At 68.1% G+C, this 57,671-nt stretch carries 44 protein-coding genes and 2 pseudogenes; 29 read left to right on the top strand and 17 right to left on the bottom strand.

Annotated elements, in window-relative coordinates; translation table 11 throughout:
• Positions 1 to 266: 266 nt before the first annotated feature.
• The gene (locus ACFC79_RS32525; RefSeq protein ID WP_376247741.1) at positions 267 to 1,247 is read left to right on the top strand and encodes a CehA/McbA family metallohydrolase; all 981 of its coding nucleotides are present in this window, start codon (positions 267 to 269) and stop codon (positions 1,245 to 1,247) included.
• A 9-nt stretch (positions 1,248 to 1,256) separates the two neighbouring features.
• Here ACFC79_RS32525 and ACFC79_RS32530 read toward each other — a convergent pair.
• Together ACFC79_RS32530 and ACFC79_RS32535 are read right to left on the bottom strand one after the other, a co-directional pair.
• Positions 1,257 to 2,065, bottom strand: a protein-coding gene (locus tag ACFC79_RS32530; protein ID WP_376247744.1) for an IS5 family transposase whose coding sequence is annotated in 2 segments (ribosomal slippage) — positions 1,257 to 1,736 and positions 1,739 to 2,065 — 807 coding nt in all. Because the reading frame shifts where the segments join, the coding sequence is not laid out codon by codon here.
• 50 nt (positions 2,066 to 2,115) lie between these two features.
• On the bottom strand, positions 2,116 to 2,724 hold the full coding sequence (locus ACFC79_RS32535) for a hypothetical protein (protein ID WP_376247746.1): 609 nt from the start codon (positions 2,722 to 2,724) through the stop codon (positions 2,116 to 2,118).
• A gap of 333 nt (positions 2,725 to 3,057) precedes the next feature.
• On the opposite strand from ACFC79_RS32535, the gene ACFC79_RS32540 reads away from it, so the two are divergent.
• The 13 genes and pseudogenes from ACFC79_RS32540 to ACFC79_RS32600 all read left to right on the top strand — a co-directional run bounded on the left by ACFC79_RS32540 (position 3,058) and on the right by ACFC79_RS32600 (position 25,141).
• Positions 3,058 to 3,357 (top strand): transposase, encoded by a 300-nt coding sequence (locus ACFC79_RS32540; RefSeq protein WP_099918030.1) that lies wholly within the window; start codon positions 3,058 to 3,060, stop codon positions 3,355 to 3,357.
• Between the two features lie 149 nt (positions 3,358 to 3,506).
• The gene (locus ACFC79_RS32545; protein ID WP_376247863.1) at positions 3,507 to 3,935 is read left to right on the top strand and encodes an IS3 family transposase; all 429 of its coding nucleotides are present in this window, start codon (positions 3,507 to 3,509) and stop codon (positions 3,933 to 3,935) included.
• A pseudogene (locus ACFC79_RS32550) lies at positions 3,913 to 4,163 on the top strand (hypothetical protein); the annotation flags it as partial. The gene ACFC79_RS32545 and the pseudogene ACFC79_RS32550, both read left to right, overlap by 23 nt.
• A 748-nt stretch (positions 4,164 to 4,911) precedes the next feature.
• Positions 4,912 to 6,912 carry a carbamoyltransferase C-terminal domain-containing protein gene (locus tag ACFC79_RS32555; protein WP_376247748.1) on the top strand — a complete coding sequence of 667 codons (2,001 nt, stop codon included), beginning with the start codon at positions 4,912 to 4,914 and terminating at the stop codon, positions 6,910 to 6,912.
• 6 nt (positions 6,913 to 6,918) lie between these two features.
• On the top strand, positions 6,919 to 8,145 hold the full coding sequence (locus tag ACFC79_RS32560; protein WP_376247749.1) for a cytochrome P450: 1,227 nt from the start codon (positions 6,919 to 6,921) through the stop codon (positions 8,143 to 8,145).
• Positions 8,142 to 11,363, top strand: a complete 3,222-nt coding sequence (locus ACFC79_RS32565) for an amino acid adenylation domain-containing protein (protein WP_376247752.1) — start codon at positions 8,142 to 8,144, stop codon at positions 11,361 to 11,363. Before ACFC79_RS32560 ends, ACFC79_RS32565 begins: the two co-directional genes overlap by 4 nt.
• Before the next feature lie 26 nt (positions 11,364 to 11,389).
• Entirely contained in the window at positions 11,390 to 12,622 is a 1,233-nt protein-coding gene (locus ACFC79_RS32570; protein WP_376247755.1) for a Zn-dependent hydrolase, read from the top strand.
• Positions 12,623 to 12,683: 61 nt separating this feature from the next.
• A complete protein-coding gene (locus ACFC79_RS32575; RefSeq protein WP_376247758.1) occupies positions 12,684 to 13,637 on the top strand; it encodes a TauD/TfdA family dioxygenase in 954 nt (317 codons plus the stop codon).
• The gene (locus ACFC79_RS32580; protein ID WP_376247761.1) at positions 13,630 to 16,293 is read left to right on the top strand and encodes an amino acid adenylation domain-containing protein; all 2,664 of its coding nucleotides are present in this window, start codon (positions 13,630 to 13,632) and stop codon (positions 16,291 to 16,293) included. Before ACFC79_RS32575 ends, ACFC79_RS32580 begins: the two co-directional genes overlap by 8 nt.
• Positions 16,294 to 16,318: 25 nt before the next feature.
• Positions 16,319 to 18,010, top strand: a complete 1,692-nt coding sequence (locus tag ACFC79_RS32585) for a condensation domain-containing protein (RefSeq protein ID WP_376247762.1) — start codon at positions 16,319 to 16,321, stop codon at positions 18,008 to 18,010.
• 76 nt (positions 18,011 to 18,086) lie between these two features.
• A complete protein-coding gene (locus tag ACFC79_RS32590; RefSeq protein ID WP_376247765.1) occupies positions 18,087 to 19,415 on the top strand; it encodes a hypothetical protein in 1,329 nt (442 codons plus the stop codon).
• Positions 19,416 to 19,431: 16 nt separating this feature from the next.
• Positions 19,432 to 19,734: an acyl carrier protein gene (locus ACFC79_RS32595; RefSeq protein ID WP_376247768.1), complete on the top strand. Its 303-nt coding sequence runs from the start codon at positions 19,432 to 19,434 to the stop codon at positions 19,732 to 19,734.
• On the top strand, positions 19,727 to 25,141 hold the full coding sequence (locus ACFC79_RS32600; RefSeq protein ID WP_376247771.1) for a condensation domain-containing protein: 5,415 nt from the start codon (positions 19,727 to 19,729) through the stop codon (positions 25,139 to 25,141). Before ACFC79_RS32595 ends, ACFC79_RS32600 begins: the two co-directional genes overlap by 8 nt.
• A gap of 3 nt (positions 25,142 to 25,144) precedes the next feature.
• Here the strand turns inward: ACFC79_RS32600 and ACFC79_RS32605 are convergent, their stop codons facing one another.
• The 3 genes from ACFC79_RS32605 to ACFC79_RS32615 all read right to left on the bottom strand — a co-directional run bounded on the left by ACFC79_RS32605 (position 25,145) and on the right by ACFC79_RS32615 (position 29,018).
• Positions 25,145 to 25,513: a hypothetical protein gene (locus ACFC79_RS32605; RefSeq protein ID WP_376247773.1), complete on the bottom strand. Its 369-nt coding sequence runs from the start codon at positions 25,511 to 25,513 to the stop codon at positions 25,145 to 25,147.
• A gap of 99 nt (positions 25,514 to 25,612) precedes the next feature.
• A complete protein-coding gene (locus ACFC79_RS32610) occupies positions 25,613 to 27,418 on the bottom strand; it encodes an ABC transporter ATP-binding protein (protein WP_376247775.1) in 1,806 nt (601 codons plus the stop codon).
• Between the two features lie 10 nt (positions 27,419 to 27,428).
• Positions 27,429 to 29,018, bottom strand: a complete 1,590-nt coding sequence (locus ACFC79_RS32615) for an ABC transporter transmembrane domain-containing protein (protein WP_376247778.1) — start codon at positions 29,016 to 29,018, stop codon at positions 27,429 to 27,431.
• Between the two features lie 415 nt (positions 29,019 to 29,433).
• Between ACFC79_RS32615 and ACFC79_RS32620 the strand changes: the two are divergent.
• Positions 29,434 to 29,735, top strand: a pseudogene (locus ACFC79_RS32620) (hypothetical protein); the annotation flags it as partial.
• A gap of 66 nt (positions 29,736 to 29,801) precedes the next feature.
• Here the strand turns inward: ACFC79_RS32620 and ACFC79_RS32625 are convergent.
• The 8 genes from ACFC79_RS32625 to ACFC79_RS32660 form a co-directional block, all read right to left on the bottom strand.
• A complete protein-coding gene (locus tag ACFC79_RS32625; RefSeq protein WP_376247781.1) occupies positions 29,802 to 30,098 on the bottom strand; it encodes a PqqD family protein in 297 nt (98 codons plus the stop codon).
• A complete protein-coding gene (locus tag ACFC79_RS32630; RefSeq protein WP_376247784.1) occupies positions 30,092 to 31,840 on the bottom strand; it encodes an asparagine synthase-related protein in 1,749 nt (582 codons plus the stop codon). The genes ACFC79_RS32625 and ACFC79_RS32630 overlap by 7 nt, the downstream gene beginning before the upstream one ends.
• Positions 31,841 to 31,938: 98 nt before the next feature.
• On the bottom strand, positions 31,939 to 32,106 hold the full coding sequence (locus ACFC79_RS32635) for a hypothetical protein (RefSeq protein WP_376247786.1): 168 nt from the start codon (positions 32,104 to 32,106) through the stop codon (positions 31,939 to 31,941).
• Between the two features lie 137 nt (positions 32,107 to 32,243).
• A complete protein-coding gene (locus ACFC79_RS32640; RefSeq protein WP_376247788.1) occupies positions 32,244 to 33,434 on the bottom strand; it encodes a M20 family metallopeptidase in 1,191 nt (396 codons plus the stop codon).
• A 17-nt stretch (positions 33,435 to 33,451) separates the two neighbouring features.
• A complete protein-coding gene (locus tag ACFC79_RS32645) occupies positions 33,452 to 34,231 on the bottom strand; it encodes an XRE family transcriptional regulator (protein WP_376247791.1) in 780 nt (259 codons plus the stop codon).
• Between the two features lie 78 nt (positions 34,232 to 34,309).
• Entirely contained in the window at positions 34,310 to 34,462 is a 153-nt protein-coding gene (locus ACFC79_RS32650) for a hypothetical protein (RefSeq protein ID WP_376247794.1), read from the bottom strand.
• Positions 34,463 to 34,824: 362 nt separating this feature from the next.
• A complete protein-coding gene (locus ACFC79_RS32655; protein ID WP_376247796.1) occupies positions 34,825 to 35,055 on the bottom strand; it encodes a DUF397 domain-containing protein in 231 nt (76 codons plus the stop codon).
• The gene (locus ACFC79_RS32660) at positions 35,052 to 35,921 is read right to left on the bottom strand and encodes a helix-turn-helix domain-containing protein (protein ID WP_376247799.1); all 870 of its coding nucleotides are present in this window, start codon (positions 35,919 to 35,921) and stop codon (positions 35,052 to 35,054) included. Before ACFC79_RS32660 ends, ACFC79_RS32655 begins: the two co-directional genes overlap by 4 nt.
• A 375-nt stretch (positions 35,922 to 36,296) precedes the next feature.
• On the opposite strand from ACFC79_RS32660, the gene ACFC79_RS32665 reads away from it, so the two are divergent.
• The gene (locus ACFC79_RS32665; protein WP_376247802.1) at positions 36,297 to 37,640 is read left to right on the top strand and encodes a hypothetical protein; all 1,344 of its coding nucleotides are present in this window, start codon (positions 36,297 to 36,299) and stop codon (positions 37,638 to 37,640) included.
• An 8-nt stretch (positions 37,641 to 37,648) separates the two neighbouring features.
• Positions 37,649 to 38,392: a 2'-5' RNA ligase family protein gene (locus ACFC79_RS32670; protein WP_376247805.1), complete on the top strand. Its 744-nt coding sequence runs from the start codon at positions 37,649 to 37,651 to the stop codon at positions 38,390 to 38,392.
• 706 nt (positions 38,393 to 39,098) lie between these two features.
• Here the strand turns inward: ACFC79_RS32670 and ACFC79_RS32675 are convergent.
• The 4 genes from ACFC79_RS32675 to ACFC79_RS32690 all read right to left on the bottom strand — a co-directional run bounded on the left by ACFC79_RS32675 (position 39,099) and on the right by ACFC79_RS32690 (position 43,605).
• Positions 39,099 to 40,154: an aldo/keto reductase gene (locus ACFC79_RS32675; RefSeq protein ID WP_376247808.1), complete on the bottom strand. Its 1,056-nt coding sequence runs from the start codon at positions 40,152 to 40,154 to the stop codon at positions 39,099 to 39,101.
• On the bottom strand, positions 40,151 to 40,636 hold the full coding sequence (locus ACFC79_RS32680) for an ATP-binding protein (protein WP_376247810.1): 486 nt from the start codon (positions 40,634 to 40,636) through the stop codon (positions 40,151 to 40,153). Before ACFC79_RS32680 ends, ACFC79_RS32675 begins: the two co-directional genes overlap by 4 nt.
• Before the next feature lie 1,025 nt (positions 40,637 to 41,661).
• Positions 41,662 to 42,150, bottom strand: a complete 489-nt coding sequence (locus tag ACFC79_RS32685) for a TrmO family methyltransferase (protein ID WP_376247813.1) — start codon at positions 42,148 to 42,150, stop codon at positions 41,662 to 41,664.
• 72 nt (positions 42,151 to 42,222) lie between these two features.
• The gene (locus ACFC79_RS32690; protein WP_376247816.1) at positions 42,223 to 43,605 is read right to left on the bottom strand and encodes a Tat pathway signal protein; all 1,383 of its coding nucleotides are present in this window, start codon (positions 43,603 to 43,605) and stop codon (positions 42,223 to 42,225) included.
• Positions 43,606 to 44,028: 423 nt separating this feature from the next.
• Between ACFC79_RS32690 and ACFC79_RS32695 the strand changes: the two genes are divergently transcribed.
• From ACFC79_RS32695 to ACFC79_RS32750, 12 genes are all read left to right on the top strand, one after another.
• Positions 44,029 to 44,523 carry a DUF6415 family natural product biosynthesis protein gene (locus tag ACFC79_RS32695; protein ID WP_376247819.1) on the top strand — a complete coding sequence of 165 codons (495 nt, stop codon included), beginning with the start codon at positions 44,029 to 44,031 and terminating at the stop codon, positions 44,521 to 44,523.
• A 586-nt stretch (positions 44,524 to 45,109) separates the two neighbouring features.
• Positions 45,110 to 46,942 carry a glycoside hydrolase family 15 protein gene (locus tag ACFC79_RS32700; RefSeq protein WP_376247822.1) on the top strand — a complete coding sequence of 611 codons (1,833 nt, stop codon included), beginning with the start codon at positions 45,110 to 45,112 and terminating at the stop codon, positions 46,940 to 46,942.
• A complete protein-coding gene (locus ACFC79_RS32705; protein ID WP_376247824.1) occupies positions 46,939 to 48,309 on the top strand; it encodes a hypothetical protein in 1,371 nt (456 codons plus the stop codon). Before ACFC79_RS32700 ends, ACFC79_RS32705 begins: the two co-directional genes overlap by 4 nt.
• 5 nt (positions 48,310 to 48,314) lie before the next feature.
• Positions 48,315 to 48,758, top strand: a complete 444-nt coding sequence (locus ACFC79_RS32710; RefSeq protein ID WP_376247826.1) for a roadblock/LC7 domain-containing protein — start codon at positions 48,315 to 48,317, stop codon at positions 48,756 to 48,758.
• The gene (locus ACFC79_RS32715; protein WP_376247829.1) at positions 48,755 to 49,114 is read left to right on the top strand and encodes a DUF742 domain-containing protein; all 360 of its coding nucleotides are present in this window, start codon (positions 48,755 to 48,757) and stop codon (positions 49,112 to 49,114) included. Before ACFC79_RS32710 ends, ACFC79_RS32715 begins: the two co-directional genes overlap by 4 nt.
• Complete coding sequence (locus tag ACFC79_RS32720) at positions 49,089 to 49,691, top strand: ATP/GTP-binding protein (RefSeq protein WP_376247832.1); 603 nt, start codon at positions 49,089 to 49,091, stop codon at positions 49,689 to 49,691. Before ACFC79_RS32715 ends, ACFC79_RS32720 begins: the two co-directional genes overlap by 26 nt.
• Entirely contained in the window at positions 49,688 to 50,908 is a 1,221-nt protein-coding gene (locus ACFC79_RS32725) for a cytochrome P450 (RefSeq protein ID WP_376247835.1), read from the top strand. The genes ACFC79_RS32720 and ACFC79_RS32725 overlap by 4 nt, the downstream gene beginning before the upstream one ends.
• Positions 50,909 to 50,937: 29 nt before the next feature.
• The gene (locus tag ACFC79_RS32730) at positions 50,938 to 52,173 is read left to right on the top strand and encodes a cytochrome P450 (protein ID WP_376247837.1); all 1,236 of its coding nucleotides are present in this window, start codon (positions 50,938 to 50,940) and stop codon (positions 52,171 to 52,173) included.
• The gene (locus ACFC79_RS32735; protein WP_376247840.1) at positions 52,170 to 53,051 is read left to right on the top strand and encodes an SAM-dependent methyltransferase; all 882 of its coding nucleotides are present in this window, start codon (positions 52,170 to 52,172) and stop codon (positions 53,049 to 53,051) included. The genes ACFC79_RS32730 and ACFC79_RS32735 overlap by 4 nt, the downstream gene beginning before the upstream one ends.
• Before the next feature lie 565 nt (positions 53,052 to 53,616).
• Positions 53,617 to 55,029: a hypothetical protein gene (locus tag ACFC79_RS32740; RefSeq protein ID WP_376247843.1), complete on the top strand. Its 1,413-nt coding sequence runs from the start codon at positions 53,617 to 53,619 to the stop codon at positions 55,027 to 55,029.
• A 211-nt stretch (positions 55,030 to 55,240) separates the two neighbouring features.
• Positions 55,241 to 57,172: a tetratricopeptide repeat protein gene (locus ACFC79_RS32745; protein ID WP_376247846.1), complete on the top strand. Its 1,932-nt coding sequence runs from the start codon at positions 55,241 to 55,243 to the stop codon at positions 57,170 to 57,172.
• A complete protein-coding gene (locus ACFC79_RS32750; protein ID WP_376247848.1) occupies positions 57,169 to 57,642 on the top strand; it encodes a hypothetical protein in 474 nt (157 codons plus the stop codon). The genes ACFC79_RS32745 and ACFC79_RS32750 overlap by 4 nt, the downstream gene beginning before the upstream one ends.
• Positions 57,643 to 57,671: the final 29 nt, after the last annotated feature.

Genomic DNA, 57,671 nt, shown 5'->3' on the forward strand with positions numbered 1-57,671 from the left:
GCCGAAAACGCTCACACCCGCGAGTCGTCAAACGCAAGGTCCTGAAATGGGCCGCGAAACGCTCCCACCACGCACACTGGCCCCAGCCCGAACACAGCCCTCACGTCACCATCCGATTCACTAACTGAACGGTATTGTGCCTAACTGATCGTTTCAGAATGCGATCTGACCTCTCGGCTGAGACGGCGCTCAGTGGTGCGACGGAACTGGTAGCTCTGGTTGCGCGTTGGCTCCACAGGACTTTGGGGGGGAGAACCTTGTCGAACTTGAGCTTCCCGCCGACGCGGGCGGTCGGACGCGGGGCGGCCTGGTACCGCGGGGACTGCCATGTTCATTCGGTTCACTCGGACGGGGAACTCACTCCTGAAGAGTTGGCTGTTCGGGGGCGCGCTGCCGGGCTCGACTTCATGGCGACGACGGAGCACAACTCAGCTGCGGAATCCGGCGCGTGGGGGCACCTGGCTGCCGATGACTTCTTGATCGTTCTTGGTGAGGAAGTGACCACGAAGACCGGGCACTGGCTCGCGCTCGGCATCAAACCCGGCGAGGTCATCGAATGGAACCACCAGGTCAGGGACGGGTTGATCGATCAGTGCCTAGACCAGGTCCATCAAGTCGGAGGGCTGTGCGTGGCCGCACACCCGCATGCGCCCTATCCGTCGGGCGACTTCATGTTCCCCTTCCGGGGCTTCGACGTGGTGGAGGTCTGGAACGGACTGTGGACTTCGGACCGACCTTGGAACGCTGACAACGAGGCCGCCTTGGCGGAGTGGGGGCGGAGCCTCGCAGCGGACATTCACACGGGATCGTGGCGGCCGGCGATGGGCAACAGCGACACCCACTTGGAAGGGCAGATCGGCATCCCTCACACCGTGGTCTTCGCCGAGGAGCTGAACACCGAGGCGATCCTGGCCGGAATCCGTGCCGGCCGCAGTTGGATCGCCGAGTCGGCGGACGTGGACGTGACGTTCACTGCCAATGCAGATGGTCACGTTGCCGGGGTGGGAGAACAGCTCACAACTTATGGTGGGCAGGTCGAAGTGCATGCAGCAGTGCGAGGCATGCCGGTGGGGACTGTCAGCTTCCACACCGATCGAGGAAAGGTTCACCGGGCATCTCTCCCCGGCAACGGGGCAGGTGTGGTGGCGTGGGACACGACGGCGGAGGAGTCAACGTTCGTCCGCATCGAGGTCCGCCATCCCAACGGGGACGTCGCCGCACTCACCAATCCGGTTATCCTTGTCTGACCACTCGTTTCACCGTACGGTGCGCAGGCGACGGAGGCAGATGAGGCTGCAGGCCAGTTCGAGCAGGCCCTGATGGAGGTCGGCGCGTCGTTCGTAGCGGATCCGGAGCCGTTTGAACTGGTGCAGCCAAGCGAAAGCCCGCTCTACCACCCAACGGACCTTGCCGAGCCCCGAGCCGTGGGCCACGCCACGTTGGGCGATCATCGGTCTGATGCCGCGCTTCCACAGCAGGCGGCGGTACTTGTCGAAGTCGTAGCCCCGGTCGGCATACAAGTGCCGCGGCTTACGGCGGGGTCGCCCTCGCAGCCCCCGGATCGGCGGAACCGCATCGAGCAGCGGCAGGAGTTGGGTGACGTCATGGCGGTTGCCGCCGGTGAGGGTGACGGCGAGCGGGGTTCCGTGCCGGTCAACTATCAGGTGGTGCTTGGAACCAGGACGGGCGCGGTCGACCGGCGAGGGGCCCACGTGATCCCCCCTTTGAGGGCCCGGACATGCGAGCCGTCAACAGCGCAGTGATCTACGTCCAGAAGGTCGGCGCGGCGCAGCTCGGCCAGCAAGGCCGCGTGCAGGCGTGGCCAGACGCCGGCCTCGGTCCAGTCCCGAAGGCGACGCCAGGCCGTCACCCCTGAACAGCCCACCGTTTCGGCCGGGACATCACGCCATGCGACTCCGGTCCGCAGTACGTACATGATCCCGGCGAGTGCCGCCCGGTCGGGAACGCGCAGTCGCCCGGGGTAGCGGCGGCGCCGCGCAGGAACAGGTGGCAGCAGCGGAGCTACACGCTCCCACAGGTCATCCGGAACAAGATCAGCACGCACGCGGACACCCTGCCCACGAAGATCACCGGGCACAAGACTTACGACTCAACTCATTCTGAAACGATCAGTAAGTCGCGCAGTAAGTCGTAGCGCACAATCTTGCCTTCGATCTTCCTCATGATCTGGTGCGGGATATGCCGTTTGTTGGCGACGCGCAACTCAGGCAGCAGCACCACAGCGAACACCTCACCCATACTGGACCACCACGCAACGGACTTCTCGACGTCGTCCCGCACCTGACGGTCGATGTGTTTGAACTGGTGAGGCTTGTGTGCATCGTGGGCGTAGAAGGCCTTGAACTCCACCACTCCGTGTAGTTCTGGAATCCGAGAACTGCGGCGGCTCGGCTTTTCAACCACTGCCAGGTCCACACTCCGCTTGGCGAGCTCTCCGTTCTTGCCCATCGTGACCAGCCCGGTCCACTCGCGGCCCACGTCCAGCCGTGTCCCTTCGAGTCGCCGGTGCATTGCGTAAGCCACACGGTCGCGGACCGGATGCTCAATCTGCGAGGTGAGCGCCAGGTAGGCCAGTTCTCCCTCTTCGAAGGAGCGGCCTGCGGTCTGCAGACAGGAGTCAAGGGATTTTGCGGTGAGTCGCCATAAGTCTGTGCCCTTGCCAGCCTGTGGCTCATTAAGCCCTGCGGTCGTCGTTTCAGTCACGCCTTGAAACTACTGCACTGGTATGACACCGGGCTCGGGTGTGTAGAGAGCGAGACATGGAGATGCAAGGGAAATCCCTAACGAGGCCTGCGGGGCCCTCGGGGGCGGATGGGCGTCACAGAAGCTGAGACGTGTTTGTTGAGCTGCTTTCGCAGGGCTTGGTTGTCGTGGTACAGCGCTGCGATGGCAGTCTGGGCAGCCTTGAGCTTTTTCTCCAGGAGCGTGCATTCCTGGGTCTTCTTGGTGAGGCGCCTTTTGAGTTCGGTGAAGCTTCCCCTTGATCGTGGACACCTGGAGACTGGGATCTTGAGGTTCCAGAGGAAGTAGCACCAGGTGGGAAGCAAGTACACGAAGCGGTACACCGAGGAGTTCAAGCGGGACGCGATTGCGCTCGTCGATTCCTCGGGCAAGACGGTCACCGCCGTCGCCCGGGAGCTCGGGATCAGCTCGGAATCCCTGCGCGGCTGGTACCGCCGGGCGAAGGCGGACCGGGGCGAGGGCGAGTCCGGTGAGCTGACCAGCGCCGAGCGCGAGGAGCTCAAGCGGCTGCGCAAGGAGGTCCGTGAACAGCAGCAGACGATCGAGATCCTGAAAAAAGCGACCGCCTTCTTCGTGAAGGAGAACGACCGGTGAGTGAGCTGTACCGGTTGATCCATGCGGAGAAGGCGAACTACCCGATCGTTCTGTTGTGCCGGGTGCTGAAAGTCGCCCGCTCCTCCTACTGCGCTTGGCGCGAGGGCGAGGCCGCCCGCCATGCCCGGCAGGCCGCCGACGACGCGCTCGTGCACGAGATCACCGTGGTGCACATCGCCTCCCGACACACCTACGGTGTCCCGCGCATCCACGCCGAACTGCGCCGCCTGGGCCGGCGGGTGAACCGCAAGCGCGTCGCCCGTGTGATGCGTGAGCGCGGCATCCGCGGTGTCACCCGGCGCAAGAGGCGTTCGCTGACCCGGCCGGACGCGAAGGCGAAGCCGGCCCCGGACCTGATCGGCCGCGACTTCCACGCCGAGCGGCCCGGGACCGGGCTGGTCGGCGACATCACCTGCCTGCCCACCGCCGAAGGCTGCTCTACCTCGCCTGCTGGCTGGACCTGGCCACCCGCGAGGTCGTCGGCTACGCCATGGCAGACCACCACCGCGCCGAACTCGTCGTCGACGCCATGGACATGGCCCACGGGCGAGGCCGGCCGCGGCCGACACCGCTGGTGAGATCGACTGGGACGTCTCGGTCGACTTCACCATCGTCCGGGCGCATCAGCACGCGGCCGGCGCCCGGACCGATCCGCCGCCTGCCCCTGGTTCAAAGGGGGCCGAACCGCCAGAACACCAGGACGAGACGCCGTGGCAGAGCCTCGTCGCCCGCCTGGCGGAGGTGGTGCGGGAAGTGAGGCCCTGGGCCGCTCGCGCGGCGGGTTCGCATCCTCGCCCGCACTCCGGCAACCCTGCCAACCGGCGCACACCACACTTGGGGTCCGTTTACGCCAGTCTCTTCTTGGTCTCGTCGCGATAACGGGTCGCCGACTCGTGGTCTTTGCTACAGGAAGGGACTGGCCCGACAGCCGACGCGAGACTTTGACGACCAGCAGAAAGCAAGCAATGGATCTTTATAGGGCGACGTCAGCCCTACCAAAATTCGATAGGCGCCACGGCATGCCGATGAGTGACCTGCGCCTGGCTTGAAGCTACGTCTTCCTGACACCTGACCGTTGAGCATCCTTGCGCGTCCAAGAAAGGAAGCCATAGCATGATTGCACGTACAAGCAATGCCAATAGTCGCCACCAGCATATACGTTCAGGCTCCCTTTCGACCGCCGGAAGGTGGTTCGCATGCGAGAATGATCCCATTTCTGCGCAGCGTTAGATGCAGCGGCATCACATGCAGCGCACTTCAGGCGATGCAGAGGAATTCAATTCAGCAAAAGCCTTCTGCCATCGCGCCAATATTCCTGGCCGCGAGGTGCTGCGCCGCACTCTGTGAACCGGCGGACGGATACCGATTCTCTGTCCCCGCCGCCGTGTATGAGTCGTTCGTCTCGCTGTAGCGCGCTGCCGACCGCCAGGCGGTTTCCGGCTCCTGTACTCCAGCCCGTCGACTGTCGTCTCTCAGTGCGGAACCGCCCTGCATGTACGCGTGGTGCAGCGCGGTCGGCTCGGACACCGTATTCGTCTACCCGTAAGGACGAACATGCCACTGCGCATTGTGGGCTTCAACCTCAGTCACGACAGCAGTGCCTGCCTCGTGGAAAACGGACACCTCGTCACCGCTCTCGCGCTGGAACGCATAACCGGTGTCAAGCGTGGCGTGGTCCCCATGCATGCCTATGCGGCCGCCATGGCCGCACTCACCCGTGATCTGCTCGCAGGCGTCGGCCTGGCTCCCGCCGACATCGACTATTGGATCGCCACCTCTACCGAGTCCCGGGATCAGTACGACGAAGACCGTCTGACCGACACGCTGGGCCTTCTGGCAGCGCCCGAGCGACGTCTGGTGCTTCCGCACCCCGGGCACCACCTGGCCCATGCCAGTGCCGCTTTCTACACCAGCGGGCTCCCGGAGGCTGCGGCCCTGGTGATCGATGCGTACGGGGCTCGGATCGGTGAACAGCGCGAACGCGAAAGCGCCTTCGTCTTCACCTCCGGCCGCGCCCCCGCGATGCTGTGGCGCACGCTGCGCAATGAGGACCGAATTGCTGGCCGGGCGCGGAAAGGTGCGCTGTGGATTCCGCGGGAACTCAGTGGCGTCGGCGAAGTATACCGGGTGGTCACCCTTGCTCTCGGGTTCGCCGAGCCCGGCTCGACTTATGACGACGCCGGAAAGACCATGGGCCTGGCCTCGTACGGACACCGCCTGTCGCGGCAGAGCCTTTTCATCCACACCGACGGCTCTGATCTGTCGTTCGACGGAGCCGCTGACGCGCTGGTAGAGTTGGGACTGGCGGTGCCGCGCCATGAAGGGCTGCAGTTGAGGCCCCGGCCGGCCGGGGCGCCTTTGGAACAGTTTCACCGCGACTTGGCGGCACAGATCCAGGCGGAGTTCGAAACCGCCTGCCTGCACCTGGTCGGCCGCACGATGGCAGCCTCCGGCAGCCGCCACCTGGTGCTGTCCGGCGGGTGCTTCCTCAATTCCATGCTCAACGCGCGCATCGCTCGAGAATGCGGACTTGACCGGCTGTACATCTTCCCGGCCGCGACCGATGACGGCAACGCCGCCGGTGCGGCCCTGTACGCCCACCATGTGCTACTGGCTGATCAAAACCGACCGCACGCAGGCACGCGCGAACTGCGCCATGCCTTTCTCGGCCCAGCCCGGCTGAGCAGTACACCTGCCCAGGAGATCACCGAGCGCGCCAGCGCCCTGGGACTGACCGCAGTCGGTCATTCCTCGCCTCGCACTGCGGCCAGGGCCGCCGCCGAGGCCATCGCCCGCGGCGAGATCATCGGCTGGTTCCAGGACCGTGCCGAGTTCGGACCCCGTTCCCTGGGCGCTCGTTCGATTCTGTGCCACCCGGGCCGCAAGGGGATGAAGGACCGCCTCAACGCCCGCGTGAAGTTCCGAGAGGCATTCCGGCCCTTTGCCGCCTCCGTGCTGGCCGAACACGCCGAGAAATGGTTCGATCTGCCCACAGGGGACAGCCCATTCATGCTGCTGGTCTGCCCCGTGAGGCCCGAGCAGGCCGACGCGGTGCCCGAGGTGGTCCACACCGACGGCACCTGCCGACTGCAGACCGTGGATTCCCATCTGCCTGGCCCGTTCCGTGCGCTGATCGAAGCGTTCGAGGAGCAAACAGGTCTGCCCATGGTCCTCAACACCAGCTTCAACGTCCGTGGCAAGCCCATCGTCGAGGACTGGCGCGAAGCCCTCGACTGTCTGTTCGGTTCCCGCTTGGACCGCCTCTTCATCGGCCGGCACGAGATCCCCGCGCCGGACCTGGCCGCTCTGTGCCCGCTGCACGAGAGTCCCGACGGTCCGGACCTCCTCACCGCGGAGGATCGCACGCTGCTGCAACACTGCAGCGGAACCAGCACCCTGCGGAATATCGCCGCATCCATCGGGTGTGACGAGGAGACGGCCCTCGACCGCGCCCTGCTGCTCCGCCGCCGTCGCCTGCTGCGCTGGGCCCACGTGGATACCCCGCGCCCCCTGGCGCTGCCGTTGCCGCAATACGATCCGCACGCGGCAGGGTGAACGCAGATGGACATCAACCTCGCCGACCCAGACCTGTACGCCACCGCCGACGGCGGGTTGGAGGCACTGCGCTCTCTGCAGCGTGCGCGTCCGGTGTACTGGAACGCCGCGTCCACCACCGGTTTCTGGGCACTGACCCGCTACGCGGACGCAGTCACGGTCTACCGCAACCCCAAGTCGTTCACCTCCCGGCAGGGGATCCAGGTCGGCCAGTTGGAAGACACCCGCCTTCCCGCCGCCGGCAAGATGCTCGTCCTCGCCGACACGGGCGAACACCAACGCATCAAAGCACTCATGAGCCGTCATCTGTCCCCCGCAGCCCTGCAGCGGCTGCTGCCCGAGATGCGCTCGACCGCCCGCGAGGCACTCACCCGCCACACCGGCGAGCAGGCGGTCGACTTCGTCACGGAGATCGCCGGGCAGCTGACGATGACGGTCATCGGCGCGCTGCTGGGCGTGCCCGCCCGTGACCGACCAGATGTCGCCCGCTGGACGTCCCTGGCCTTCGACGAGCCACCCGTCGGCACGGCACCAGCCATGAGCGCCCAAGAGGCGAATGCCCAGCTGTTCGCCTACTTCGCCGACCTGTTGCACCCACGCCGCGATACGGCCCACGCGGATGACCTGATCAGTGCTCTGGCCGCACCGGCGACCGGCAGGCACACGCGACTGAGCACCGAGGAGATCCTCTTCAATGTCCACCTGCTGCTCGCCGGGGGCCAGGAGACCACCCGCCAGGCCGTCGCCGGCTGCGCCGCCGCCTTCAGCAACCACCCTGACCAATGGGAGCGCCTGCGTGCCGATGACGGGCTGCTGGACACAGCGGTCGAAGAAGTCCTGCGGTGGTCGGCGCCGAGTCTGAACGTCATGCGTACCGCCACCCGTGACATCACGATCGGCACGACCACGGTACGCGCCGGCGAACAGGTGACCGTGTGGCATCCCATCGTCAACCGCGATGAGGAAGTCTTCCCTCATGCGGATGCTTTCGACATCGCCCGGGAGCCGAACCGGCACCTGAGCTTCGGCATGGGCAGTCACTTCTGCCTGGGAGCCTGGCTCGCCCGCCAGGAACTCCGGGTGCTGATGCAGGAGATGCTGGCTTGTGTGGCCCGCCTGGAGCCGGCAGGCCCGCCACGTCGCTCCCGCTCCCGCCGCACCTGGGGCTATGACTGTCTGCCCATGCGTCTGGTCCCTGTTTGCCCGGCCCCGAGGGAACAGGAGTTCAAGTGACCCACGTAGCCGAGAGCCGGCGGCCGCTGTCCCAGCTGCAACTGGCGTTGATCCGCCGCGAGCAGGCCAATGACACCGCTCCCGTCCGCTGGGCGAGCAGCACCCTCTCCTGTCACCTGCCGTGGAACCCACCGCGCCTGAGCGCCGCCGTCGAGGCGGTGGCCCGTGACCACCCCGCAATCAGTGCCGTATTCGACCTGGCCCCTGGTGGCACCCCGCGTCAGGTGGTTCGTTCCAGCGCCGGCCTGCCCTTGCACCACCATGATCTGCGCCAGTACAGCACCGCGCGCCAGCAACACCTGATCGCTGACGCGCTGGCAGCCGGGACCGCCGACACCGATATCGACGGCAGTGCGCTGGCGCAGGTCTTCGCCCACCGGGTGGGCGAAGAGGTGTTCCGGCTCTCACTGCTCAGCCATCCGGCTCTGCTCGACCGCTGGAGCCATCACGCCTGGTTCGCCGATGTGCTCCGCCGCTACCTGCTCATCGCACCGCCGCCCGGTTCCGGTCCGGTCTCAGCGCCGGCCGATCCGCTGCCCGACCCCACGGCGGCACAGCTGGCGGCGCGGGCCGCCGCCTTCACCGGCTTTTCCCCCAGTCCTCCCAGCTTCTGGATCACCGAGCCGGAGAGCTCCTTCGGCCCCGTCGCGGACGCGGGCCCGCTGATCTGTCAGGCCTTTGTCGAGGAAGGCCTGGCGCACCGACTGGCGTCACTGGCGCAGCACCTTGGGATCCCGCTCAAGCAAGTCGTCCTCACGGCCCACGCCAAGGCCGTGGGCGCGGGCACCGGACGCACGGATGTGACCGTAGGCGTGGAGACTCCCTGCTGGCAGGCTCCGGGCCCCAGGCCGCTGGACCAGCTCACCAACGTCGTCGCCATGCGCCTGCGCCTGCCGGCCAACTCGTGGGACACACTGATCGGCCAGGTAGCGGCCGAGACAGCAGCGGCACAGTCGTACCTTCACCTGCCGCCGGCGCTGTTGCACAACGCCCTGCGGACCGATCGGCTACTGGATTCCACCTTCTCCTACAGCGAGACCGCCATCGAGGCCGACCTGCTCGACGGGGCGGCCGGCACCCTTGCCCCGTTGGCCGGTCACGAAGACTGCGCTGGAGAGTCCCGCACACCGTTCGAGGGAAGCTTCCTTGCCGAGGTCTTCCGCGGCCCCTTCAGCGGAAGGATGCTGCTGCGACTGACCGCCGGCCCAGGTCTCACCACTGCCCAACTGCGCGAAATCCTGCGGATCCACTTGGAGGTACTGTCCCACTGTGCGGCCCAGCACGAGCCGCATCACTTCTTTACACCGCTCACGGACCGGCAGCGGCAGCTGACACTGCACCAGTGGAACGGGCCTGAGCGCCGCTATCCGGTGGAACAGTGCGTCCACGAACTGATCGAACAGCAGGTCCGCAAGACGCCATACGCGACCGCTGTGGTCGATGCCGAACGCACCCTGACCTACCGCGAACTCAACGCCGACGCCAACCGCCTGGCACACCGGCTGCGTGCCGCCCGCGTCAGCACCGGGTCCGTCGTGGGTGTCTATGCCAAGCGCAGCGCCTCCTTGTTGACCGGCTTCCTGGCCGTGCTGAAGGCCGGTGCTGCCTATCTGCCGCTGGATCCGCAGCAGCCGGCCGAGCGCACCGCCTACATGCTCAAGGATGCCGGCACCCACTTGGTGCTGAGCGACAGCACCTACGCCGACGCACTGCCCTGCGGGAGTTGGTCGGTGTGGAACACCGACCAACTGCCCGACAGGCAGTTCCCTGACCACGATGTGCCCGGTACATGTTCCACCGAGGACTTGATGTACGTCATCTACACATCAGGCTCCACCGGCAGGCCGAAGGGCGTGGCAGTCCCCCACCGAGGCATTGCCAACTACCTGGGGTGGTGCGCGGAGGCCTACGCCCGCCATGGGAGCGGCGGGACCGCGGTGTTCTCATCGGTGGCCTTCGACATGGTGGTACCCAACATCTACACGCCCTTGGTCACCGGTCAGCGCGTGTGCATCCTCGACGAACGCCTCAACATGTTCGCCGTTGCCGAGCGGCTGCGGGGCCTGGCTCCGTTCAGTTTTCTCAAGCTGACCCCGGGCCAGTTGGAGATGCTCAGCGAACTGCTCTCGCCCGAGCAGGCGCAGAGCCTGGCCGGCACACTGGCAGTCGGCGCCGACGCGTTCTCCGTGCGCACTCTGCGTCACTGGCGCCGCATCGACCCGCGTACTCCCGTGCTGAATGAGTACGGGCCCACCGAGGCCTCGGTGGGCAACTGTGTGCATTTCATCGACGACACGGAAAGCGGCGACCTCGTGCCCATCGGTCGTCCCATTCCCAACACCACCATGTACGTCCTGGACGACATGCTTGCGCCGCTGCCTGTCGGGGTGCCGGGCGAGCTGTACATCGGCGGGGACTGCGTGGTGCGCGGCTACATCAACCGTCCGGATCTGACGGAAGAGCGCTTCGTCACCGATCCGTTCAGCGAGCGACCCGGTGCCCGGATGTATCGCACCGGCGATATCGGGCGGTGGCTGCCCGGTGGTGTCCTGGACTTCCTGGGCCGGATCGACAGCCAGCTGAAGATCCGCGGCTACCGCGTGGAGCCCGCCGAGGTGGAAGCCGCCTTGGCCGAGCACCCGTCCATCAGTGAGGCGGTGGTCAGCCCCACGGGCACCACACGCGAGACCCTGTCCCTGGTCGGCTACTACGTTGCCGAGCACGCCGTGGGCCCTGAGGAGATCCGTACGTACCTCGGCAGTCGCCTGCCCGAATATCTCATTCCCAGTTTCCTGGTGCCCATCGACGCCGTACCACTCAACGCCAACGGCAAGGTCGACCGGCCTGCTCTGCCGGCGCCCGGACGTCACCAAAGCCACCGGGCCCGGCAGCAAGCCGCCGTCCGGGGCCCGCAGGGACAGGCTGTCCGACGCATCTGGAATGCGGTCTTCGGCACTGGGAAGCCTGCCCTGGACGATCCGATCACCAGGGCGGACCACCAGCTCGCCGGCGAGGTCCAGCTCGCCGTGCAACTGGCAGAAACGACCGGTCTTCAGCGGACACGCGCCTTTCGCCTGGTCGCTTCGGCCCGGACATTCGGCGAGCTGTGCGAGCAGCTGAGCCGAGAGGCTGCGCGTCCCTCCACCTCCGGCACGCGCACGGGCCGGGCGCCACGTCCTCCTATCCCTTCCACGACGTTGGGGGAAGTCACCCGATGACGGCCGGCCGGGGCCGGAGCGCCCCTTTGGACATCGACGGCGAGCGTCTGCTGCACCGACTGCGCACACTGGCCACCATCGGCCGCGATCCTGCGGGCGGCATCAGCCGGCCCGGCTTCGGTGACGCCACCGCCCAGGCCAACCGGTACGTGCAAAAGGCGGCTGAGCAGCACAACCTGTGCACTGCAATCGACGCAGGCGGCAACCTTCTGATCCGTCGGCCCACGTCCCAGGCTCAGCAGAAGCGACGCACGTTGTTGATGGGCTCTCACCTGGACACCGTCTACAACGGCGGCTGGCTCGATGGCGCCTACGGCGTGCTGTCCGCTCTTGAGGTCCTGGCCACCATCGCTGAACACGATGTCGATCTGGGTTTCGATCTGACAGTCGTTGCCTTCGCCAACGAGGAAGGCGCCGACTTCCCCCAGCCGTTTTGGGGGTCGATGGTCCTATCCGGCCAGCGCGACGCCCTGCCCGCACAGCCGGTCGACTACCAGGGCAACCCGCTCGCCAGCGCACTGGCCCGCACCGGCGGAGACATCAACGACCTGGTCTCGGCCGCCTGGAAGCCCGACGCGTTGCTGGGGTACCTGGAACTGCACATAGAGCAGGGCCCGGTCCTGGAGAACAGCGGCACGCCGATCGGTGTCGTCGACGCCATCAACGGCCGTTTCGTCCTCCAGGTCGACCTGCACGGAACAGCCGCCCACGCCGGCACCATGCCCATGGAGGGCCGGGCCGACGCCCTGGTCGCCGCCGCGCATCTGATCCTGGCCGTTCGGCAACTGCCTCGCGAAGGCCGCTGCCAGGTCGCCACCGTCGGGCACCTGGAAGTTTTGCCGAACTCGGCCAACACCATAGCCGGCACCGCCCGGCTGACCGTCGACCTGCGGGACGCTGACGTGGATCGACTGCGGCAAGCGCACAGGGATGTGTGTGACGAAGCGCAGACCCTGGCCGACCGGCTGGGCGTCCAGGCCCGGTGCGAGCAGATCATCGCCACTCGTCCCGCCGCCACCGCCCCGTCCTATCAGGCAGCTATCACCGAAAGCGCCGACGCCTTGGGCCTTGCGCACACCACGCTGTCGAGCGGCGCCGGCCATGACGCACAGATCATGGCTGCTGTCACCCCCATCGGCATGATCTTCGTTCCCAGTATCGGCGGCGCCAGCCACGTACCGCAGGAGGACACCGCCGTCGGTGACCTCCTCGCCGGGGCGCGCGTCCTGCTGAGCTCCGTCCTACGCCTGACGACCTGAAGTACGCCCGCAGCGGCGCGCACGCACCGCGTGCCGTGCAGCTTTCGACAGGAGGCAGAACATGGAGTTTCCCGCCGTCCTGCAACGGCCGCCCGCCGGCAGCGGCCTGGCGTCGTGGCTGGTGCGCCACGCCGAGCAGGTCGACCACCTGCTGGCGACCACCGGCGCCATCGTGCTGAGAGGCTTCGGAGTCCGCGACGCCGCAGAGTTCCACGACGCGATCCAGCACCCGTTGGGCACTTTGATGCAGTACGTCGAGGGCGCGTCCCCACGCATCCCGCTGGGCGACGGCTTGTACACCTCAACCGAATACGCCCCCGACCTGACGGTCTCGCTGCACAACGAGCTATCCTACAGCCACCAGTGGCCCGGACGGGTGGCGTTCTACTGCAGAACCCCGGCCGCGCACGGGGGCCAGACCCCCATCGCCGACAGCCGCAAAGTTTTCGCCCGCCTGGCCACCCGGCTGCCCGGGATGCTGCCCGACGAAGTGCGCTACGTGCGGCACCTGCATGACGGCACCGGAGCCGGCCAGGCCTGGACCACAGTGTTCGCCACCGACGACAAGGCGGCCGTAGCCACCTACTGCGCCACCGCCGGTATCGGACATCAGTGGCTGGCCGACGGCACGCTGCGCACCAGCCAGGTCCGGCCGACTGCCCTGCTGCATCCCCTGACCGGCGAGGCTGTGTGGTTCAACCAGGCCCACCAGTGGCACCCCTCGAACTCGGGCACCGACGATGAGGCGATGCTGCGCGAACTGTTCGGCGACGCCTTGCCGATGAACGCCCTGCGGCCCGACGGGCAGGAGATCGGCGCCACGGTGCTCACCGCCATCCGTGAGGCATACCAGTCCGAGCGTGTGCAGTTCGACTGGCGGCCCGGCGACGTCATGGTGCTGGACAACATGCTCACCGCCCACGGGCGCGCACCCTTCACGGGTGCCCGCGAAGTACTCGTGGCCATGGGACAGCCCATACGCCTGACCGACGTGGAAAGGGTTACCTATGCGTGAACACGCCCCCACCAACACGATCGGTGCATGGATCGAGCGCTGGGCCCGTACCAGCCCCGATGCCATCGCCCTGGAATGCCGCGGCGCCACCTGGTCCTACCAGACACTGGAGCACATGGCGCAGCGCGTCGCCGACCGCCTGTACGAGCACGGCACCCGGCCCGGCAACCTAGTGGCCCTGCCCGCGCATCGCAGTCCGCAAACGGTCGCTCTGCTCCTGGGCATCCTGAAGGCTGGCTGCGCCTACCTGCCCCTGGAGATGGGCCACCCTGCCGCCCGGAACCGGCAGATCCTCGGGCGGGCCCATGCCGACGTTCTCCTAGCCGACGACGAAGCCGACCTGGTCGACAGTGGCCTGCCGGTGCTGACAGCCGCCTCGTGCTTTGAGCTCACCGCACCCCGGCGTCCCCAGGCCATCAGCGGTGAGCTGGCGTACGTCATGCCGACCTCGGGTTCCACCGGGGACCTGAAGCTGGTCGAAATCACGCACGCCAGCGTGCACCACAACCTCACCTGCCTCAACGAGGCCTTGGGCGGCATCACTGCCGACGACGTTTACCTTCACCTCGCCTCCTTCGCGTTCTCCTCGTCGGTTCGCCAACTGATGCTGCCCCTCTCCGTCGGAGCTCGCTGCGTGATCGCCACCGGCACGGAACGCACGGACCCCCGCGAGTTGCTTCGCCGCATGCACGCCAGCGGTGTCACAGTGTTGGACACCATCCCCTCGGTCCTGGCCGTGCTCACCGAGGCGCTGGAACACCTCCCAGCGTCTCAGGAGGCCGTCGAGCAACTGCGGCTTCTGCTGCTCGCGAGCGAACCTCTGCCCAGTGCGCTGGTACGCGCCTGGCTTCGTAGCCCGGCCCGGCCCAGGGCCCGCCTGTACAACATGTACGGGCAGACCGAAACGGCAGGCATTGTCTGCCTGCAACCGATCGACCCGACAGCTTCCCTGGGCACTGTCGTCCCGATCGGGCGCCCGCTGCCCGGTACCGAGCTGTGCCTGCTCGACGACCGTCAGCGTGTCCCCGCCGACGGTGCCACGGGGGAGATCGTCTTGTACGGCCCCGGGGTGGCCCGTGGCTACCGCGGGGATGCTGCCTTGACCGCCGAGCACTTCGCAGCATCAGGCCCGCACCGGAGCGGCGGCACGCTGCGCGGCTACCACACCGGTGACCTGGGGCGGCGCACCGCTGAGGGGACCATCGCTTTTGTCAGCCGGCGCGACCGCATGGTCAAAGTCCGTGGGCAGCGCACCAGCCTCGCCGAAATCGAGCACACTCTGGTCGGCCATGAGGCGGTTGCCGAGGCCGCCGTCGTCGATACCGGTACCGACGCATCCGGCGCCGTGCTGCGCGCCTTCGTCCGTCTGCGGCCCGGTGTTCTGGATGCGGCGGTGGCCGACCGGCTGCGCACGCTGCCCAACGGGCTGCGCGTCGTGGACCTCAACCCGCGCGAGACGGACTTCCTCTATGCCGAGATCTTCGACGCCGAGGTCTATCGGCAGCACGGCATCACCGTGCCGGAGAACGCCTGCATCATCGACGCCGGCGCCAACATCGGCTTGTTCACGCTGAGCGTGGCCACCCGCTATCCCACCGCCCGCGTCTACGCCTTCGAACCCGCCGCGCCGACCGCCGCCGCCTTGCAGGCCAATGTGCTGGCCAACGGCTGCGACAACGTCCACGTACGTGTCCAGGGGCTGAGCGAGCGGCCCGGGCCGGCCACACTCACCTTCTACCCGCACAGCTCGGGGCTGACGTCCCTCCACGCCGACACCGGCGAGGAACGCGCCCACCTGGTCAACATCATCTCCTACCAGCTCGCCCACGATGCTGTTCCCCGCAGTGAGGAACTGCAGGAATTCACCACCGACCTGGCCGACGCCAAACTGGTCCAGCAGGTCCTGCCGTGCGAGTTGTCACGTCTGTCCGACGTGCTGGACGTCGAGGGGATCGAGACGGTGGATCTGCTCAAGGTCGACGTCCAGAAATCGGAGACCGAACTCCTCAACGGCATCCGTGAGGACCACTGGGACCGGATCAAACAGATCGTCGTCGAGGTCCACGACATCGACGGCCGTCTGCGGCAGATGGCCGCCCATCTGACCGAGCGGGGCTACCTGGTCACCACCAAGCAGGACCAGATGCTCGCCGGCTCCCCGATGCACTACCTCTATGCCCGCCGCGCCGACGCACGCCCGGCGGCCGCACCGACCGCCGCTGCCGACCGCCCGGCACCGGCCACCGTCTCCGATGAGCAGCTCAGCTCCTACCTGGCCGCGCGTCTGCCCTCCTACCAGGTCCCCGTCTCCGTGGAGATCCTCGCCGCGCTGCCACGCACGGTCAGCGGCAAACTGGACCGCAGCGCCCTGCGGTCCCGCCGTACGGCCGGGCGGACCACTCTTCCGGGCCCCGGCCCGGCCGACCCGGTCACCGCCGACATCCAGGCGGTCTGGCAGGAGGTCCTGGGCAAGCCTGTCGCCCTTACCGATGACTTCTTCACCATCGGCGGCAATTCCCTGTCGGCAGCCCGGGTCATCACCCGTATCCGGGCCCGCCACACGCCCGAAGTCACCCTTCGGATGATCTTCCAGGAACGCCGACTGGACCGCTTTGCCGCCAAGGTCCGGTCCCTGTTGACCACGCAAGCCCAGTGACGGTGCGCCCCGAAGGCAAGGTGACATGACCACCGAATACCCGCTCACCCCGACACCCCAGCCGTCCGGCCCCGAGGCAGCCACCTCGCCCGGTGCCATCGTGCGACCGCTGTCCTTCGGCCAAAAGGGCCTTGAACTCCAGCAACAGGCCGCCCTCAACAGCCCCATCTTCAATGTACCGGCCGCTCTGGAGCTGACCGGCCGGCTCGACCAGCAGGCACTGCGCCGGGCACTGACACGCATCGTGGAACGCCACGATGTGCTGCGCACCACCCTGGTGTCGCAGGGCGACAGGCCTGCTCAGGTTGTGCACCCGCCGCAGCCCATCGAATTGCCCGTGCACGACCTGCGCAACCTGCCCATGGCACAGCGCGCCGGTGCGGCCCAGGCTCTCCTGGACACCGCGGCCGCTGCCCCCTTCGACCTGCGCCGGGAGCCTGGGCTGCGTTGCCTGCTGGTCGTGCTTGATATCGACCGGCACGTGTTCTTCTGGAACATGCACCACATCGCCTGCGACGGCTGGTCCAAGAGCATCTTCGCCCGTGAAATATCCCAGCTCTACACGGCCTTTCGCAGTGACGGCACGGATGAGCTGCCGCAGCTGGAGGCGACCTACGGCGACTTCGTGGCCTGGCAGCGTGCACTGCCTCCCGATCTCCTGGACTCACAGCTCGCCTACTGGCGACGTCAGTTGGCCGGGGTCGCCGACCTGCCGGGGCTCAGCCCCGCCCACGGCGCCCCTCAGCCTGTATCCCGCCATGGCGCTGCCAGCGACTTCCAGGTCGGCCGAGAGACCCGGCGCGCCGTGGAGGACCTGGCCGGCCGCAGTGGCGCCACCGTCTTCATGGTCCTGCACGCCGCCCTCCTCGCCGTGCTCCACCGCATCAGCGGCCACCACGACCTGGTGGTCAACGTGCCTTACGGCAACCGGCCCGAGCCCCGGTTCGAGCCGCTGATCGGCTTCTTCGTCAACGTACTGGCCCTGCGCTCCCACGTCCACGGCGACCCCGCCTTCAACAGCCTCCTGAGCCAGGTGCAGACCACCGCGCTCGACGGCTACGAGAACAGCTCGGTGCCGTTCCAACGCGTCACCGAGCAAGTGGCCGCCCAGCATGCGGGGCGTGTCGGCCCCCTGCACGAGATCTCCCTGGCGTTCCAGAACCTCCCCTACCAGCAGGTGCGCCTGGCCAACCTGGAGGTCGACCGCTGGGCGCTGACCCGCGTGGATATCCGCTACGACCTGGAAATGCACGTGTGGGAGGACGACGCGGCAGGCGGGTTGGCGGGCCGGCTGCTCTACCGTCCCGACTTGTTCGAGCCTGCCACGGCCGACGCCTGGACGGCCGCCTACACCGCCGCGCTGCAGGCCGTCGTCAGTGACCCCGGTGCGCGTCTGTCCCAGCTGAAGCTGCCGGCGCTGCCCTCAGCCGTGCCGCCGGTCACCTACAGGCAGGATCTGCGGGAAGTCGATGCACCGCAGGTGGCACCCCGCACTGCGGCCGAGTCCGCTGTGTGGGGCATCTGGGCTGAACTCCTGCACCGCGAAGACATCGGTGTCACCGACAACTTCATGGCCATCGGCGGGCACTCGCTGCTGGTCGCCATGATGGTCGGAAAGATCCGCGAGACGCTGGGGGTCTCGTTGCCTGTCCAGACCATCTTCGGGGACCCGACGATCGAAGGCATCGCCGCCGCGGTGGAGGCGGAACGGGGCTGAGCCGCACGTCCCGGCTCGCTTCGCACCGATCCGGAGCGGGCGACCGTCGTCCGTGCTTCATGAGGAGGTCCTTGTGGTGTACCAGGAGTCTCACCCCACCCTTGAGCCCGGCCCAGTGCCCGAAGGCAGCCTGCGTACTCTGGCCCCGCCCCAACTGGGCATCCTGGAAGCCGAGGTTTGGTCCCGTGACCCCGCCGCCTACACCGTGGTCAGCGCGGTACGTGCCGAAGGAGTGCCCGACTGGAACCTCTTGGTGCACTCCGCCCGGCAGGTCCTGGGCCGCCACGATGTCTTGTCCTGGCACCTGGTCCTGGACGACGGCTACCGGCTGACGGCCAGGGCCACACCCTGTGCTCCGCAGCGCGACCCGGTCGAAGAACTCGACCTGCGCGGGGACGACGCCGCTCACGCCGACGTCGTCATCGCCCAGCGGCTGCGGTGCGAGCGCGGACGCGTCATCAACCTCATGGACCCTGCCGGCCTTCCGCACGCGCGCGTGCTGCTCTTCCGCACCCCCTGCGAGCCCGCCGGCGAGGGAGACACAGCCCTGTGCGCGCTGATCACTCATCACGCCCTGGTGGACGAGTTCGCCACCACCCTGCTGTGGAGCGAAATCTTCCAGCGTGCCACTGGTCAGGCCGTCTGCGACCACTACGACTGCCGCTACGCGCAGTGGTCTGCCGCCAGCGTCAGTGACTCCGCCGCAGCGGCAGCCCGCCACGCCGCCCAGGAGCTGGCCGGGCACCTGGGAGCCCACCCTCTGGGCATCGCGGAAGCGCCGCCGCAGCCCGGACCGGCACCCACACCGCTGCACTTCACGCTGCCGACCCCCCTGCATGCCGCTGCCGTGGCCCGTGCGGCCCAGCTGGCCGTGCCCCCCACCGCCGTCTACGGCGCCGCGCTCAGCCATACCCTGTGTCGCCGGGCCGACGACCGCCCCCTGGTGTTTCATCTGCCGATGACACGCCGCGCCCCCGACGTCGACCACGACATCGTCGGCTGCTACGTCAGCTCCGTACCGGTGCTGGCCCGGCCCCCGGGCGACTGCGACGACCGCGCGCAGGCCATCCGCCGCTGGCAGGCGTCCCTGGCCTTCAGCAGTGCCCGCTCCCACGCCGACACCGCGACGCTGCGCACAGCTCTGGGCGACCGGGCGACCCCCCGGGTTTCTCTGGCGTTCGAAGCCCCGAGCACCGTCCGCAGCGCCCCGCCCATCCGCTGGAAGCCTCTGCCCGCACCCGACAGCACTGCCAAGACCCCGCTCGCGGTGTTCCTGGCACCGGGCAGCAGAAACGTCGCCGGCTCCGGCCGCCTGCTGTGGCAGCACGGGGTGCTCGACGGCTCCTCCGCCCGCGACCTGGTCGCCACTTTCCTGACCAACGTGGGGCGATACGCCCGTGCCTGATGGGACGCCTGGAATCATGAAGGGAGACAGGACCATCAACGAGTCCGAAGTCCCACCACCTCAGCCCGCCGACGACTCCGCCAAGCCCACTGCCGAGGAGATCGCCGAGATCTGCAGCACCGTCATCGGCGTGGACATCCCACCGGAGGCGGACCTGTTCGCCTTCGGACTGCACAGTCTCAACCTCGTCCGCATCGTCGGTGCCATCGACGTACTCTATGGCGTCCGCCTGACGGCCTTGGACATCCACGACCACCCCACCGCGCTGGCCCTGGCCCTCCGGGTCGGCGCGGGCAGCGAGCGGATCGGTCATGACTAGGCCCGACACAGGCATCCTGCTGCCCTCCCATCCGGCGCAGGCGGGCCTGATCGCCGCCCACGGCCGCCAAACCCACGCCCTGAACTGCACCTGCGCCTACCGGGTCACCGGCGCCTTGGACTCCCTCCGACTGGCCAGGGCCTATGAGCGAGCCCTAGCCTCGTTTGACGCGCTGCGCCTTGAATGGGTCCCCCTTTCGCCCGGGCTCGGATGGCGCTCGACTGCCGGCCCCCGCGCCACGGTGCGCTGCACCGACCTGCGCTGTTCTGTCAGCCCGCACCCGTCCGACGAGGGCGAGGCCGCGATCCGCGCCCGCCTGCAACGGCATGCCGCTCACCGCTTCGACCTCGGCGGCGGCCCGGCGGCGCTGGTCGAGATCATGCGAGTGCGAGACCAGGAGTGGATCGTCAGCGAGGCCATCGACCACACGCTGGCCGACGGCCGCTCCCTGGCCCTGCTGCACGACGCGGTGGCCGCCTGCTACCGCGACCCGCAGCACGTACTGCCCCAACAGCCCTCCTACACCGAGCATCTGGTGACCTCCGCCCAACAGCCCACCGACCGCAGCCGCAGCTACTGGCAGCGCGCCTTCGCCGATTTCACCCCGCCGCCGTCCGGCGCCCAGCACCGGCCTTCCGCCGCAGCCGCTCGCTGGGAGTGGACCCTCGACGCCACGCAGGCCGCCGATCTGCAGCGGGCCGCGGGCCGCCTGCGCAGCACACTGTCCTCCGCGCTGGTGGCCGCTCATGCTCACGCCGTGGCCCGGCACCTGGGCACCGGAGACATCGCAACCCACCTGGCCATGGACAGCCGACAGGCCGCCGACCAGAACCTGTTCGGACAACTGACTGTGCTGGCCCCGCTGCGCGTACGCCACTCATGGGAAAACGAGCTCGGCCGGCACGTGACCGCCGTGGCGCGCGCCATGTTGCAGATGCGCGAGTACCTCGACATCGACGTCAGTGCCCTCGACGCGCTGGGGGTTCCGGTGTCCGTGGGCCGCCCAGACGCCACTGTCTTCGTCATGCAAAACCTTGCGACAGCCCCCCTGGAGCTGCCCGGGACATACATAGCGGCACTGCCGGTACCCAGCACGGAACAGGCCGGCGGCCTTGTCACCGTCGTACGGCGACGCCCGGACCACACGGTGCACCTTTCACTCACAGCCCCCGCGGGCAGTGTCCTGGCGCCGCTGCTCACCAGCATCGGCCAAACCCTGCAGGCCACCGTGATCGCCGTGGCCGACCGCCCTGCCGAAGTTCTCAGCAGTGACGCCCTGCTGCCCCCGGACAGTCAGGCAGTGATCAAACAACTGGCCACCGCGACGCCGCCATACCCCTTCGCCCCCGTCGACGCCGACATCCTGCAACAGTTGGAGACAGCCGGCCGGCGCACCGTGGTGGACGATGGGGAACAACCGTGCTCGGCCCGCACCTTGCTCCGACGCGTACGGGCATACGAGGATCAATTACGCGCCGCGCGGATCGACGCCGGACATGTGGTCGCCGTCGACAACCTGCCGGTGGCCGAACGCATTGCCGCCTATCTCGCCGTGCTGCACCTTGGCGCCGTCTACGTCCCCCTGGCCACGTCTGGTGACAGGCCCGCCCGCCTGCCACGCGGCGCGGCCCGTCTGAGCGACAGCGGCCTGGACCCCGGCACAGGGCTGCGCCTGGGCGAGGGGCCCCTGGGCCCCCAGTCCCCCGCCTACGTCGTCCACACCTCCGGCACCACCGGCAATGCCAAAGGCGTGGTCGTCAGCCGGGCTTCCCTGGCGAACCTGGTCCGCGGCGAACAGGAACGCTTCGGCATCGGCATCGGCATCGGCACCGGCAGCCGCCTGCTGCTGGTGGCACCGCCCACGGTCGATCCCTGGATCTGCCACGTCACCAGCGCCCTGCTCCACAACGCCACCCTCGTGCCCGCCCGCCCTCTGTCCGACCGGCCGCTGGCCCAACAGATGCGCAGCGGCCGCGTCACCCATGCCTTCCTGCCGGCCGCGCTCCTGCGCTCCCTGGACTCCACCGACCTGCCCGACCTTCAGGTGATCGCCACCGCCGGCGACTACTGCCAGGCCGAGGACCTTCGTCCTTTCACTACGCAACGGGTCTTCAACATCTACGGGCCGACCGAAGCCACCGTGACCGCCAGCGTGGCCGAGATCACCGAGGCCACGGACCCGGTGCCGATCGGTCGACCCATCCACGGCACCAGCGCCCGAGTCGTCATCGACCAGGTGGCCAGCGCCCCCCTGGGTGTCATCGGCGAACTGCTGCTGGGCGGCGTCGGCATAGCCCTGGGCTACCTCGGCGAAGAAGAGCTCACCAGTCGGGCGTTTCCCGCCCTGCCCCACGCTCCGCACGAGCGGGGCTACCTCACCGGTGATCGGGCATACGTCCGTCCAGGCTGCGAACTGGTCCTGTGCGGCCGCGTAGACCGTCAGGTAAAGATCCGCGGCAGCCGCGTCGAGCCGGAAGCCATCGAAGCCGCTGCCCGGGCCACCGGTCTGTGCCGTGACGCCCATGCCAAGGCCTACCCCTCGCCTTCCGGCCCCGACCGCCTGCTGGTCCTGTTCGCCGAACGGTGCCCGGACGCCGCGGCCCTTTCCGTCGCCCTGCAGGCCGCACTGCCACCCGCGGCCCGCCCGCACCACATCGCCGTCATGCCCCGGCTGCCGCGCCACGACAACGGAAAGGTCGACGACGTCCTGCTGCCGCAGCACTACGCGCAGGCCACCGGCCAGAGTACCGAGGACCCCAGCCCGCCTGCACATCCCCTGGCCCGGTCCTGGGCCACCGTCCTGGGCACCGCGCCCGCACCCGACCACCAGTTCTTCGCCCAAGGGGGCGACTCTTTGAACGTGCTGCGTCTGGTACGCCAGGCCCGTGCCGCCGGACTCCAGCTCTCCCCCGCCGACGTATACGCCCACCCGCGCTACCAGGACCTCAAGCAGCTGTGCGCGGACCGGTCCTCCTCCAACTCTGCGAAAGGCGCGACCTCACTGGGCGGCCCCATCCCTCTGGGACCCGCGCAGCGGTGGTTTTTGGCCCTCGGCCTTCCTGAGCCGCAACGCTGGAACCAACGACACATCATCACCTTCTCCCGTCTGCCTCCTGACGCGCTTCTGCGCCAAGCCCTGAACGGGCTGGTGGCCACCACCCCACTGCTGGGCTCCGCTCTGGATCTCCAGAGCAGCAGTTTCATCCCCCACCTGGCCGCCGTGCCCCTCACCCGCCTGCCCGCAAAGGCCTCCGACCAGGAGTTGCTTGCGGCACTGAACGAACTCAGCTGCCGCATCAACCCCTTCGCCGGCTCGATGCTCGCTGCGCTCGCCGTGTCCGAGACCGACGACAGCGGTGCCTTGATACTGATCGCCCACCACCTTGTGGTGGACATCTGGTCCTGGAGCGTCATCGAAGACCGTCTCCGCCAGTTCCTGCGCGACCCCGCCGCCGTGAAGACCACACCTCGTGATCACGGCTTCGCCCAGTTCGCGCGCAGTGTCCAACAGCAGTGCTCTGCCGGGGCGTTCCACCTGGATGCCGCTGTCTGGCGCCAGATCCTCTCCTCGGGCACCACCACCGACTTCGCCACCCGTCCCAAGCGGCTGGAGCGCGCCGAGCGCACCATCGCCGTCCCCCAGCACTTGGTGCGCCGGTTGCAGGCGCCCCTGTCTCGTGTGGCCCTGGCTGCCCTCGGCCACGCTCTCCTGGCGGTCGCCGGCCCCGGCCACACCGTCATCGACCTCGAACGCAACGGACGGATGGCTGCCGGAGGCGACCTCAGCAACGCCGTCGGGTGGATCGCCCTGCACCACCCTGTAACACTCGAACACACCCTCCTGACCGGCACGGCCGTCCAGCACCTGTCCCAGGCGATCGATGCCGTCCCCGACTTCGGGCTGGGCTACGGTGCCCTGCGCTGGTCGGGGCGCGCGGACCTGGGCCGGCGCGTAGGGCGATTCGCCGTCGACGTCTCCGCGGACCAGCCTCCGGACGCAGCGCCCAAAACCCTGGCAGACAGGGTGCGGGCCCTGCCCCTGTCCTTGACCGGAATCAACCAGCTTCCCTATGAGGGAACATTCACTATCCGGCCCAGCGGAGACTCCCTGCGCGTGGTCCTGGACTACGATCCCAGGCGGATGTCCTGCAGACAGGCGGAGGCCGTCCTCAACGCGCTCGCAGAGGCCACACACTCACAGCACGACCCGCCCGCCACGCGGAAACGGCCTCGCACGGACCCCTTCGACCAGCCGGTCCCGGCCAGCGCCATGCAGCACCTCATGTTGCACCAGACTGGCAGCAGCCCCGGCGTCTATGTCCCCCGCCAGCTCCTCTCCCTTGGGCGTTTGCCACAACCCGATGCCTTTCTCGACGCTCTCAGCACCTTCCTCGGTACCCTGGAGCCGCTCCGGCGCCGCTTTCACACCAGCGCCCGGGGCCAGGTGATGCAGACCTGGCTGCCGCCCCGGCCGTGCTTCCCGCTGCAGCATCACGGAGGGGGCCGCGACAGCGCCCTCGCCTGGTTTTCCAGCACCGACAGCATCACCCGCGAGTCCGCTCTGTCCGAAGGCCCCTTGATTGAAATCACCGCTTTCACCGGAGAAGACCAGATACTCCTGGGAATGGAACTTCACCACGCCCTGCTGGACGGAGTCAGCAACCAGCATCTGCTGGCACTGCTCGAACGCTTCGTCCACGCCTTCCGCACCGGCGCCCCCCGGCCGGCCGCTCCAGGTCCATCCCCCGACAGAGCAGCCTGGCGCAAGCACATCGCCAGCGAGCTTGCCACCCAGCAGCAGCCGCCCAGCCTCCCCGCCCCACCGTCCGTGGGCCTCGACCGGCCCGTCACCGCCACCGCAGACGTGCCCCGCACACAGCTCGACGCGCTCCGTGCCTGGGGACAGCACCACGACGTGGATCTGCGCGCCGCACTGGCGGCCGTGGCCGCCCAGGCCGCCGCCGACCTCCTCGGCACCGCCACCATGCATGTCGTGGCCAACGGCCGCGATGCTGACATCCCAGGCGCGGCAGAGGCCTTCGGCATGTACTGGTACTTCCTCTCCTTGCCGCTCAAGGGCCAGGACCTCGCCGCCACGGCACGCATCATCTACCAAGCAGCCGCACAGCCCCTGGCCGAGGTTCGGGCAGGCGCCGCCGGCTGGCCAACGTGGCCCGTCGACAGCGTGGCATTCAACTTCACCAAGCACCCGGCCACTGAAACACAACGGTCATCGCTGCAGCGCATCGACCATCGAGATGTCTTCCACTACCGAGCGCAGATCGATGTGGCCGTCGGAAACGACGGCTCCGCGCGGATCCGCTGCACCGCAACCCAGGATCCACATGCCGTGCTACCTCTGCTCAATGCGGTGGTGAACCGTATTGCCACCGCGGGAAATCGGTGACTGCTACCAGCTCTCGCCCTCCGGAAGACAGCTCCCCTCAATGTGCAGGCCCGCGTCGTCCGGCTCCTCCTCGTGCGGGAAGCGCAGCGGGAACGTGCCCAGCGAGCAGCGCGGCTCCCGGCGTCCCGCCGACGAGCAGGTCGTACGCGTGCTGCGGGGGCGGGGAGTTGGGTGCGGCGGCGAACGGTCCCTGCCCCCATGCCGCCCACCCAGCGCACGAGCTGCGTCCATGTCGACGGGTCGGCCGGGGCGCGGCCCCGTCTCCCGCCACAGCAGCCGCGCGCAGTCCGCGGCCACGCGCGGCGCGACGGCGCCCTCCGACTTCACGAAGCCGCCGCGGAGAAAACGGGCTACCAAGGTCGTGTCACCCATGCCCCCGGAGTGCGGCGCCGCCGGCCCCGATCACCCGGCATTCTCCGCACCGCCCATCTCGGGTATGAGGGGCGGGCGCACATCGAGCACATATGCTGATCAAATCCGCCGTCCGGGGCCGACTTCGGCTTGCTGCCAGGAGTTCCACAGCGCGGCGTAGGTTCCGTCCCTGGCAACCAGGTCGTCGTGCGCGCCCAACTCGACGATCTGGCCGTGTTCGATGAGGGCGACTCGGTCGGCGTCCTTGGCGGTGTGCAGCCGGTGGGCAATGGAGATGACGGTGCGGCCCTCCAGGACGGCGGCGAGGGCCCGTTCAGCACGGCGGGCGGCGGCCGGGTCCAGCAGGGATGTTGCTTCGTCGAGGATGACCGTGTGCGGAGCGGCCAACAGAATGCGTGCTAGGGCCACTTGTTGGATCTGGGCGGCGTCCAGCTGGGAATCGGCGGCGCCCAGGTCGGTCGCCAGGCCGTCCGGCAGCTCGGCTGCCCAGGTGGCGTCGACGGTCGCGAGGGCACGGAACATCGCCGTGTCGTCGGCGTCGGGGGCGGCGATGGCAAGATTGTCACGCAGTGTGCCCAAGAAGACGTGGTGTTCCTGAGTGACCATCAGCACTTCGTGGCGTCGTTGGTCGGGGCTGAGAGCAGAGAGCGGTGTTCCGGCGGTGGTGACCTGGCCGCGGGTGGGAACGTCGATTCCGGCCAGCAGGCGTCCCAGGGTGGTCTTGCCGGCGCCGGACGGCCCCACGACGGCCAGATATTCTCCTTCTTGTACGGCCAGGTCGATACCGTGCAGCACCTCGGGGCCGTCGGTGTAGGCGTAGTGCACTCCGGCGGCCCGCAGGCTGCGGTCGGGGGAACCGGAGGTGGCCGAGACGCAGGACTCACTGGCTGCGGGGCCAGGAAGCGGTCGGACGCCTTCGGCCCGTGCGAAGGCGGCGCTGCTGCGCTGCAGGGGTTCGAGCCAGGTGAGCAACGCGGTCAGCGGGTCCACAAGCTTGACCATGTACAGCACGGCTGTAACAGCGGCGCCCAGGGAAATCTGGTGGTGAATGTAGAGCAGGCCACTGACCAGGAGAGCGACCGGGGCCGGCAGAGCGTAGGCCACATCGGCTACAGGCAGGAGGACAGAACGCAAAGCCAGTGTGCGGCGACGCGTGGTCACCGCGTCCTCGACAGTACGGTCTGCAGCGGCAATACGAGCCTGTTGCAGTTGGAAGAGTTCCGCGGCGCGCGCGCCATGAGTGTTGGCAGCCAACGTTTCGGCCATGGCCGAGTTGGCAGCTCCCTCGGCCAGGTAGGCGTCGCGGGCCCGGTGCAGGTACCAGCGGCTGACGTAGGCGAGAAGCGGCAGGCCCACCAGGGCGCACAGGCCGAGCAAGGGGTGCAGGAGGAAGGCGGCGGTCAGCACGAAGGCCGTCTGCAGCGCGGCAGCCAGGATCTCGGGGGCGGCGTCGCGCAGTGTGGAACCGATGAGGGCGATGTCGCCGGAGACCCGGGTCATCAGGTCGCCGGTGCCGGCGCGTTCAACGACGGTGGTGGGCAGGGCCAACACCCGGCGGATGAAGTTCTGTCGCAGCCGGGCCAGGGCGCGCTCGCCCCAGCAGGCGCCGGCGTGGCGGGCCAGCCGGGACAGGAGAACGTACAGGACAGCAAAGATCAGGGCGGTGGCCGCCACGGTATCGACGGCGGACGCGGGCCGGCCCTCCTTGACCCGGTTGACGATGTCGCCCAGGAGCCAGGGGCTTGCCAGCCCGGCAGCGGCAGCCAGACAGTTGAGAAGGACGGTGAGGGCCAGCGCCGCGCTGTCGGCTGCGGCAAGCCGGCGCAGTGCGCCGCGCACCTGTGCGCGGTCCGCGACGGGGAAGGCCGGGGACGACACGGGTGGCTGGACGGTGGGGGCGTTCATTCCACTCCTGTCACGGGGTGCGGCGGTTCTGCGCGAGTGGGACGTCGTGCATGACCAGAGCCCGGTACCACGGGTCGTCGGCCAGCAACTGGCGGTGGGTGCCCAGAGATTTGAGCCGTCCGTCGCGCAGACAGGCCACGTGGTCGGCTTGGTCGAGAAGCAGAGCGGACGTGGTGGTCACGACAGTGGTGCGCTCCCGGCGTGCAGCCTGCAGACGTGCGGCGATCAGTGCTTCGGTGTGGGCGTCGACGGCGCTTGAGGGTTCGGCGAGGAGCAGGATGTCAGCATCGGCCAGGAGCGCGCGGACCAGCCGCAGGCGCTGGCGCTGTCCGCCGGACAGGTTGCGTCCATCAGCCTCAATCCGGGTATCCAGGCCATGTCCTTCGACCAGGTCGTCGGCAGCGGCCGTGTAGGCGGCTGCCTTGATCGCTGCGCTGTCGTGGTGCGGCTGCGTGGCCAGGACGGTATGCAGTGTGCCTGCGAAAAGGTAGGCGTCGTGGTCAGCCAGAAGCACCCGGCGCCGCTGGGAGGCCGGGAGTGCCATAAGGCAGATGCCGTCCCACTGGGCGCCCAGACGCAGTCCTGCCAGGCGTTCCAGGAGGGCAAGGGCCTCGGATGGACGGTCACTCACCACGGCGGTCAGGGCACCGCCCGTGATCTGGAGACCGGTCGGCAGATCGGTCAGATCGGCCTGCGCATCGGGTACCGCTGTGACCGGCTGGGCACCGGGAGCGGGCCGGGGCAGTGCGAGGAGGGCAGTGATGCGCCCGGCGGCGACCAGGCCGCGAGTCAGCTTGTATCCGGTGTCGATCAGGAAGGACACCGGCACAGTCAGAACCGCTGTATAACCGTAGACAGCAGTCATCTGTCCGATGGTGATGTCCCCGGCCGCGGCCATGCGGGCGCTCAGCCAGATCACGCCGACCAGGAACAGTCCCGGCATGCCCTTGGCCAGTGCCTGGACCCAGCTGCTGACCGCGGCGAGCCGGTAGCCTTCGTGCCGCACAGCCTCGGAATGCTGGTCATAGCGGTGAGCGAAGCGCTCTTTGCCGCCGATGCCGCACAGCACCCGCAGTCCGGAGACGATGTCGCCGGCCCGGACTGTCAACAGGCCTTGCTGCTGGCGGTATCGCTCTTCGGCACGGCGCATCCGCCGCAACTGGGGGGTGACCAGGGCGGTGATGCTGGGCACACCGAGCAAGACGACCACGGCCAGCAGCGGTGAGACGGCGCAGAGCAGGACGGCGACGACGGCGTAGGCGGCGAGAGCTCCCAGACCGGGGCCGGCGATGGTCATGGCTTGACTGATGACCTCGATGTCAGTGGCACTGATGTTCACCACTTCGCCCGAGGTCAGGCGAGTCGGCAAGGCGGTGCCGAGGCTGGCGATTTTGCGGCTGACCAACTGCACGCAGCGCAGAGAGGCGTCCATGCGCAGATGAGTGACCGCGCGGTGGCGCAGGGCCGCGACACCAGCACTGAGCAGGCTCACCGCCGTCACCGCACCGGCCCATGCAGCCAGGGCACCCAAATCGCGCCGCTGCAGGCCCTGGTCGACGGCGCGGGAGATCAGGTAGGGGGGAGCCGCCAGGCCGACCATCCACACAACTCCCAAGGCCATCGTGTACAACGCTCGGCGGGGCTGCTTACGCAGGAGCCACCCGAGGTAGCGAAGTGGGCTGCGAATGTCAGGAGTACCGGGTGAGTCGTAGGGCGGCAACAGGGGCATATCAAGCAGGCTACCGACGGCCTTCACAGCGACACGCGGACTAGGCCACCCTCCGACAAGGAACAAGTCTCTGCGCCGCGCATATTGCGGGGTCACGGCACCAACTCACACCGGGATTGGAGGCCACAATGGCTGAAACCTTGCACCCGTGAGCGAGAGCCCACGCAGGTACGAATGCTCCCGTGCAGGTGCTCTACGATGCCGGTCCGAGGACGGCTCGTCCGTTTCATCAGATTCCTGAACACCCGCAGGAGGGTGGGCCGACGAGGCGATCGCCGCCTTCGAACGGAGCCGGGCCGAGGACCGCATACGTACCGCCCGCGCCACCGGCCTGCGCGGCCTCCCTCTCCCTGCCACCGCGCAGAACCGGCTCTGGCTGGAGATCGTTCAGCTCGCTCTCGACCTGCTCGCCTGGATCCCCTGCTCACCCTGACCGGCACCGCCCGGCTCCGGGAACCCCGCCGCCTGCGACCGCGGCGTAGAGGGCTTCGAGGCGGGTCAGGCGCGCGTACGGCAGGCCGCGCAGCCGTCGCACGGCGGCGAGCTTCCAGTACAGCGGCAACGGGCTCACGGTCAGGGAGAGGGTGAGCGCGACGGCGGCCACGAGCCGGTCGCGCCATGGAGCGGTAGGCCGGGCGGTGGGGACCATGGCTGTCATCGTTGCCACCGCCTTCGCCGTGCGCGCCGGGGCCGGTCGGTGTCGACCAGCACGCCGGCGGCCACCAGTTCGTCGATGAACGCGGCAATCTGGCCGCCTACCTGTTGTGGGTCCTGGCCAGTGGGGACGGCGATCTCATCAGCGAGTCCGACGGTGCCACCGCGGACGGTGATGGCGTTCCAGATCCGGGAGGCGTCCTGATCGAGCATCAGCCACGACTCCCGCTTCACGTCGAGCACCGCCGTGCCGTCCGGCCCCGTGTTGTGGTGAACGTGGCGGGCGGGAATCAGCACGCTGCCACCTGCCTCCTGGTCGTCTGGCCGCTGAGCCACCAGCACGTCACGATCAGCTGGTGCAGGTCGGCGATCAACATAGCGCTCTGCCCCCGGGCCGCCTGAGCCAGCGAGGTACGGACGGACGCAGGGTCGATCAGCCCGCTGTCCGCGAGCGGACTGGAAACGGTCAGCTCGTCGAGTCGGCCTTGGTGACGGGCGAGTCCGGCGATGCGTTGGGCGGTGAACGACCCTTTCGACCGGCGGGAGGTCAGCCAGTCCGGGAGCTCGGGCAGCGCGGCCCGTAGCAGCGGCTTGTAGGCGACCAGCCCGCGCCGGGCAAGGGCTGGGACGGCGAAGGCGGCACGGACGACCTGGTTGTCCAGGTACGGATACACCGGCCGGATGCCGAGCGCGTGGCCGTAGGGGGCCCAGCCGCGGGCGGAGGCGCCCACCGACCGCAGGGCGGCCCATTGATCGAACTCGTCCGCCAGCTCCGGTTGCTGGTCACCGGCGGCCTGCCGCAGCAGGGCTGCGACCTGGTGGCGGCCGTAGTCGGTCAGCCAGGATGCCCCGGTCCCCAGGCGGCACCAGGACCAGCCGGCCACAGCGGCCTGGGGCGTGATGCGACCGTGTTCCAGGGCCTGTGCCGCGCGCTCCAGGGAGCCTGCCCGGCCGAGGACGGCGGCCTCTTTCAGGGCCTTCCAGTACGGGCCCGGTGCGGTGTTGCGGAGCCGGGCGAACGCCACGACCTGGCGATGGGCCTCGCGGCGTCGGCCGTCCTGGAGAAGCCGCACCCAGCAGGAGCTGGAGGCGTCCAGGACGATGTCCCCTCCGTGCCCGGTCAGGTGCAGCGGCAGACCCCGTACGGGGTGCAGGTAGCTGGTGTCCATGGCGTACATCGCCGCCCCCAGCACCGGCTCGGCCCCCGTCGGCTGCCCGGCCGGGAAGGAGAACGGCAACTGCTCGTCGGCGCCCATGTCGACTGTGTGCGCGATCCCGGTGTGCTCGGCCACGCGGGCAGCGAACATCATGTCTTCCCCGCTGGTGTACGCGTCCGTGTATGTCACCGCGTGTACGGTCCCGGCGTCGGCGGCCAGCACGACGGCCGCCGACGAGTCCAGCCCGCCGGACAGGTCCGCCCCCACCACCCCGCCGGCGGCACGGACCCGGTGCTGGACAGCATCAGTGAGAGCGCGGCCGAACCGGCCGGCACCCTCCCGCAGCTCGTCCGTCGGCTCGGCGCCGGAGATGTCGATGAGGTGCGGCGGCGCCCCGGGCGCGAGCAGCAGGCCGAATCCGCCGGGCACCAGGTGGATCTCCTCGTACGGGCTGCGGTGCGGCCAGTGATGCTCACCCACCGTCAGCCGCGCGACCAGCCACGGCAGATCCGGCACGAGCGGACGCCCCAGGAGGCGGGCCTCGGTCGCCCACGCCGTCCCTTCGTCGCCGCGCAGCGTGTAGTAGACGGCCCGCATCCCGGCCAGGTCTCCGCACACGAACCGTTGCCGCCCGTCACTCGCGACCACCCAGTACGAGCCCGGCCACCGTGTCAGTTCGCCCCACTGCCCCGCCCGTACGGCCGGGAGGGCGGCGTGCAGTTTCTGCTTGGTGACCGGGCAGTCGCCCACTACCGCGAGGGCGAGCGGTCCTTCGGCAATTGCCTGTACCCGCGTGCCCGGAGCCCGGCGCACGTCGCCGAGCCCGTCGATCGTCACTCCGTCCCCGGCGGCACTGCCGCCGGTCATCCACTCTCGTTCCATGCGTTCGCCTCCCCTTTCGATCAGCCCTGTGACGCGCCCGGGGGCCGGCCGTACGGCGGCCGACCCCCGGGCTGCTCGGTCAGGTCCTGCGGGCTTTGTCAGCCCTCGAAGTAGTTCGACTTGTCCGAGTCGTTGAACGTCTGGCGGCCCAGGGTGAGGGTCGCCACCGGGTGGGTGCTGATCTGCGGCGCGAAGCCCGTGCTCGGCGCCGTGGCGGGCTTGTCCTCGACGGCGGGCGTGGTGGTGACGGTGGTCTGCTCGGCCATGACCGGTCTCCCTTGTCATCGGTGGATGTGAGGTGGTGCTGTCTCTATGTCACCGCGACCGAAGATCTGTTCCCAGAGACGAAGATGGGGACTTGCTGGGAGCGGATCTGGGAGAAAACTGGGACGGACCTGGGACGTCAGCCCCCAAGGAGGTCGAGCACAGCCCGCTGGTAGACGGCGTAGACCGTGGGGAGTTCGGCGAGGTGGGCGCGTTCGTCGATGCCGTGCAGCCCTTCGTACGGCACCCCGAATCCGGCCGTGGCCCGGATTCCCTCCCCGGCGAGCAGGTTGCCGATGTTCGATGGCCCTGCGGTCTTCGCCCGCACCATCAGCCCTGCCTCGGCGGCGGCGTTCAGCAGGGCGGCGGCGGGCTGCTCGTCCTCGGCGAGGCGGAAGGGCGGCCAAGCAGCGACCGGGGTGACCGCGGTGGGCTTCGGGGCGGGCAACTCTGCATCGAGTTCGGCTACGGCCTTGTGGACGAGCGTCTCGGCGTCGTGGGCCTCGAAGGTCGGGGTGGTGCGTATGTCGACGTTCAGGTCGCATCGGTCGGGGGTGACAGAGAAGCCTTGGCCACCGTGGAAGGACGTGACCGACAGCTTCGGCGGCAGTGGGAAGGCCGAGGCGCCGTCGACGCCGGGCAGGTCGGCGGCCTCCAGGAGGCGTACGAGGTGGGCGGCCCGCGAGATGGCGCCGACCACGGTGCGACTCGATCCGGAGTGCCCCGAGGGGGCGTGGACCGCAATGGTTGCCCGCCACAGGCCCCGGCCGCCGACCACGACCTCGTCCAGCCCGGGGTAGCCGATCATCACCCCGGCCGGGTGGACCGCGGCCTGGTCGGCGAGGTAGGCGCGGGCGCCGCCGAAGCCGCCGGTGTGTTCGTCGACGTCCAGGAGCACGGCGAGTCCGCCGTGCAGGTCAGCGGCGCGGGGCAGCAGGTCGGCGGCGATGTGGCAGAACATTGCGGCTGCGAGCTTGGAGTCGGACGAGCCGCGGCCGAGCAGCCACCCGTCCACAATGTCACCGGAAGCCGGTGGGAAGGACCAGGCGGTCTCGTCGCCGTACGGGGCGGTGTCGACACACGCGTCCAGTGTCCACCAGGCCCCCGGCCGGCCTCCGGGGATTTCCACCAGCAGCCCGACCAGCTCACCCGCCGCGTCGTGCAGGCGGCGGTGCGGCAGGGTGCCGGCGGTCAGCCAGTCCTCCAGCACGCCCAAGACCGGCCCGTAGTCGTCGATCCCGGCCCGGCTCGGGCGCCGGATCAGCTCCTGGGCCAACTCGATCACTGACGCCGCGCGGGCCTCGGCCGTCTGCTGAAGGTTGTCGCTCACGCCTCTCCTCGCCCCTTTTAGTTGTGCCGTACCGGCAGTGCGCGGACGGCCTCGATCGTCTCCACCGGCCGTGCGGACGCACACGCCTCCCGCCCATGGTGGACCAGTCCGACGGCCGCCTCCCGGCTGAGCAAGGCGCCGCAGTCAAAGCCCTCGGCCCCGTGGAACGAAGGCAGCGGCACCACCGCGGCGGTCTCGGAGGCAACGAAGAACCTCTCCAGTGCCTCGGTGGGCTCCACCATCCCGATATGCAGTGTCTTGACGCCGTTGCGGCGGGCAGACGGATCGCGCAACTCCAGCAGCCGCAGCAGGTGGTCGGCCAGCACACGTTGCCGCGGCGGCCCGTACAGCACCCGGTAGTGGACCAGGTCCGGATACTGGGCCACGGCGGTCTCGATCGCCGCCAGGTATGCCTTCTCCCGGCTGCGGGAGCCGGTGACCACCAGGTGCTCGCGCGCCCCGGCTGCGACGTCAACCATCGCCTCGACCAGGTCGGTCCAGCGGGTGAGCACCTTTACCACCACCGCAGTGCCGGAGGTCTCCAGCACGCTAGTGGCCGCCCCATCCTGATGGGCGAACAACACCTCCGGGCGTTCCCGGTACAGCTGGCACAGGGCGGCTCGGTTCCGCTTGCCGGTCCGGCGCCGCCCCGACTCCCACGCGCTCATCAAGCTCGCGTCCGACGCGCCTCCGGTGATCGCGTTCAGACCGTCGGCTGCCTCCTCCAGCGTCATGTTCCGCGCCACACGGGCCCGCTTGAGTGCCGAATCCATAACTCCGGCCGAGGCCACGGACACCGCCCCCTTCCTCTCCGCCAGGCATGTATCGGCAGTCTTTCCCACTGACGGGGGCTCAGCGAGACCATGTCTGGCCGTTTACAGCCCAGCTGCCAGGTCGTCGATGTCCACGGTCCGCAGCGGGCGGCGGCCCTTCTCGTCGAGCTGGGCGAGCTCGCGTTCCCAGCCCACGGTGATCGAGTCGTGGTAGTTCGCCACCGAGCCGCGTGCCGGACAGATGTGGGAGAGCACCCCGGAATCCGCCTCTCGGACGGCACCGCATTTCGTTGACAGTCAGACTCATGTACTCGGTGTGCAGCAGCAGACCGCGGCGTTCGTCATCACCGTCAGGCAGCACGCTTGCTCGTTCTGCTGCACGGGCTGACGACCCGTGCCCTCCCACGTAGCGGAACTGACGGCCGAGGGAGCGCATGACGCACAGAGTGTCGTCTCGGAGCTGAGTAGAGCCGGATCGATCCCGGTCCGGCTCGGGTAGAAGCCGAACGCGGGCTCTTGTACCCGCCGTCTGAACCGTCATGCCGAGGTTCTTCAGCATCCCACTCTCATAGAGGTGGAATATCCGCATTTTGAGCATTCCGAGCAGTTATGCAATTTCAGGGCAGCAGAAAATCTGCCGCGCCCGCTTTAACTCCGGCGATAAAGGCCGTGATCTCTGCGGCTGTATAGATTAGGGCCGGCCCATCGGGGTTGGTTGACTGGCGCAGGGCCACCCTTCCGTCCCCGAGATTCTTAACTTCGACGCAGTTGCCGCCATTGGTGCCACTCCAAGGCTTAAGCCACTGCTCTTCCCCCAAGGTGGAAGCTGCATTAACTACATGACTCATGAGTACAACTCCTTGCGGATGCCCCAAAGGAATGACTTGGTGTCTTCCTTCGAGAGTGCGCGCCCGCCGATCTCTTCCAGGGCCGAGCGGGCGAGTGCGGTTTCCTCTTTATCCTCGCCGTATGATGCGCGGCTTAGGCTGTCTGTGCAGACGACGTCCGGAAGTTCTGGAATGTCAAACCGGAAAATAGTGAACGGCCCGAACGCGCCTGAGTGGAGTCCGGCGCTGAATGGGCAGACCTGCAGTGTCACGTGTGGGCACTGGGTAAGTTCCAGCAGATGTTCGATCTGGCTTGCCATGACTTCAGAGGTACCGGCGGGCCGACGGAACACTGTCTCGTCCATCACCGCCCAGATCTGGGGAGGCGTCGGATTCGAGCGGGTAAGGAGTTCTTGGCGTGCGGTGCGCAGACGGACCCGCCGTTCCAGGACGTCGGGAGTCATCCGAGGCATGGCGCGTTCGAGGACGGCGCGGACGTACCCGGGTGTCTGGAATAGGCCAGGGACGACTGCGGGCTCGTAGTTGTCGATTTCCGTCGCGGCGTCTTCCAGCGACACGTGGACCCCGAACCAAGTTGGCAGTACGTCCCGGAAGGTCTGCCACCAGCCGGGGGTGCTGGCTTGGTCGACCAGCGACAGGAACTCCTCGATCTCGTCCTCGTTGACCTCGTAGACCTCGAGCAGCGTTTTCACGGTCGCGTACTTCAGCGAGGTCTCGCATTTTTCCATCCGCGTGACTGTCGTCTGGGCGATGCGGAGGCGCTTGGCCGCCTGAGCCGCGGTGAAGCCGGCTGCTTCCCGCAGGGCGGCAAGTCGGCGGCCGAGAACGATTGCGAGCACGGTCGGGGCGGACCTCGGTTCGCTCACGTCGGATCCTCTCCTGTCCGCTGATGCTCGTCCGGTGCAGTGTGTCACGGTGTCAGGGCTGCTGGCAGACTGCCGCTGGAATTATGCAAGTTGCAGAGTGCTACTTGCCAACGTCTGCACCTGCGCGCATAGTTGCCTCGTGACCAACGTCACGCCATTCGGATGCGTGCTCCGCCGCCTTCACGATGCAGGAAGGTCCGAGATGTCTGCCCAGCTCGCGAGGTTCCTGAGGCGGTCGGTCCGCGTAACGCGGCCGAAGCGCGGCCACAGCATGAGTCGTCGCCTGCCAGAGGTGGTTGCAGGTGCTGGGCGAATCACACGATCTCGGCGTTCAACCAGCCCGGGAGATCGGGTCAGCCCACGGAGGTACGCGCGATGCCGATGACGTTATTCCGTCAATTGGTCCATGAGCGGCACTGGACCACAGTCCAGACTTTCGGAGCTCATTTCGCCAAGGCGGCAAGGGAGCTGGCCGAGCAGACGGGCGAGCGGCATCTCGCAGACATCTCCGTCGCTCGCCGCACCTTCGACCGGTGGATGGCTGGTGAGCTGCGTGCCATGCCGCAGCGCAACACTCGCAAGATCCTAGAACACCTCTTCAATCAGCCCGTCGCTCTTCTGTTCAGCCCTCTTGACGGGGCATCCCAGCCCCAGCTCGCGACACCGCCTGGAGTCCATCTTCCAGGGCTTCTAGTCCACGGAACCTTCGACGATCCGCTGTCGGTCGTCATGCAGACCCAGTCCCTGACCCAGTCGGGCGCGAATGCCGCATTGCTGGACCATTTCCGAGGTCAACTGCAGGGGATCGTGGACCGCTACGAGGCATGTGGGCCACAGGCGCTTGCCAGCGAAACGCGGTCGATCAGGACGACTCTCCACACCATGTTGGGTGGTCATCACCTTCCGGGAGTGCGAGCTGAGCTATTCGGGCTAACAGCCCGTGCTGCTGGCCTGCTGGCCTACATGGCTGTCAACGCCGGGGCGGGGCCAGCCGTCGCGGAGGCATACTGCTCGGAAGCCGAGGTCCTGGCCGGGCACATCGGGGACACGCAACTACAGATGTGGGCGGCCGGAACGCGATCGCTCAGCCTCTACTACCAGCACAGGTACGCCGAGGCCGATGCCGCAGCGGCAGCCGGAATCGATCTGGCGCCGTCCAGCGGCCAGGCAATCCGCCTTCTCGCCAACGGACGGGCACGCGCACTGGCCCGCATAGGCGACCGGCGGGGCGCGGAGCGGGCGATCGGACGGGCGCTGGAACTCTCCGACTGCCAGTCGGCCCTTCCTGTCGGGATCACGTCGTGCATCTCGTTCGCCCCGTACAGTCCGGCACGTACTCTGGCCAACGTGATTACCGCGCGGCTGGCTCTGGACGATACGGACGAGGTGCTGTCCTGCGCCGATCAGATCGACACACTGGTTGAGGAGTCCGATTCCGAGTGGAGCCGGGCACTGGTCCGCCTCGATGTCGCCACCGCTCTGCTTCAACGGAAGCAGCCAGATGTGGAACATGCCATGGCTCTCGGGCGGAGCGCTCTTCGTGCCGGGACCACCGTGCCGATCGCCTCCGTATGGCAGCGCGCTAACGAACTGTACGAGCGAGCCGAGCGCTGGCATGCCGAAGCTGCTGTGGGCGAGTTCGCTGAGGAGCTTCGGACCTGGCGTTCACACCCCCATGCCAAACCGATCACCAGCGGCTCGGCGCAGCCGCAGCAGTGAGGAGTGTCGTGACGCCCGACCCGGACGTCCACCCGAAGTCCTTCCCCCAGAGCCCGCCGTCGGACCTTGCCGACCCCGGACTGATCGTCGAGCACGACTGGCAGGCATTCAGCACCATTGAGCGGATGGAGGACCATTGGGCGCGGCCCGGCTGGAGTGACGGGCACCGGGCCTATTACTGGATGCTGACCTTCCCCGAGGCCTTCGACCTCATCGAGCAGGCACGGTACTGCCAGGCCAAGCTCGCCCACCTGGGCATGGACTCCGTTCCCGCGGACGGGCTGCACGTGACAATGGTCCGCATCGGAAGCACAGACGCGGTGCCGGACTCCAAGGTGCGGCTCCTCGCCAACATGGCCGAGCAACTCCCCCAGCAAAGCTTCAGCATCACCGCCCATCCCCTGGCAGGCTCGCGGGGAGCCGTGCGTTTCACGCTCACTCCCTGGACGCCGCTTGTCGGTCTCCATGCGGCCCTCAGCGCGATCGGCCGACAGGCCGATATCCCGGGTGGCAGCCCCACCTCGGCCTTCCGCCCCCATCTCGGCGTTCAGTACAGCAACCAGCAGTGCCCCGCCGCGCCCGTGGTCGAGAGCGTCGCCCGCCTGCGCACCCTGGCACCTGTCACGCTGGACATCACCAGCGTTCAGCTGGTCGAACTCCGCCGTACCCTTGGACCGCCCGCCTACCGTTGGCACGTCGTGAGGAGCATCCCTCTGCGCTCGGCGCCGAGCCAAAGCATCCAGGAAGGCTAACGGGAGAACCCCGGCGAGGCATGAAGGCAATGCGGATGACTCCATTCCGCCAGTTGGTTCAGGAACGCGGCTAGACGACAGGATCGCCCGAGCGTGATCGCCGTCATGGACCCGACCTCGCGCGGAGAAGGAGGAGCTGCCCGGCTGCGCCGGGAAGGTGTCGACGTCGAGACCCACGCCCTGGAGCAGGAAGCACTCATCGTGCTCGGGCCGTGGCGCGCCGCTCTGGCCCACCGGCGGCCCGTTCTTCACCTGGTACTCCAGACGGACAGCACCGGAAGAGCCACCGTTCCCAGCACCGTCGCATCCGCCAAAATCGGCGCAATGCGGCACACATACGTTTTGTTGATCGTTCAGGACGGTTCGGCGGAGGAAGGCCGGACAGGCAGTCCCGGAAGTACGACCCCGCGGGCTCGCTGGCCGAACTGGGCGAGACCGGCGCCCGAGCGATGCTGCTCCTGGGGCCTTCCAAGCTCGGAAGCGGACTGCTCCGCGATGAGCTGATCGACAGCCTCGCCCTCTTCCAGCCAGCCCTGAACCTTCGCAAGCCCCTGCCGCGACCAACTTCCCTACTCCCCCGCCGGCTACGCCCTGACACGGGTGACTCGCATTGGTGAGCAACTCGTTGTATCAGCCAAGCGCGGTTGACCGGATACCCGGTCGGTGAGGGTGCCCTCCGGCGCCTCCCCACTGCCGTCCCGCACGCTCACGCCTGAAGTTCCTTGACGAGAAGCCGTGGCGCCGCCTGATGGACATAAGCCCTGAGGCTGGTGTAGACATCGTCGATGATGCGCAGCTCCGACGGCGTAAGTGGTGGGCCGAGGCAGCTGTAGTCCTCTTCGATCTGCTGTTCGTTGGCGAAGTCGACGACGACCACGCATTGGTCACCGCGCTGCAGGGTCGAGCGCAGGGCAAGGTGCGTCAGGGTGCCGGGCTCGTGCCCGAAGGTATCGCGCAGTACTTGAAGACTCTGGTCCAGCCGTTCAGCCACGGGATGTGACAGCCCCGCACGCTTCGAGGTGAACGGCGCACGAGACGTCGGTTGCGATGCGGTATCTCCGGCGGGCATGCCGTGGGCCAGAGGGGCAGCAAGGACCAGACCCACGCCGTGGCGGGCAGCGAACGTGAAGAGGTCCTCTCCCTCAAGCTCGATAGCCGGTGTGAAAGCGTTGAACGGGCTCCAGACCACGTCAGGTTTGATGAGGCGGAACAGATACATAAACCGCTCCGCCTGCTCCTGCCGCTCCTCGGGCGAGGCCCCGTAGCTGGTGACCGGGCCTCGCATCCCGATCGCTTTGATGGACTCCACTTCCCGCAGAGTGCGCATGACATCGATCGCGTTACCCAGGTACCGGTCACCGGGCCCGAAATCGAAGGTGTCCAAGGTGTAGAGATCGAGCTGCTCCGCGTAGAGGTTCTCCAGCGACTGTTCAAGCTGATGGTGGATATGGCGGCCTGCGTACGGGTGTTCCGCGCTGCCACGCACTCGACCGACCTTGCTGCTCAGGTGTGCGGACAGATCCGGATACGCACGCAGGAATCGGCCGATGAGCCGCTCCGAGTGCCCGAGGCCGTAGGAATCGGAGGTGTCGATGAAGGTCGCTCCCCGCTCGACGGCGCGGCGGAGCCCCTTGAAGAACTGGTTGATGCTGCCCGGCCCGTCCGGACGCAATGGGTCCGTTGGTACGTTGCAGTGGAGTCCGAGCGGGTGGGTGAGTATGCCGCGGCACAGGTAGCGCATTCCGAGGTCCTGACTGGTCACGCGGCGCACCTCATAAGGAGGGCGGCGATGACGACCTTGCCTTCGCCGGCACGTTCTACCCCCCATCCGGTGGCGCACTCCGAGATCAGATACAGCCCCTGGCCCTGCTCAGGCAGTTCGTCAAGGTCGAGCGCGACCGCCTCCTCCTCGCCCATCGAGGCCAGGGGACAGACCGGGTCCTTCGGGACAGCATCGATGTCCGCGCCCCGGTCGACGACGCCCACGGTGACACCTTTCTCGTAGAGGTCGAGGATGAAGGAGATGGCGCCGCCCGCATGCAGGCGCGCGTTGGTGAGTAGTTCCGTGGCAATCAAGACGGCATCGTTGATCAAGGTGATGTCGGTCCGATCCTTCAGCAGGCTGCGGACTACCTGACGGACATACGCCATTGGCTCCTCCACGACCGCAAGCGCAAAGGCAAAGTGGTCGACCAGTGATCCCAAAACCTGCCCCTGGATGAGGTCGGCTGCTGTCGGCGGCACTTTCGACTCCCTGCGTTGAGACGCCCTATGGCATGGGTCGGGAATCCGACCCGCGTTCAGCCTCCCGGATGACGGTATGGCGGGATACGCCAAACCTTGGCCACCTTGTGGCCATCTCGCGCGGCACAGACCGCGTACGGGCCCGTTCAAGCCTCCGATATCCGCCCGCAAGTTCGACGTTGCCTCGCAACGACGACTACGGCGCACAGCTTCGCGTGCCTTCAAAGCCGATCGTCCGGCTTCCAGAACTCGCTGCTACAGCGCAAGCACAGCCAATGTTTCAACTCCGAACTAGATTTCCCCGAACCGGGCCGTAGCGAGCCGGGCGAGATGAGCGCCGTGTACCGCACCGAGGGCGCAGTTGCACACTCGTGAGTGCAGTTCGCATCCGAATGTCAAGCGAAACCGGAAAGACGGCCACAAGGTGGCCACGCCTCGCGCCCTGTCGCCAAATACTGTCGACGCCGCCTCACAGAGGCCCTATTTCGCCCTATTCGCGCCCCTTTCGCGAATGCGCGCCCGCCGCAGCGAGCCGCTCACCGGTCTCAAACATGGCCATGAAGTGGCCGCGGTTTGGCGTACCGCTGTGACGAACTGGCGATCACGCTTGATGCCAGAGGGATTCCTCAGCCTCAAGGTGATTCGCCTTGTTCCACGGCGGGAATTCGCAGACGCCCTCAATTCGAATCCAGGAGGCAGGCCATGGCGCTCCGCTCCATGTCGCCCCGCCCCGCTCTGGTGCTGACCTTCGGCCTCATCGCGGTGGGACACGCCTCCGTGGGACTCCGAAATCGGGGAACCCTCAGACCGGTCACCGGGGCTGGTGCGTGGCGGGCCGTAGTCAGCCCCGTACATCGGCCGGGCCTCATCAGCCCCGGTGACCCCGTTTCTCTCTTCTCGCGTCTCGTTTGCTCTTGAGGATGCTCATGTCTGTTCACATCACCGAAGAGGCCGTGATGACGACGGCACCTGTGCAGACGCTTCGCGCAGCGAGTTGGGTAAAAGCATTCGGTGAGCAGGACGTCTCAGGCGCGTTCGTCTGCGTGCTTCCAGTAGTTCTGAAGCATGTCGGTGGGCCACTTCGGCTGGTGCACGGTTCCGCGGGGCAGCATCTCCTGGAAGACCGGTGCCAGGTCGATGACGGGAGTGCCGTCGTCGGCGTCCAGGTCGAGGACGTGGAGGTCTCGGCCCTCGATGCGAAGGAGCCTCGGGTACGACGTGGCGATGCGTGCGGGGCGACGGTGGTTGCGGTGGACGAGACCGCCGGTGGCCGGCCAGTCCGGGTTGTCGCGAGGGCTGCGCGGCTCAAGCTCGATGTCTGCGTCCGAGCCGAGGCTGAAGTGCCAACTGACTTCGAGGTGGCTGAACTCCTCGATCCCTTGAAGGGCGCCTTCAGGTATGTTCGGCATGATGCGGATGATCGATTCGACGTTTCCCTTGTAGTCGTCGAGGCGTCCCCTGTGGCCGCCGACGACTCTTGCGATCACCGGGATCCGGATGAACTCGTCGAACACGCGTTGCCCTTCTCGAGTCTTAATCAGTCTGAGAAGGATCTCTTCTCGAGTCGACTTTCCTTACAGTACGTGTCAGCCTGCGTGAAGCATTGTCCGGGCCCTGGTGTCCAGTTCCGCAGCGTGGCTGCCCGGGCGGTTACGGAAGGGCGAGAGCGCCCGTCGCATCTGGACGACGGTCTCCCTGGCCCGGCCGGACTGTACGCCGGTCATGGCGTCGAGCGCCTGCCCCCAGGTGTCGCAGGCGAGGTCGAGATGTCCCCGCTGCGCCTGGACGGCCCCGAGGTATCCCAGGGTCACGGAGTGCGTCCGCGCGTACTGTGCTCGTCGCGTCCGAACACTGCGATTGAACTGCTTTTCGGCTCCTTGGAGGTCGCCGAGGTCGCGCAATGCGGCGGCGGTCTCGTGGGCGAGGCTGGCCTCGGCGAAGAAGAACACCCTGTTCGGCTCGTTGTCTGCCGCGTCTGCGCGGCCGAGGTCCCGTTCGGCCTGGAGCAGTGCGGCTATGGCGGCGGTCTTCTCACCGGCGGCGGCCAGGCCGCGGGCGTACACGACGCCGAGCAGCGAGCGTTCTCGCCAGCACGCCTGTGCGTAGCGGCGGCTGGACAGGGACGCCTCGGCGAGCCGGACGGCTTCCTGTGGTTTGCCCAGGTCAACTGCTTGGTGAGCCATGGCGCGGAGCACGTGGCCGGCCAGAGGGGCGTCGCCTGCTTCTTCGGCGAGCTTGGTGGCTATGGTCAGCCACCGCTGGGCAAGTGGGTGCTCGCCTCCGTCGAATGCGGTCCATCCAGCCAGGTAGGCGAGCTCTGCGGCTGCCGAGGTCATGCCTCGTCGGATGTCCTCGGAGAGGAATCGGCCGTTCAGCAGTTCCGTGACCTCGGAACGGAGGTAGGCGACGAGGGCTGTGCGTCCGGCACGGCCCCCGCGTTTCTGGTCTCGGCGGGAGAAGAAGGCGGCCATCTCACGGACGCTCTCGACGTCCGGAGCCGTGACGACGTAGTTCGACAGCGGTCTGCGTGCTCGGGCGCGATCTACGGCCTGCTCGAACCACAGGTCGTCAGGGAGGGCCAGCGAGGCTACCGAGTAGACCGAGTTGGCCAGCATCTGACGGCGGTCGATGTCCATGTCCGTCCTCCCGAGCATTTCCAGCGTCGTCAGGGTGTCGTCGCTCCATGCCACAGGCTGTGGCTCGGGCTCGGTGTCCGTTGCCAGCCCGATGTCTGCGAGCGTGACAGGGCGACCGAGGCCACGGGAGAGCGTCTCGGCCAAGATACGGGCAGCCGGTGGCTCAGGGACGACGCCGGCCACCCACTTGGTGATGTGGGATCGGCCGACGGAGGCCACGCTGCTGACACCGTGCTCTTCCGCCACCGACTTGACGCGGGCGGCCAGACGGGCCTGAGACAGGCCGAGTTCAGCGATTGCCGCAGCCAGTTTGTCGTTGCGTCTCCGTGCCATCGTGCGCCTCTGCCTCCGAAACGATCTTTCCCCACGTTCCCCAGCCTCGCGTGCTCGCTGGGATACCCAGCGCCTCGCAGACCAGGTTGTCTCGTGAAGACGATATTCCTCCAACTCGTGGACCGCGCAATGCAATCGGCAACCTCATCCGCACAGTCCCGCTCTGGGAGCAGAGCCGACAGCACATTGGCAGGCAAGGAGAAGCAGCCGATGAACGTGCGCTACGTCTCCTTGACACGACCACTGTGCCGCGATGCCGCGCGCCCGCTCGGCCAGCGGCTTCGTAGCCGCTTCCGACCGGTCACCGGGGCAGGTGCGTGGCGGGTCGCACGTCGGCCCAGTGCAGCGGCCGGGCCTCATCCGCCCCGGTGACCTCCACTCCTCCTTCTTTACGTCTCTTCTCGCTTGCTCTTGAGGATGCTCATGAATTTTCGTGGTCTCTCGGCCTGGCCCGACGACGGGCCGATCGGTGGAAGCATCGCTCCATCCCCGGGTTCACACGGTCACGCGGACCAGCTCGGTAGCGCCGGGTTGCTCCGGGCGGTTGCCCAGGCTACGGAAACGGTCGCGCGGATCCTCGACGAGGACGGCCCCCTCCCGGAGACACAGGCTGACAGGACCGACCTTCTGTGCCGGCTGAGTGGGCACCTCATGGAGCTCGGACCCCACGTGCCGTCATCGGGACCGTGTGCTGAGGCTCTGAAGCGATCCTGGCAACAGGCAGCAGGGGCACCGTCGGTCGATCATTACCTGCCGTTGTGCGTCCACCTGCGGGCCCTGGCCCAGCGCGTGCATGAACTGCTCGTCGAGATGGACAAGATGCGCTCTGTCCAGGGCGCGGAGGCAGGTCGGCTGGAGAACCGTAACCCGTCCAATCTGTCCGGTGCCGGGACTCTGACGGTATGGCGGCAGCCGTGAGCAACGCGCTTCTGGATTCCGGTATACAGCGCCCGGGACGTCCGTTGAGCAGTCGTCATACGTGGCACCTGGACCTCGGTGACAAGAGCCCTGGCATCCTTCCGCCGACATACGACGTAGTGCGTGTCGGGCTCGGGCTGGGGGTGCCCGCGATCGACCGTCTGATTGACGCCGGGACGGCCGTCGGGCCGCTGCGGTACTGCCTCACCCACCGGCAGCTCTTCGTGCCCGTGGCGTCCGGCACCTCCCACAGCTGGTGGACGGTGTCGCACTCCGACTGCACTGCTGGCACGACGACGCAGTGCGAAACGACCGAACATCGGCGTTGCGTCCGGCTGTGGGTCGTGCTGCCCGGTACGGCGCCGCTCACCGAGTGGGGGCCTCTGCACACCTCGCTCTGCACGACCCGGTCCCGGCTGTCGACCCGCGGCGCGAGGTGTGCCGTGCCTGAGCAGTCACACACGCCCGCGTCCGGCACCCCGGTGCCCGAGCCGCACAGACACATCGCTGTCCCCATCCCGCGTCGCCGCCCGCCTCGAATGACGGATCCACACCACGGCACCAACGCCCCCGCAGATCGGACATCATGAACGACCACCCTCGTATCGAGGACTACGGCCTCATCGGAGACATGGAAACCGCCGCCCTGGTCGGCCGTGACGGATCCATCGACTGGCTCTGTCTGCCCCGCTTCGACTCGGCTGCCGTCTTCTCCCGCATCCTCGGCAACGAGGACCACGGATTCTGGCGTCTCGGCCCCGCCACCGCCCCGGGCACCCCCGCCCTGTACGCGGTCCGGCGCCGCTACCGCGACGGATCCCTCGTCCTCGAAACGGACTGGGAGACGGACTCGGGCGCGGTCCGTGTGACCGACTTCATGCCGCCCCGTGACGGCGGGGCCCCGCAGCTGGTCCGGATCGTCGAGGGCATCAGCGGCACGGTCGAGATGTCATCGGTCCTCTCCGCACGGTTCGGGTACGGGCGCGGCAGGCCGTGGATCTACGACGACCGCGGCCGCACCGCCCTCGTGTGCGGCCCGGACTCCCTACGGCTCGACACCTGCGTGCCCGGGATGGAGAAGGACGGCACCGTTCACCACACCTTCGCCGTCACGGAGGGCGAGCAGGTCGCCTTCAGCCTGACGTGGCATCCCTCGCACGCCCTCGCCCTGGCGGCACCGGACGCGGAGTTCGCGCTCGACACCACAAGCCGGTTCTGGCAGGAGTGGACGAGGCAGCTGACTTACGACGGCCCGTACCGCGATCAGGTGCTGCGCGCCCTGATCACTCTCAAGGCCCTCACCTACGCACCGACCGGCGCGGTCATCGCCGCCCCCACCACCTCCCTGCCCGAAGACCTCGGCGGGTCCCGGAACTGGGACTACCGCTGCGCCTGGCTCCGGGACTCCGCGTTCACCGTGTCCACCCTGCTGCGCGCCGGGTGCTGGCAGGAGACGGAGGCGTGGCGGCAGTGGCTGCTGCGCACGGTGGGAGGTGATCCGGAGAACTTCCAGATCATGTACGGCGTGGGGGGCGAGCGCGACCTTTCCGAGCGGGAGGTGGACTGGCTGCCCGGCTACGAGAACTCCGCCCCGGTCCGAGTCGGTAACGGTGCCGCCGGGCAGTTGCAGCTCGACGTGCCCGGTGAGGTCATCGAGACCCTGTACCTGGCCAACCAGTACGGCCTTCCCCGGTGCGAGAACACCGCCGCCCTGCACCTGCGACTCGTGGACTACATCGAAAAGCACTGGCGCAAGCCCGACGACGGGATCTGGGAGGTGCGGGGCGACCGGCAGCACTTCGTGCACTCGAAGGTCATGGCGTGGGTGGCCGTCGACCGCACGATCGGACTTGTCCGCACCGGGGCGCTCAGCATGCCCGCAACTCGTCTGGCCCAGCTCGTCACGCTGCGGGACGAGATACACGCCGAGGTCTGCGACAAGGGATACGACCCGGCCCGGAACACGTTCACACAGGCCTACGGGTCGAAGGCCCTGGACGCGTCGCTGCTCCTGATCCCGCAGACCGGGTTCCTGCCGCCTCAGGATCCGCGGGTGGTCGGCACGGTGGCCGCAGTACGCCGTGAACTGGGCACGGCCGACGGTCTGGTGCACCGCTACCCGACCGCCGGTGACGGGGACGGTCTCGACGGCCTGCCCGGTGGCGAGGGCACCTTCCTGCTCTGCTCGTTCTGGCTGGTGAACGCCCTCGCACACACCGGCCAGCGCGCAGACGCAGTCGAGCTGTTCGAGAAGCTGCTGGCCCTGCCGAACGATGTCGGGCTGCTCGCGGAGGAGTACGACCCCGTATCCGGGCGGCAGTTGGGAAATTTCCCGCAGGCGTTTTCCATGCTCGGCCTGGTCGACAGTGCCGCCCTGCTGGACAAGCTGACGGCGGCCGCGTCGGAGATGGCCGCATGAGCACTTTGTTCCAGCACACCATCACCGTGGTGCCGTCGGTACTAACCGTCGCCGTCGCACTGGCTGTTGCCATCGCCTCAGTGGCCGCTGTACGTAACCGTCGCCAGATCAGGCTTGTGCGGTGCGCTGAGAAGGAGTTGGAGTCGCGGCGCGCGCTGCTTGAACAGGGATGCGCTGACCGGGACCGCGCTGTAGACGCGTTCGCACGTGAGTGGGTGAATGCGTTGACGGAAGCGGTGATGGCCGGGGGCTCTCCCGACACCGCCGAGTTTCCTGTCGAGGGCCGCCTGGCGGGCACCCACTTCGTCCGGCACCTGGAGGCAGCGGGCGACGCCGTCGCAGCGGCGCTCATGAAGATGAAGGATCAGGGCGCTGCGCAGGCCCGGTACGAGGCTCAGCGCGAGGCGCGGGAGGCAACCGCGGCGACGGTGCGCGCGGTTGCCGAGGCGCTGCAGAGTCCTTGCCAGACGCTGATCAAGAAGATCGACGAGGGCCTGGTGAGGCACAAGCATGACCAGGCGTTCGCGACTCTGTCGGAGATCGATCACGAGGCTCACCTGATGAGTCGTGTCGCAGCATCGTTCAGCGTGCTGTCCGGGGGGACTCCGGGGCGGCGCTGGAAGCCGAACTCGCTGACCGAGGTGGTTCGTGGGGCGATGGGCAGTATCCGTCACCACGAGCGGGTGCGGTACCAGCAGCTGGATCACCGGGCGGTGAAGGAACGGGAGATGCAGCCTGTCGTGCACGCGCTGGGTGAACTGCTGGACAACGCGACCAAGTTCAGCAATCCGATATCGCCCGTGGACGTGAGTTTCGACGAGAACTTCTCCGGTATCACGGTCATCATCAGTGACGCGGGCGTGCGCATGAACAAGGAGCAGCAGGACGAAGCTCGCAGGGCGCTGTCCGGGGATCCGGTGAATTTGCACAAGCTCGGCCCGCGCCCCAAGACAGGGTTCTGGACCGTGGGCACGCTCGGTCGCCGTTATGGGTTCACGGCTCACATTGACGGTTCCAGCCCGTGGGGCGGGATGCGGGCGATGCTGTTTCTTCCCGACAGCGTCTTGACAACGGTTGGCCCTCCGCCCCCCTCCGTCATTTCGCACCCTGTCGTGGTGGGCTCTCCGTCTGGTCCCGAACCCGGGCAGTACACCGCCTCGGCCACACCTTCCGGACTGCCGCAGCGGCGGCGGATCGACCCCGAGCCGGCGGTGGGCGAGAGCGACGCGAGGACTGCTCCTCAGCTGTCCAACCGGCCTGGAAGGGCCAGCGTCGTCTCCGACTGGTACAGGAGTACGCGCCGCGCACGTCAGACCCCTGATTCGCTGTCCCCCGCCGATTCTTCCTTCGACGCGAAAAGTGAGTGATTTCGATGACGACTGTCTCCTCCTCGAACCAACAGGATCTCGCGTGGATGCTCGATCAGATCAAGGGCCTGCACGGTGTCAGCTACGTCCTCGTGCTGAGCAGCGATGGTCTGGCGATCGCGCAGTGCACGGAGCTCGACAAGAACACCGCGGATTCAATTTCCGCGGCCGCGGCCGGCTACTGCTCCATCGGCAAGGCGCTCGGCCAGTTCGGTGGCGGGCCGATGCGGCAGTGCATGGGTGAGTACGAGAACGCCGTGATCTTTGTGACATCGGTGGCGGAGAATTCCCTGCTGGTAGTGCAGTGCACGCACGACGCCGACATCTCCGTCGTCGCTGGTGCGATGGAGTCGATGGCACCCAACATGGCCAAGCACCTGGCTTCGAAGGCGCGCACTGGGGGATCCGGCGGCGCGGCGCTCAGTTTCGGTACGGCCGGGCAATCATGACAGTCCCGGCCGTCGGGGGCTGCGGGCTGGTGAGGGCCTACGTCCGTACGCGGGGGCTGACCAGCCCGTCACATGACGAACTGCGGCTGGAGTCCCTGGTCACGGCGGTCGTCGGCCAGCCGGCCGCCGGTGGCCTGTCTCCCGACGAGAGGGCGGTGCTGAGGGTGTGCCGTCCGAGCGATGCCTTGAGCATCTCGGAAATCGCCGCCCATCTCGGCCAGCCACCGACCCTGGTCAAGATCCTCGTCTCCGGTCTCGCGGACCACGGCCTCCTCGCCACTTCCACGCCCCCCATAGCGTCCGAAACCACCGTTCTGGAAAGGGTCCTTCATGGTCTCCGCGCTCTCCCTGCCTGACAGCGCGTACGTCCCCGCCTCCGCAACGCCGATCAAGGTGCTGGTCGCCGGTCATTTCGGGGTCGGCAAAACGACGTTCGTCGGCAACGTCTCGGAGATCGACCCGCTGCGTACGGAGGAGCGCATCACCACCGCCAGTATCGGAGTGGACGACCTCACCGGCAGCAGCCTGAAGACGACCACCACGGTCGCAATGGACTTCGGCCGCATCACTCTGCCGGGCAACGAGTTCGCCCTGTACCTCTTCGGTCTCTCGGGGCAAGCGCGGTTTCTTCCGGTGACGGAGGAACTCATGCAGGGGGCGAAAGGCGCGGTGCTCATCGCCGACACTCGCGCCCTGGGGAACTCCTTCCCGGTGGCGGACTACCTCGAGGAACGCCGTGTTCCCTACGCGGTGGCGCTGAACCAGTTTGCTGGCGCCCGCCAGTACCAGCTTCCTGAGGTGCGGGCCGCCCTTGACTTGAAGCCGGAGACGCCGTTGGTCCGGTGCGATGCCCGCGACACCTCCAGCTGCAAGGACGCGCTGATCACCCTGTTCGAGTACGTCATTTCCCTCGTGCCCCCGGAGCATTCGTGAACGCCTACCCCGTCCCGGCGCCGGAAGACCGCGGCCGGTTTCCGATGTACACGCAGGAGTTCGCCGCCGATCCGCACGCCGCCTACCGGTGGATGCGCGCCAAGTACGGGGCGCTGGTCCCGGTCGAGCTGTCCCCCGGACGCTACGCGACCCTTGTGATCGACCACTCGATGGCGGTGCAGATCCTCAACGACCCTGTCAACTTCCCCGCCGACCCGCGCGAGTGGCAGCTGTCCGTGCCGACCGACTGCCCCATCCTTCCGATGGTCGGGTACCGGGAAAACGCTCTGCGTAGCGCGGGCCGTGAGCACGCCCGGTACCGAGCCTCGAACGTGGACGCCCTGAGCGGGGTCGCGCTGCATGAGCTGGAGCGGACGGTGCGACGGGCTGCGCGGCAGGCCATCAGCAGTTTCTGCGCGCGGGGGGAAGCCGACTTCCTGCACGAGTTCGCCAAACCGGCGGTCCTCGGCTCGATCAGTACCATGGCAGGTGCCCCGAACCCCCTGGCCGGCCTGATTGACACCTCCATGCAGGCGGTTTTCGAGGGCGGGTCCGATGCCGAGCGGGCCAACAACGTGCTCATGGCAGCACTGCAGGATCTCATCGACTTCAAGCGGGCCCACCCGGACGACGACCTCGTCACCCGTCTGATCCAGCACGAGTCCGCGCTCACTGACCCGGAACTGGCCCAGCAAATGGTGACGGTTTTCGGCGCCGGCTATGAGCCCACGACGAATACGATCGCCAACACCGAGCTGCGGATCCAGACCAGCGCCAAGGTCATGGACGGTGTCTCCAGCGGCGCCCTGAGTATCCGGGAAGCTCTGGACGAGGGGCTCTACAACGACCCGCCAATGGCGAACTATTGCCTTTCCTATCCCCCGAGACCGGTGGTACTGGACCACCAGGTGCTGCTCGCGCATCAGCCGGTCGTGATCAGCCTGGCTGCCTGCAACAACGACCCCACGCTCGGCAGCCCGGACCAGAGGCTCGGAAATCGAGCACATCTCGCCTTCAGCGCAGGCCCTCATGCCTGCCCCGCCGCGGACATGTCCATGGTCATCGCCCAGGCAGCCCTCGAAGAGGTCACGGAGGCGCTGCCGGACATGCGGCTCGCCATCAGCCTGGACGAAGTCCGCTGGCGTCCAGGACCGTTCCACCGGGCCCTGACCGCATTGCCCGTGACCTTCACCCCCACCGCCCCCTTGTCCGGCTGACCGAACACGCACGCACGGAGGAGAACCGCATGGACAGCAGCGCTTTCGCACTGGACCCGCAGGCACCCGACCGTACCGGGGAGGACGCGGCACTCAGGGCCCGCGGCCCGGTCACCCGCGTCGACGTGCTCGGCGTCGAGGCGTGGGCCGTTACCGATCCGCAGTGGCTGCGGCAGCTGCTCACCGACCCGCAGGTCTCGAAGGACGCGCGGGCCCACTGGCCCGACTTCGACGCCGTAACAGCCACCTGGCCCCTGGCACTGTGGGTGAGCGTCAGGAACATGTTCACCGCGTTCGGGCAGGACCACCGCCGTCTGCGCAAGCTGGTCCAGAGCGCGTTCACCGCCCGGCGCACACGCGACATGATCCCCGTCATCGAGTCGATCGCCTACCAGCTCCTGGACACCATCGACACCGAGCACAACCCCGGTGACACCATCGACCTGGTCGCCGCCTACGCCCGGCGGCTGCCCATCCTGGTCATCTGCCGGCTCATGGGAGTACCCGAGCACGACCACGACCGGGTACGGCGCCTTGCCGACGTCATCTTCTCGACATCGCACAGCTGGGAGGAACAGAAAGCCAGCCAGGCCGAACTGTACGGGCTGCTGCGCGACCTGGTGGCATTCAAACGGCAGGAGCCGGGCGACGACCTGACCAGTGCCCTCGTCGCCGCACACGACGACGAGCACGGCACGCTGAGCGAGCAGGAACTCATCGACACCCTCCTGCTGGTGATCACCGCCGGATACGAGACCACGGTCGGCCTCATCACCAACGCCATCCGCAACCTCCTCACCCACCCCGACCAGCTCGACCACGTCCGCACCAAGGACGCCGCCTGGAGCGACGTCGTCGAAGAGACGCTGCGCCGGGACGCACCCATCGCGAACCTGCCGATGCGCTACCCCACCAAGGACCTCACGCTCCCCGACGGCACCGTCATCCCCGCCGGCGACCCGATCCTCGCCTGCTACAGCGCGGCCGGACGCCACCCCGGCGAATACGGCCCGGACGCCGGCCAGTTCCTCGTCCTGCGACTGAACAAGGACCACCTCGCTTTCGGGCACGGCGCGCACCTGTGCCTCGGAGCGCCCCTGGCACGCGCCGAGGCCGAGATCGCTCTCGCCAAGCTCTTCGACCGCTACCCCCACGCCCGGCTCGCCGACACCGACACCCCCACCCCGGTCCCCAGCTTCATCTCCAACACCAGCGCCCGTCTCGGCGTCGTTCTGAGCCCCGGCCCGCAGAAAACCGCACGATGACAACACTCACCGCAGTACCCATCAGCCCCCTTCCAATCACCGCCGCACCAGAGTCTGGCCCTGCCTCGTTCACAGCACCATCGAGCGCGAGACTCACGCAGTGGCTGCTCGGCGGCACACACCATGGCCCCGCCGACCGCCGCCTCGGCCTGCGTGTGCTGCGCGCCGCGTCCTGGTTCGAGCGCGCCGTCGGGCTCAGCCACGGGTACGCCGACCGGACCGTATCGATGCTCCGCGAAGCCGGCTTCCGGCAGTTCGTCGACCTGGGCAGCGGACTACCGACCGGCAACGACCTCTTCCCTCCCACGGTGGTGTCCGCCGGTCCGGAATCCTTGGTCATCCATGTCGACTCCGACCCGTACGTCATCCAGCACGGCCCCCGGCTCCTGAACCAACTCGGCAACTCATCGCGGCACCGGTTCGTGCACGCGGACCTGCGCCACGACATGCACCGCCTCCTGGACGGCCTTCGCCCGCACGGCCTGGACCCGGACCGGCCCGCAGCATTCCTGCTCCACAACAGCCTCCCCTGGATCACCCATGACCAAGATGCCCGCGACGTCGTGGGCGCCATCCTCGGGTGGGCGCCGCCCGGCAGTGTCCTCTCCCTCACCCACCTCACCGCCGACCTGTGCCATGACCGATCGGCCAACGCCGCAGCACGGTGCTTCGAGAAGGCAGGGCTGCCCGTGCGCCTGCAAACCGCCAGGGAAATAGCCGACCTCATAGAAGAGCAGCCGCTTCCGTGGCCTGTCGTAGCCCCCGGCATCGCGCCGGTGGGCCTGTACTACCCGACCCGGTCCCGCGCACCGGTCCCGGCCCGCGACAGCGGCGCGTACGCGGCCATCGCGATCCATCCCGAACCCGCACACCACTGACCCACCCGACCAGCCGCGCCCCCGTGAACAGGCAGTTCACCCAGGCACGGCCTCCCCGGAGCCTCCCCGGGCCGCCGCCGCGAAACCCGGCGGCCCGGGAGGCGGCGCAGCGCCTGGCGGCGGGCCAGCCCCCGTACCCCGCCCCCGCCCTGCGCCCCGGTTGCCTCCCGGACACTCCACCGGGAGGCAACCGGTCCCGCCACCTGCACAGAGAGAAGACCGTGAGCACGTCCCGTAAATCCCGTCCGGGTTTCGATTCGCCCCTTGCCGATTCCACCGGTTCCGACAACGACACTGCGCGGGAAGCGCCAGTCTCGTCGCGGACCGCGGCAGTGCAGCGCTGGCTCGGCCGCCGTCCCGGCCCCGAAACGATGCGGGCGCAGCAGTTCGCGGCGGCCCGTGTCGTGCTGGCTGCGGCCTCGGCGCACGGGGTGCCCCGATGACGGCTCCCGCCGATGTCGGGCTCTGCACCAGCGGCTTCCCCTAGCTGCGGGTCCCGTCCGCGTGCGGGACCGACGCCCCCACAGGTATCCGTGAAACCGCACCCTGCAAGGAAGATCAAGACATGCGTCCGCCGGCCCCCGGGCTGACCGTTCAACAGCGCCAAATCGTCGGCTACCGAGCGATCGGATTCAGCCTGCGCAAAACCGCCGCCCAGCTGGACCTCAGCTACTCGACCACGCGTCAGATCCTGCTCTCCGCACAGGATGATGCCTGCGTCAAGAGCACCCGCGTGCTCGTCTACCAGTCCGTGGCCAGCGAGGCCATCACCCTGGAGCACCCCGCCTGGGTACACGCTGCCGAGAAGGCGGCTCGCATGTCGTCCCTCACCCGGCACGTCTGGGCCGGGCTGCGTCTCAACACCGCCGACGGGCAGGACTTGGCCACGGCCATTGCCCGGACCAGCGGCCAGACCCGTGCGTGTGTGGAGAGCACCGTTTCCAAGTTGCGCACCACATGGAAGCTCGACGAATGCGGGCTGGTCGGCCTCGCCTACGCCGCAGGGGTACTGCGCGGTGTGGAGGAGGTGGAACCGGCGCACCTGGCGCCTGGCGTGTCCCGTAGCCAGCGAGAGGCCCTCACACTGCTGGCCGACGACGGCAGCACCTACGCAGCTGTTGATGACCAGCTGGGTGCCGCACCGGGTACCGCGGCGATCCGATTGCGCCCGCTTGGCACACGATGGGGACTGTCGTCCCTGAGCCGTCGCATCATGCTTCACGGCGCTTTCCTTCGCGGTGTCGTCCGTGCGCACACACCCACGCTCCTTGCAGTCGAGGACCCCAGTGCACCGACAGTGGTGTCCTGGCTGGGGCTGGACGTCGCCGACCACCAGCTGCCCACGGCCATCGCGGAGCGGTCGGGCCTTCGTGTCCACCACGTCACTTCGCTTCTCAACCAGTTGCTGGCACACCACGACCTCGCGGATCTTCTCCGCCTCGGGTTCACCCATCAGCTGCTGCCGCGCACCGATCACACACCCGCCCGGCTTCGCCGCACCCACCTTCTTGCACGGCATCAGCCCGCACCTGCCGGTCCAATCACTGTGACGGACCCTCTGGAGCTGCTACCGCCGACGTACACCGCCGGCACCCGGCACCAACCGCGCCTGAGCTCTCTCATCAGCCGGGCCGTCGAGGTCGGGCTGGACGTCCAGGCCGTCCGGATGAGCCCAGAGGTGTGCAGAGAGTTCTTGCGGCGCATGCACCTGCCGACGAGCCAGTGGGGCCCTGTCCTGGTCGATGCCGAGGAAAGGACCGTCTGGCTACTGCTGCGCGCCGCGTCGGTCCTCGACCGGTGGTGCCTGGCCCGCTGCCGTCCCGTGCGCCCGGGCGCCATCCTTCCGCTTCCCGCGCACACCACTCCCACCAATGCTCTCCACTGGCTGTATCCGCCGACCACGTGGTGGGAGGCCGGCGACCTCCACCGGGCCCTCGGACACAGCACAGATGCCCCGGACCGGCCCCGGAATCCCTGAACCTCCCCTTCTGGTGCCCGCACATGACCACCTCGCACCCCTCACCCGTAACAGGAGTCCGATGCCCCACCCGTCGCACCCATCCGTGACCAACACGATCAGCGACGGCCAGATGCGGACCGCAGTCCAGGCCGGCACGATCAACTCACTGCACGTGCACCAGCCCCCTCCCCCTCCCCCACCGGTACCACGTCAGCTCCGGCCCGTACCGATGTCCTGGGTTGACCGCGACGCCGACCTCGCCCGCATCAAAGAGTGGCTGGTGCAGGAGCCGGCCGACACGGTGGCCGTTGTCGTGGTGACGGGCCCGTCAGGGGTCGGCAAGACCGCCCTGGCCACCCGCCTGCTGCACGACATGTGGGCAGCCTTCCCGGGAGGTCACCTCCAGGTCGACTTGCAGGGGCCCGCCCGAACCGGGGATGTGCTCAGCCGGATGCTGCACGCGCTGCGCCCTGGTGACCACGTCCCGCCAGTGCTTGACCTCGGGCAGTGGTGGCGGTCGGCCACCAGCGCCGCGCCGCCGCTCGCCGTGCTGGCCGACAACGCCGTGTCCGGGCGGCAGATCGTGGATCTGCTGCCCGGAGGACCGGGGCACGTGGTCGTCGTCACGGCCGGTACCCGGCTCCCGGACCTGGCCGCGTACGGGGCCTTCGAGCACAGGGTGGCACCGCTGCACCGTGCCGACGCCGACCGGTACCTGCTTCGGTGCCTGGAGTCCACTGCGGTTCCGGTCAGTCCCGCTGTCCGCCGCCGGCTGATCGCCGAGTCCGGCGGCCTGCCGCTCGCACTGGCCGCCGCGGTCGCACGAGCTGCCACCGAGACAACTCGCCTTCCACCTTTCCACACACATACCTGCGAGGACACGATCACCATGACCATTCGGGCCGCCTACAACGCCCTCCCCCCGCGCGCTCAAAGGGTATGCCGCCGGTTCGCGCTCCTGCCCGACACGATCACCGTGGACGAGGGCCTCGCCATCGCGGTCGGCGGCGCGTCCCACCGCACCGCCCGGTCTCTGCTCGCCGCCCTGGTCCAAGCCCAATTCCTGACCGCCGACGGTGAGGAATTGGGCCGCGGACCGGTGTTCTCATTCCGCATGTCCGCACGGGACTACGTGCGCGACCGCGCACGAACCGAGGAGACCGAGAGCAGCGGGACACTGGTTCTGACAGCGGCCCTGGACTGGCTGCTCGCCACCGCCTCCGATGTCGAAACCCGCGTCACCCCCAGCCACGCCGTCCACCCCCGCACCTACACCACCTCCCCCATCCCCGTTCAATTCCCCTCCGACCAGCAGGCGATGGCCTGGATGGGGCACCAGCTCCCCAACGTCATGGCCGCGATCCGCGCCGGTAATGCGGCCGGCCTTCACCGGCAGACGAGTGCGCTGGTCCACGCGATGTGGCCCGCCTGGCAGCACTACCGCCACTACCCCTGGTGGATCGAAGCCCATCGGCTGGGCGTCCGTGCCGCACGGGAATGCGGCGCCCACGCCCTGGAGACCGTGCTGCTCAACACTTTGGGGGTCGGGTACCGGAACACAGGCGAGCACAACGACGCCCTGAACGCGTTCAAACGCACACTCGACCAAGCAACGGCGCGCTCGGACCGGACCATGGTCTCCCAGGCCCTGCACGAACTCGGCGTCACCCACCACAACCTGGGCCAGTATCCCGAGGCATGCCAGTACCTGCACCAGGCACTGGAGATGCGCACCGAGGACCACTACGTGCGCGGGATGGGGCTGACCGAGACCGAGCTCGGACGTCTCGATCTGGCGTGCAGCGACGCGACGGCTGCGGCAGCCCGGCTCAGCCGGGCCGTTTCCCTTCTCACCGAGAGCGAAGACCGCTACAACGCGGCGCGGGCCGCGGCGTTCTGGTCCCGGGCCCTGTCCGGCACCGGAGACCTCAATGCCGCACAAGACCGGGGCCTGCACGCACACGCCGAACTCACCGGCTGCGGCGCACACCGGTGGGCCGCGCACACCCTCGAATTCCTTGGCCTGAACGCCCTGGACCACAATCACCGGGGCGACGCCGCCGACTGGTTCCGGCAGTCACTGAACGCGTATGAGCGCCTGCCCTTCCCCGCGGACACGGCCCGTCTGAAGGTACATCTCGACCGCCTCGCACGGGCATGAGAATTGACGCTGCGGAACTGAACCGCCTCATCGACCGCCTGGTGCCGGGCAGCAGACTCCCGCTCATCAGCCGTCTGGCCCAGGACACCGGACTCGACGCCCTAGACGTCAGAACGGGACTGGCCCAGCTCGACAGCCTCGGAATCGTGCACTACCAGCCATACAGCAAGGCCGGTTCACGGGCCCTGGAGCACGGAGAAATCCACCCTGACGACACCGACGCCGCCCACGACATCACCACACGCATCAGCACCGGTACATACAAGGGCGGCCAGGCCCTGCCCGACGGGCTGATCGCACTGCGTCACGGCCTGACCACCTCGCAGATCACCCGCGTACTACGGGCCCTCGCCCACCAAGGCCTTGTCAGATACGACCGGGCAGGACCCCACGGCCCCGCGTTCTACGTCCAGCCGACACCCTCCGACGCGGCAGACCGCACACCGAACACACCTTCGCACCATCAGTAACTCCCGCCCCAACCGGCTGAAAGCAATGA

This window comes from Streptomyces sp. NPDC056061, assembly GCF_042266885.1.
Taxonomy (GTDB): Bacteria; Actinomycetota; Actinomycetes; order Streptomycetales; family Streptomycetaceae; genus Streptomyces.

Coding starts and splice junctions, on each gene's coding strand:
- ACFC79_RS32575 (WP_376247758.1), top strand. CDS start 12,684: ATGGAGTTTCCCGCCGTCCTGCAACGGCCGCCCGCCGGCAGCGGCCTG.
- ACFC79_RS32695 (WP_376247819.1), top strand. CDS start 44,029: ATGAATTTTCGTGGTCTCTCGGCCTGGCCCGACGACGGGCCGATCGGT.
- ACFC79_RS32655 (WP_376247796.1), bottom strand. CDS start 35,055: ATGAGTCATGTAGTTAATGCAGCTTCCACCTTGGGGGAAGAGCAGTGG.
- ACFC79_RS32705 (WP_376247824.1), top strand. CDS start 46,939: ATGAGCACTTTGTTCCAGCACACCATCACCGTGGTGCCGTCGGTACTA.
- ACFC79_RS32710 (WP_376247826.1), top strand. CDS start 48,315: ATGACGACTGTCTCCTCCTCGAACCAACAGGATCTCGCGTGGATGCTC.
- ACFC79_RS32580 (WP_376247761.1), top strand. CDS start 13,630: ATGCGTGAACACGCCCCCACCAACACGATCGGTGCATGGATCGAGCGC.
- ACFC79_RS32630 (WP_376247784.1), bottom strand. CDS start 31,840: ATGGAACGAGAGTGGATGACCGGCGGCAGTGCCGCCGGGGACGGAGTG.
- ACFC79_RS32600 (WP_376247771.1), top strand. CDS start 19,727: ATGACTAGGCCCGACACAGGCATCCTGCTGCCCTCCCATCCGGCGCAG.
- ACFC79_RS32730 (WP_376247837.1), top strand. CDS start 50,938: ATGGACAGCAGCGCTTTCGCACTGGACCCGCAGGCACCCGACCGTACC.
- ACFC79_RS32715 (WP_376247829.1), top strand. CDS start 48,755: ATGACAGTCCCGGCCGTCGGGGGCTGCGGGCTGGTGAGGGCCTACGTC.
- ACFC79_RS32610 (WP_376247775.1), bottom strand. CDS start 27,418: ATGAACGCCCCCACCGTCCAGCCACCCGTGTCGTCCCCGGCCTTCCCC.
- ACFC79_RS32560 (WP_376247749.1), top strand. CDS start 6,919: ATGGACATCAACCTCGCCGACCCAGACCTGTACGCCACCGCCGACGGC.
- ACFC79_RS32585 (WP_376247762.1), top strand. CDS start 16,319: ATGACCACCGAATACCCGCTCACCCCGACACCCCAGCCGTCCGGCCCC.
- ACFC79_RS32740 (WP_376247843.1), top strand. CDS start 53,617: ATGCGTCCGCCGGCCCCCGGGCTGACCGTTCAACAGCGCCAAATCGTC.
- ACFC79_RS32735 (WP_376247840.1), top strand. CDS start 52,170: ATGACAACACTCACCGCAGTACCCATCAGCCCCCTTCCAATCACCGCC.
- ACFC79_RS32595 (WP_376247768.1), top strand. CDS start 19,432: ATGAAGGGAGACAGGACCATCAACGAGTCCGAAGTCCCACCACCTCAG.
- ACFC79_RS32700 (WP_376247822.1), top strand. CDS start 45,110: ATGAACGACCACCCTCGTATCGAGGACTACGGCCTCATCGGAGACATG.
- ACFC79_RS32665 (WP_376247802.1), top strand. CDS start 36,297: ATGCCGATGACGTTATTCCGTCAATTGGTCCATGAGCGGCACTGGACC.
- ACFC79_RS32690 (WP_376247816.1), bottom strand. CDS start 43,605: ATGGCACGGAGACGCAACGACAAACTGGCTGCGGCAATCGCTGAACTC.
- ACFC79_RS32745 (WP_376247846.1), top strand. CDS start 55,241: ATGTCCTGGGTTGACCGCGACGCCGACCTCGCCCGCATCAAAGAGTGG.
- ACFC79_RS32750 (WP_376247848.1), top strand. CDS start 57,169: ATGAGAATTGACGCTGCGGAACTGAACCGCCTCATCGACCGCCTGGTG.
- ACFC79_RS32555 (WP_376247748.1), top strand. CDS start 4,912: ATGCCACTGCGCATTGTGGGCTTCAACCTCAGTCACGACAGCAGTGCC.
- ACFC79_RS32635 (WP_376247786.1), bottom strand. CDS start 32,106: ATGGCCGAGCAGACCACCGTCACCACCACGCCCGCCGTCGAGGACAAG.
- ACFC79_RS32615 (WP_376247778.1), bottom strand. CDS start 29,018: ATGGTCGGCCTGGCGGCTCCCCCCTACCTGATCTCCCGCGCCGTCGAC.
- ACFC79_RS32605 (WP_376247773.1), bottom strand. CDS start 25,513: ATGGGTGACACGACCTTGGTAGCCCGTTTTCTCCGCGGCGGCTTCGTG.
- ACFC79_RS32720 (WP_376247832.1), top strand. CDS start 49,089: ATGGTCTCCGCGCTCTCCCTGCCTGACAGCGCGTACGTCCCCGCCTCC.